Here is a 46,930-nt window from a genome sequence, read left to right on the forward strand (position 1 = left end):
GGGCATTCTTCAGGCTATAGCCTTACAGGATCAATCACCACCTCCCTAGGAGGTGGTTTAGGGGTGACAATAAAAAAGCGCAGTATTCACTGCGCTTTTTTTTATTCTTTCACTGGCAGATGCCGGGTCATTTCTGGTTATTTTTTGCTGAGCGTTCCGCTCTCTGACGACGGAGTTCTTTCGGGTCTGCCAGCAGAGGACGGTAGATCTCTACCCTGTCACCGGCCTGTACGACATCCTGCAGTTTGGCGGCGCGGCTGTATATGCCGACTTTATTTTCGGCAAGATTAATATCTTTACGCAGCTCCGGTAACCCTGAGGCGATAACTGCCTGCTCAATCGTACTCCCTTCAGGCACGCTGACCGTACGCAGGTATTGTTTCTCAGGCAGTGCATAAACCACCTCAACCTGAATATCAGCCACTGTAAACCTCTTTGGCTCGTATCGTGAAGGCCTGAACCATACTGTTAGCAAGCTCTTTGAAAACCCGTCCAAAGGCCATTTCTACCAGCATATTGGTGAATTCGAAATCCAGACTCAGCTCGACCTTACAGGCGTCATCACCCAGCGCAAAGAACTGCCAGCCGCCGCTCAGTTTACGGAACGGACCTTCCACCAGTTGCATATGGATCCGCTGGTTATTTGTCAGCGTATTGAGAGTCGTAAATGTCTTACTGATCCCCGCCTTAGACACATCGACAGAAGCGGTCATCTGGTTTTCAGAACTGTCGATAATCCGGCTACCGGTACAGCCTGGTAAGAATTGCGGATAGGCATCGACATCATTCACAAGCTGGTACATTTTTTCAGCACTGAACGGGACCAGCGCTGAACGACTAATCTGGGCCATAACACTTCCTGCTAAGTAGAAAACCCCTGGATCATACCAGTTTCATTAGTTAAACAAAAATGTCTTCATGCTACTGGCATGCTAGAATATGTCACTTACTCCCCCGTGACAGGGGATGGTTTCTGCGCATAAGTGGTGTAAAATAAGCGATATTATGACTAAGAAAAAAGCTAACAAACCCGGTTCTGCAACCATTGCCCTCAACAAACGCGCCCGTCATGAATATTTCATCGAGGAAGAATTCGAGGCCGGATTGTCGTTGCAGGGATGGGAAGTAAAGTCACTGCGCGCAGGCAAAGCGAACATCAGCGAAAGTTACATTCTGTTGCGTGATGGTGAAGCATTTCTGTTTGGTGCAACCTTCCAGCCCTTGCTGGGGGCTTCGACGCATGTGGTATGCGACCCAACCCGCAACCGTAAATTATTGCTGAAGCAGCGTGAACTGGATTCCATTTTCGGCCGGGTGAATCGTGAAGGTTACACGATCGTTGCCCTGTCGCTGTACTGGAAAAATGCCTGGTGTAAACTGAAGATTGGTGTCGCCAAAGGTAAGAAAGAGCATGACAAGCGTGATGACATCCGCGAGCGTGAGTGGAAAATCGACAAAGCACGTATTATGAAAAAAGGAAATCGCTAAACTACTGGTGTAGCTGATGCTTTTCCTGATATAGTAACCGACAGTACCTGGGGCTGATTCTGGATTCGACGGGATTTGCGAAGCCCAAGGAGCATGCCGAGGGGCGGTTGGCCTCGTAAAAAGCCGCAAAAAAATAGTCGCAAACGACGAAAACTACGCACTAGCAGCTTAATAACCTGCTCAGAGCCCTCTCTCCCTAGCCTCCGCTCTTAGGACGGGGATCAAGAGAGGTCAAACCCAAAAGAGATCGTGTGGATACCCTGCCTGGGGTTGAAGCATTAAACTTAATCAGGCTAGTTTGTTAGTGGCGTGTCCATCCGCAGCTGACAAGCGAATGTAAAGATTGGACTAAGCATGTAGTGCCGAAGGTGTAGTAATTTCGGACGCGGGTTCAACTCCCGCCAGCTCCACCAAATTCTCCATCGGTGATACCAGAATCATCCGATGAAGTCCTAAGAGCCCGCAAGGCGTAAGCCCTGCGGGCTTTTTTGTGTCTGTCGTTGTCCGGGTACATCCGGCTAAATCCGATGATAATCGGTATACGTTTAGGTACACGCTATACTGTGGCCCATAAACGTGTACCAATTATGGAAGGAATCCTCACATGGCGCGTGTTACCCGGCCTCTGACTAACAACGAAATCCTCAAAGCGAAACCACGCGAAAAAGACTTCACCCTACATGATGGTGATGGCCTGTTCTTACTCATCAAAACCTCCGGTAAAAAACTCTGGCGCTTCCGTAATCAACGACCGGGAAGCTGCAGCCGCACAAGTTTAAGTCTCGGTTCATACCCTGCCCTTACACTCGCAGCAGCTCGTCAGATACGCGACCAGCACTTAACCACGCTAGCACAAAGCATGGATCCACAACAGCAACAGGAACAAGCGTCAGAACAACGCCAGATTGAGACCGGGCATTCTCAAGACGTTCCATTGCGGGTTTAAGGTAGTCGGGTATAACAGTGGTCTGAGTCATGTCGGGTCCCCTCTTCGTTTCAATCTGAGGAGATTCTGCCGTGCCAGACACAACAACACGATTCAATACCGTTGTGGCAAAAATGGCACAAACAGATCTGAAAGCCCGGCTGGCCAGAGAAAGGTCTCAGGTAACCTTACTCACTGTTTTTTTTTTACTTATAACTATTCACTACTGTTCGCTGAGAAGAAAAAGACAAGCAATACAATCAGATAAATGGTGAACAGTTGAGGGTGTAACTGTTCACCGACTGTTCACTACTATTAACCTTTTGGATTTTGACCGGCCTGCTTACTTAGACTTTATTTCGATTAAAAATTGAAAATATATAAAAGTAATCAGGGATCGACCACCGGTTTGCCAACATTTACCAAAAAACGTCCAACGTTTGCCGCTGTATAAAAATCGTTCTGTTGTGTGGTGAAGCACTATAAAATGACTTGTTGCTCTGAGGGAAAATATCCACAAAATAGAGAGCTACCCGAAGCCGGACGGAATACATATTCAGACTCAACCAGGTAAACGAACCGACTTAGGCCGGTTTTTTACTTTGAACCTGAGTGATCACTTCATGTGCACACCCGTGTACATGCAGACCTTAACATTTCACCATCTAACCATATGATTTAAAATGATTAAAAGTGAAAGTGAACAGTATGAACACTTTTTACTAAAATCATTTCTGGCTCTGAAATGATTGGTCATGTCAGAAAAGAGGTTAGAATCGACCTGTTCGTATTTTAAACACATGAGGTTTCATTATGGATGATGGCATAAAGATAGCGATGTCCCCTGTTCAGCTTGCTGCCGCGCTCTCTGATAAGACAGTCACAGAGGCAGAAACGATGAGTAACCGCCTTTCCGGAGGGCTGGGGCTTATCATGGGTTCACTTGAGCTGGCAGGTGCCACCGCTCTGTGTATCGCACCTGAACCTACCGGATTAACAAAAGCAGGATGTGTTGTAGTCGGTGCGCATAGTCTCGACAGCATTCATGCTGCTGCTAATCAGCTAATTGTGGGCAGAGACACGCGTACGGCAACTTACGAGGCAGCAACAGCAATTGCCAAATCCTTTGGAGCAGATGACGATACGGCGATGAAAATCGGCCTGACTGTCGATATCGCTGTTCCATTAGGATTTGCACTTGGCATCGGCGCAAGCCGGGTAGCAGCAGTAAGGGCTGGCCGCATCAAACTCAGTGAGCATGAGTCAATGACGGGTTTTAAACCCGGCGGGCATACGCTTTCCACACATGTTGGCAAAAGCGATGCAGAACTATTAGCCCGCTTTGAAGCGAATAAACGTTTGCAGTATTCCACCACCTTTACCAACGTGCGTATTGCAGAAGAAACCATATCAAGAGCGCTCTTTGCTAACCGGGGCGTTATAAAATCCGTTCTTGGCGGAGGCAGGCAGGGAGCTAGGCTGACTATTCGCTATGCATTTGGCAAAGCGATTGGCTATGGTTTCCAGCGCGGGAGTAACCAGCGGATAGCCATGACAAATATGAGAATTGTTATTGAGTTTCAGCGATATAACGGCAAACCCTATTACATTCTCACAGCGTTCCCGGCTCTATAGGTACAAAATGCAAAACTTCCACTTTCTTGACCAACTGATTTTCGGTTATTTCAACCAGGACGCCGACATCATCAATGATGGCGAGGATACGATTGAAGGCATAGTACGGCTGTTCAAAAAGTCAGCACCAGACTGGATGCTCAAAGATCTCGTCGAAGAAGTTGATGATTTTATCTCCGCCTATGGTGACGGTGTCGAAGAGGAGTTCAGGAAACGATACGGGTTTGATTTTTCGCCTGAACTTTGGGAAACCACTGCTCATGAATTCCTGATGACAGTACGTCAGATCTCGTCAGAGAAATGAGGTTTCAGGGAGTAAATTTCCTGATAAGAAAAAATAATTGGTACACGTTTAGATACACGGAAGCAAACTGAATTAAATAAAAACTTATTAAAACAATAAGTTGAAGTATTTACTCAGATTCCGCCAGCCCAAATTCTTCATCGGTGATACCAGAATCATCCGATGAAGTCCTAAGAGCCCGCAAGGCGCAAACCCTGCGGGCTTTTTTGTATCTGTATTTTGTCATGCTAAGTCTGAAGCAAACTCATTAAATCCGGGCCTTCAGGCACCATGCCTGGCACCTCATAGTGTCGGCATCACTGCAAAAAGAACTATTCACTTGCAGAGATATCCATATCTACAGGCTCGATATCAGGAAAACAACACCCCTATAATTTTGTGCGATAGCCTGCAAATCTTACTAAGAATCTCTGTATCAGGTTCCCTTTTTGCTAGTGAGTCACGTATTCTGAACTTAAGGTGAGCATAACGGATACTGACATAAGGAGTGTGTATCAATGGCTGCACTACAGTTCCCCTGTACCTTTTTTAAAACCCAAAAATGGATGGATGACTACGCCGCGAGTGATATGCGCTGCGGCGACTTGACCGAAGAACAGTTAAAGTCCCTGTATCGGCTGGATTACATTTCTGACCGGGTTGATCCCTGGACGCTTACGCGGCGTTCCTCAATGGATCGGCCCCGGTCCATATTCTGTTGCAACCTGCGTGGCCAGGGGGAAAAGATCAGCAGCCAGCAATGTGCTAATATTTTGTTTGATGAATTCCGTGATTTATCACACCTGTTCTCAGTGTATGGTCCGTACAGATATCTGATCGAAAAAATGATCACCCACATGCAAAACGGTAACGGAGTCCCCTTCCGTGATCCGTCGCTGGACAGGGCATTGAAGAAGCATGTTATTCAGGATAAGACAACAAATAGTACACGTCAGTTATTGCAGGAAGCATTTAATACCTATATCGATTGGGAAAATAAACACCTTCCGGCAAGTGACAAAGACCGGTTAAGAAAAGTTATTCTGGATGGAAAACTACCTAAATTTAACCGTTTTCAGGATAATTTTAATGGCATGGGGATTACGGTTCATGATACCTGGGTAACGCATATCACCTTAAAATCACTGCATATTGAGAATGATCGTTACCAGGCAGTGGTGCATTATAAGGTACAGGATCATTTTGGTCTGGATAGTGATGATATCCTTAACAAAACATTTAGCCAGTTCAATTTTTTCCGTATCTGGTTTGTTCTCCAGCGGTACAATCAGTTTGGATTCAAGCCTTTCATGACCAATATGGAAGCCACTGTCAGGATTACCGGGGGCCGTGGTGCAGGCAAACATTAAAAAAACACTTTATACATTGTTATTGATGGGTTCCATCCTGCCGGGCGTAGTCTTTTGGTTGTCGGCACGTTCGGTTGAAATTGTCGCGGTTCATGAGGATAGAGAGTTTAGCTCTGTGCTTGTAAGAAATTTTCCTTTTACTGACCGGGGAAAAATAAGATGGTGGCAAAAAAATAAAGATATGTTGAAAGAAAAATATAATATTCCAAAAACTGCAAGCGATGGATTTTTCTCCATGGTTTTTTGGGACTTTGGTGATGGTTACAAAGAAGAAGGCAAGTATGACAGGCGCTGCTTTGAAGATATAAAAGCACCTGAAAATTGTATAGAAAAAAACAGAATTTTCTCTGTCAGCGACAGTAAAAACATGGGGATTTCTTTTACTACTAATGATGAAATATATCGTATGGTGAAAAATGGAAAGATAGTAAAAGTAGTGGCCGATTAGCACCCCTTTCCCCTCGCAGAGACTACCATTAAATCTTCCTGATATTTATACCACTGTATACCTGCATCAGAAAAACCATATTATTATAATTTTGTGCGATAGCTTGCAAATATTACTAATAGTCACTGTATCAGGTTCCCTTTTTGCTATTACGTCGCGTATTCTGAACCTGAAGTGAGCATAACGGATACTGACACAAGGAGTGTGTATCAATGACTGCACTACAGTTCCCCTGCATACTGTTTAAAACCAAAAAATGGATGGACGATTACGGCGCTCAGGATATGCGATGCGGTGATTTAACAGAAGAACAGTTGAAATCCTATTATGGGCTGGTTGATATTTCCACCCGAGCCAATCCTTATACCCTGACAAAAGTCACTCCTTTTACTCAGCCACAGTCGATGTTCTATGGCTCCCGGGGAGAGGGTGAAAAGATTTCCCGCCAGCAATGTGCCAATATTTTGTTTGATGAATTCCGTGATTTATCACGCCTGTTCTCAGTTTATGGTCCGTACAAATATCTGATCGAAAAAATGATCACCCATATGCAAAACGGTAACGGCACCCCCTTTCGTGATATCGCGTTGGACAGGGCGTTGAGAGAACATATTATCAGGGATAATACAAAAAATAGTACTCGCTGGAGACTGAGGGAGACTTTAAATGACAAAATTAACTGGGAAGAAAAATGTTACCCATTAAAAGAAACGCACTGGCTAAAAGAAGCAATTTCCGAAGGCAAACTCCCTAAGTTTGACCGCTTCCAGGATAATTTCAACGGTATGGGGATTACCGTCCATGATATCTGGGCAACGCATATTACGATTCAATTACTCCGGATTGATAATGATCGTTACCGGGCTGTGGTGCATTACAAAGTCCAGGATCACTTTGGCCTTGATGTTGATGATATTTCAACGTTTAAGTTTAACCATTTCCGATTTTTCCGTATCTGGTTTGTACTCCAGCGTTATAATCAGTTTGGTTTCAGGCCATTTATGACCAATATGGAAGCCACCATAGAAATCATCGGAACCCGTAAATGAAAATGAAAAAAAAGAAAGCCATTGCGCTGTTCTTTCTGGCTGGCTGTATGCTTCCGGGATACTGGATTTGGCTGTCGCTGCGTCCTGTAGAGATTATTGCTGTTCATCATAGAGGGAATAATTTTAGTGCTATTTTGGTTCAAAACCCTCCAATTACAGATAAGGGTAAAATAAATTGGTGGATGGAAAACAAAGCTACTTTTAAAGAAAAATATAATGTTCCTAATCCTGCGGAGGATGGTTCTTTTTCGGTTACCGTCTGGTTGTTTGGTGATGGTTATAAAGAGGAGGGGAAATATGACAGATTTTGTTTCAATGATATGAAAACCAAAAAAAACTGTATTGAAAAAGATGCTGTATTTACTGTGACTCATAGTAAAAATAGAGGTACTGTTTTTACTGTATATGATGGTGATAATTATCGCTTAGCCCGGAATGGTGACATTATAAAAGTCGCCTCCGATTAGTCGGCGCGAGTCAATTTAGCCAGTTCCATTTCTTCCGTATCTGGTTTGTTCTGCAGCGGTGCAATCAGTTTGGCTTTAAGCCGTTCATGACCAATATGGAAACTACCGTGGAAATTTCAGGAATTCGCAAATGAGAGTGAAAAACAACAAAACTATTCTTCCGCTCTTTCTGGCGTGCTGCATGCTACTTAGCTACGGGCTTTGGTTGTCTCTACGTCCCATGGAGATCATAGCCATTCATCACAGAAGTAGTGGTTTCAGTGATGTTCTGGTCACTAGTTTCCCGCCGACTGATAAATCAAAAATTAACTGGTGGTTAAAAAATAAAGATAGGTTAAATAACCAATATGACATTCCAAAACCTGATAACAATGGTCATTTCTATCTGACTTTCTGGTTATTTGGAGAAGGTTATAAAGACTTAGGTAAATATGACAGGCTTTGCTTTGACGATATGAAACCACCTGTAAACTGTATTGAGAAGAATAGAGTATTTTCAATCAGATCCAGCAAAAACAGAGGTATTATATTTACAGTAGATGATGGCGAGTATCGTCTAAGAACAGATGGGAAAATAATAAAAATCAAAGACGAATAGAGCCATTCTTCCTCGCGTGTTGACAGTAATAAAATCATCCGACCTCCTGTCAGTCCCCCTGCAAAAAAACTATTCACTTTCAAAGATATCCATATATCCAGGAACGATGTCAGGAAAACCACACCCCTATAATTTTGTGCGAGAGCCCACAAATATTGCCAGAACTCTCTGTATCAGGTTCCCTTTATGCTAGTGAGTCGCGTATTCTGAACGTAGAGTAAGTATAACGGATACTGACACAAGGAGTGTGTATCAATGACTGCACTACAGTTCCCCTGCACCCTTTTTAAAACTCAAAACCGGATGGACGACTATAGCGCAAAAGATATGCGCTGCGGCGACTTGACCGCAGAACAGTTGAAATCCAATTACGGGCTGGTTGATATTTCCACCCGTGCCAATCCTTATACCCTGACGAAAGTCACTCCTTTTACTCAACCGCAATCGATGTTCTATGGTTCCCGGGGAGAGGGGGAAAAAATTTCCCGCCCGCAATGTGCCAATATTTTGTTTGATGAATTGCGTGATTTATCACGCCTGTTCTCAGTGTATGGTCCCTACAAGCATCTGATCAAAAGGATGATCACCCATATGCAGAACGGCAACGGAAAACCGTTCAGCAGCATACATCTGGATAATGCTTTGAAAGCACATATTGTCAATGACGAAACTGAGAATAGTACGTTATCAAAAATAAAATACGCATTAAATGAAAATATTAACTGGCAAACCGGTATTTATCCGGTAACAGGTAAAAATGAATTTCAAAAAGCTATTCTCGAAGGAAAACTCCCGAAATTCGATCGCTTCCAGGATAACTTTAACGGCATGGGTATAACTGTTCATGACACCTGGGCAACAGAAATTACTATAAAAATTTACAGGTTGATAATAACCATTACCGGGCAGTCCTGCATTACAAAGTCCAGGATCACTTTGGACTTGATGTTAACGACATTTCAAAATTCAGGTTTAACCAGTTCCGTTTTTTTCGTATCTGGTTTGTCCTCCAGCGATACGATAAGTTCAATTTCAAACCTTTTATGACCAATATGGATACCACCATAGAAATAACCGGAGTCCGAAATTGATTCTAAAAAACAGAAAACACCTTACTTTAATCATATTAATTATCTGCATATTAACCGGTTATTGGCTTTGGCTATCCCTGCGCCCTGTGGAAATTATTGCAGTTCATGATAATGGTAATCATAGCTATATTTTAGTAAACAACTTTCCATATACAGATAAAGGTAAAATAAATTGGTGGATAAAAAATAAGGATGAACTAAAAAACAAATATAATATTCCAAAACCATCCACCTCTGGTAATTTTACTGTAATTTTCTGGCTATTCGGTGACGGCTATAAAGAAACGGATGGTTATGACAGGTTATGCTTTGAGGATATGTCCCCCCCACTGAATTGCATAGACAAGGATGCTGTTTTCTCTGTCAGCAATAGCATTAATTTGGGGACGGTTTTCACCGTGTACGATGGTAAATATCAAAGGAAGAAGAACGGTGACATAGCTAAGTTAGAGATTAAATTTGATGTAAAGTGACCGGGATAAACTCCCCTCCTGCTTACATCATGCGGGTGGGATTATTAGAATTACTGAGATTATCCCAAGGGAGGAGAAAACGTCAGCAACAAGACTACTTCGGGTTAAATATTGTGAATATTGATAATGATCGTTACCAGGCAGTGGTGCATTATAAGGTACAGGATCATTTTGGTATGGATAATAATGATATCCTTAATGAAAAATTTATCCAGTTGAATTTTTCCGTATCTGGTTTGTTCTGCAGCGGTACAATCAGTTTGGATGTAAGCCTTTCATGACAAATATGGATGCCATTATCCGAATCTCCGGTGGACGCGATGAAACATAAAAAAAAACTCTATGGATTATTTTTATTTTCTGGCTGTGCACTGTTCAGTTACCTGATTTGGCTATCACAGCACCCGGTAAAGATTGTCGCCGTTCATCAGGAACGTCATTATAGTGATGTTTTAGTTAATAACTTTCCTTTAACTGATAAAGGTAAAATCGACTGGTGGCTGGAAAACAAGGGTATTCTTAAAGAAAAATATGATATTCCTGAACCAGACTCAGAAGGTAATTCTACGGTCAGTTTTTGGGATTTTGGCGATGGATACGTAGAAACTGATGGTTATGATCGGCTCTGTTTTGATGATATGAAACCACCACTCAATTGCATTAATAAAAATTCCCTTATGTTTGTAATGAATGGGAGAAATACAGGACTCTCTTTTTGGGTCGATGGAGGAATATATCGGGTAAATAAAAACGGTAAGAGAGTGAGATTCGATTATGATTAGAACCACTCAGTCAATAAAGAGACAGTATAATGTCACCTACTCTCTACGACTTGTACCCGTCATAGAACAATGGAAAAAGATGAAAAAACAGTAAGAAATTTTCTCCTGGAAACTAAACTTCAAAACTTCAATAGACACCAGGATTAAATCAGAAAGATGGAAATTACGCGTCACAATACCCTGAAAATACTAAATTAAATCGATACAGGTTGATAATAACTATTTCCGCGCAGCGTTACACTGCAAAGTCGACGACCACCCTGGACTTAATGTCGAGGATATTCATAACTCCAGCCTCAATCCGCTCTGTTTTTTGCATAGCTGGTTTTTACTCAAGAGATACAATCAGTCTGATTTAAAATCATTTATGACCAATATCGAAACTACCCGATGACGAACTGATATAAAAATCGATTGGAAAATGAAATATCTTGTTTTACTCACCTTGAGTGCCTGCATATTTTCTGGTTGTTAGCCCTGGCTATCCCTGTGCCTTGTGGAAATGATTGCAGTTCATAATAATGGTAGTCATAGCTATATTTTAGTAAAAAACTTTCCATATACAGATAAAGGTAAAATAAATTGATGGCTAAAAAATAAGGATAGACTGAAAAATTATATTCCTAAACTATCCACCTCATGTCTTACTGTGTTCTTCCTGACTATTCGTTGATGGTTATAAAAAAAGATAACTGAAAAAACAGTCTGCGGATATCGATAAAGAGTTTTTATCATGGCTGATACTTTATTTCTTGAAGAGGATCACCTTCAGCGCTAAAGGTCATTGTCTAAACCGTGCCACAGAGCATAATTGATACGTTCTTATTTATTTTTATTGCATCCGGAAGCAAAGAAAGGACACCAGCAACGTTCAGGGAAAAAGGAGAGTAAGCAATGAAAATTCATTTTCTGGGGACAGCGGCTTCTGAAGGGATCCCAAATCCATTCTGCCGCTGTGCACACTGCCAGCAAGCCCGCATCCTTAAAGGTAAGGATCTACGGACGCATTCATCCGTTATCATTGACGATCAACTGCTGATCGATGTTGCCCCCGAATTCAGCCAGCAACTGCTCAGAGATGGCTTAGATGCGACACAGATACACTCGCTGCTTTTCACTCATACCCATCCCGACCACTTTAATGTCGGAGAACTCTTCAGTCGCATGGAAGGGTACGGGTTTGAGATAGATCACCCGTTGCATATCTACGGTAATGATCGTGCCATCAATGGCGCTGCTGAAGTATTGCCCGGTTATAGCCATGAGCGATTCGGCTTCCACTGTCTTGTCCCTTTTGTCACTGCAGAAACCCATGGTTACCGGATCACTCCGTTATTAGCAAACCACGCAAAATGGGAACTTTGCTATACCTGGTTCATTGAAAAAGAAGGAAAAGCACTCTTCTATGGCCATGATTCCGGGTGGTTTCCTGAACTCACCTGGCAATGGCTTGAAGGAAAAAAAATCGATCTGGCCGTACTGGAATGTACGTATGGATATAACGGCGAAAGCCGCACCGATAACCATATGAGCCTGGAGACTGTCTTTGCTGCCAGGGAAAAACTACGTGCGATAGCCTGTTTGCATGCCGGCAGCAGGATTCTGGTATCGCATATCTCACATTCAGGAAAACTGCTTCACGAAGAGCTTGTGGCGGCGTGTCTCGATAAGAATATTACCGTCGCCTGTGACGGCCTGACCATTAATTTCTAACAGGGTTAATCAAATGGATTTGAATAAAACACCTCGTCTTCTGGTAATGATGTTTGTGCAATACTTCATGCAGGGTGCCTGGAATATGACCATGGGTCTGGTGCTAAGTACCTATGGCATGGCGACGAGCATTGGCACTGCTTATGCTTTACTCGGGCTCGCCACCCTCCTGTCACCACTGTTTATCGGTATGGTTGCCGATCGCTTCTTCGCTTCACAAAAGGTGATGGCTATCCTTCACCTGATTAATGCCGCGGTAATCCTGTGCGTGCCACAGTTTATCGAAGCGCATAATACCACCATGACACTGATAATGATCTTCTTTGTCGGCTTACTGTTCTATCCTACGACGGCGCTGGCTAACAGTATCAGTTTCAGCCACATTAACGGCGTGAAATATTTTCCGCTCATTCGTGTCTTCGGTACGTTCGGTTTTATGGTGATTGGTTTTATCATCGGTCAGATGGGCTACTCGGGTGATACCGTGACGTGGTATATCGCCTCCGCCTCCGCAGTTGCGCTGGGTCTTTACTGCTTTGCCCTGCCGGATACCCCGCCGAAGGCTAAAGGGCAGACCTTCAGCCTGCGTGATTTATTATGCCTGGATGCACTGTCGCTGTTCCGGGATCGAAATTTCTCGATTCTGATGCTGACCATCTTTGTATTAATGATCCCGAAAACCGCCTATTCCGCCTATATTCCGGTTTTCCTGAAAGCCCTGGGGTTTGATAACGCGGCATCGATGATGCAGGCGGGGGTTGCCTGCGAAGTCATCTTTATGTTCCTGCTGTCATTCTTCCTGCTGAAAGCGGGTTTCAAACTGACGCTGCTGTTGGGTGCGATCTGCTGGGTAATCCGCTCATTGTTATTTTCGCAAGCTGCGCTGGACGCCAATATGATGTTCATTATGATTGGCCTGATGCTGCAGGGTTTTTGCTGGGACTTTTTCTTTACCGTCGGCGACATCTATGTGGACCGAAAAGCCCCGCCAGAGATAAAAGCCCAGGCACAAAGCCTGCGTTTCATCGTCTCCAACGGTGCAGGACTGCTGTTCGCTTCTACCCTCTGCGGACAGGTATTCAATAATACGGTAACAGAGCAAGGACCACAGTCATTACCGCAATGGGAAAACTTCTGGCTATTCTCAGCGATTATCGCGGGCATCGTTGTCGTGCTTTTCCGGATTTTCTTTAAAGATGATCTTTCCGGAAAAGAGGTCCCGGCAGATATAAAACCGGCTACCCTGCGGACCGTACAAAAATGACGACGGCAGGAGGGAAAATATGAGTAGCATATTCCCTCTGCCAGCGGGTATAGCGTTGTTACATCCGGCGACAGTACGAGGATAGTTGTTGTTTTTTTCCGGGAGGGTTCATTGGCCCGAAGCGGATACCCTAAGGGGAACCCCGTCCGGAAAAGATTGTGACCATCGCATTTCTGCCCGGGCTGGCCCCGGGACACTTGCGCGTCGTTCTTCAACGAGTCGTCCCCCGGTAAGCCAGTAAGCCAGTAAGCCAGTAAGCCAGTAAGCCAGTAAGCCAGTAAGCCAGTAAAAGGTAATATCCGGATATCCTTAAAGCAACTCACACTGACTTCTTATTTCCGGAGGTGTTGTGTTGTTTTGTTCTCCCGGGGGTAGCATCCGCGTAGGGAGTTTCTGGCTGAGGGGGATTGCAGTGCCGGTGAATCCCCTCTTCCGGATACAGACAGGGCGGCAGCCTGAACCTTGCGCACAGACCTCTGACTCCCTCACCTGTAAAATGCATCGCACATTAAAGGATTTTACTTGAGGCCCTGACCACCAGCTCGGGAATCGGTCCGTCGCAGCCAGCCATAGGGCGACCTGCCAGTACGTCGAACAGTAACATAGTCGCCTGCCGGGCAACCTCATCCAGATGCATATTCACTGCTGTCAAAGGCGGCTTTGATTCCCTGGCACGAATACCATCATACCGGGTAGCGACTCTCATCTGTTGCGGGATTTTAGTGCCCGTTTCATGAAAGGCTCGTACCGCGCCGCTGGCAAAGGTATCAACCAAAACCAGTAATCCATTCACCTGTGGAGCCTCCAGCAGTAGCTGACGGGCGGCATGATAACCGGCAGCCTCACCTTTCTCCTCATCCAGGTAATATATCACCGGAGTCTGCCGCCCGTTGCACCACAGACGATACGCCGCTTCGGTCTCCAGCGAAGAGGTGCGCTGCCTGTTACTGACAAACAGTGCGCAGTGCCCGCATCCTTCTTTTTGTAAGTGCCTCAGCAGCAGATTAGCCGTCACCTCAGAGTGCAGCTCAACCCAGGGCACCGGCTTGTTCGTGCCCGGGGTCCGGCCAATAGTCACGCAGGGGATCCCCGCATTTTGCAGAGCGCGTAACTGCGGATCATTTTCGGAAGGTTCGAGCAGAATAGCTGCGTCAAAGGTGACCGTGTCCAGTGGATTCTTCCCCGGAGGCACCAGAATCAAGGCATGGCGGTTTTCCAGCGCCATAATTGATGCCGTCAGCGCGATTTCCATCATAAATCCGAGCTTTGAAGCGCCGGAGGCGATGCTGAGCGGTAGTGAAGAAAGAAGTGCAATCGTATTGGTTCTTCCGGTGCGTAACTGACGGGCTCGAATATTTGGTGTGTAGTTCAGGGCCTGAATAGCGTCATCAATTCGTTGCCGGGTTTCAGGATCGACAAAACGCGTTTGATTTAACGCATTCGAGACGGTCCCTGGCGAAACACCTGCGTGGCGGGCAACATCAATAAGTCTGGTGCGTTTGTTATCCTGAGTAGTCATATCCCTGCCGGTTTATCAGATTTACACTCAAAATAGCACATTCCCGGATATCCCTTTCTGTTCTATTTCATAACAATATCATATTACCAGGCAGCGCTTTCCCGTAGATCTCCACTCCACACTCCTGTCTAATATCGTTTCATTAAAACGTTTTAATGACGGTTTTTTTCGGTAAATTCCGCAGTTCAGGAGGTTACGTGGTGCAACAACATCAGGATCCAACATTCACTTTGGGCCGCCGTCCGGTCGGGCTGACTTTCGCAAACAAAGAAAAAAGGTTTGGTGGCTATACACTTTTCGCCCCGCAGACATCAGAAGGCCTTGTTTATCTGATCGATGAACAGGGTGAAGTTGTACACCAGTGGCAACTTCCCGTCCGTGCCGGACGTGATGCGGTACTGCTGCCTAACGGCAACCTGGGCTACAACGGCAGCCATCGCACATCAGCCAACCTCTATCCGGCATGGGATCTCTGGCATGGAGGCGACTTCTATGAAGTGACGCCAGATAATGAAGTTGTCTGGCATTATGAAGACATTTTCCATCATCACGATGCTCAATGGCTGCCAAACGGGAATTTACTCTACACCGCAGCAGCCCCTCTGCCGGCGGATATCGCAAAGCGGGTCATCGGCGGGGACCCTCGCCGCGATGCACCGGACGGAATCATTCAGAGTGATGTTGTAAAGGAGGTTAATCGTCACGGTGATGTCGTATGGGAATGGCGAGCGTGGGAACATCTGGAACCGGAAAATTTCCCCGTACATGACATCTTCGATCGTCGTCATTGGCCGATGATCAATGGCCTGTCCGTTACCCGCGAGGGACTGGTACTGATGAGCCTGCGTACCACCTCCGGAGTCATTGCCGTCAGAAAAGAGAGTGGTAAGGTGGTCTGGCACGCTGGCCCCGATGTTGTCGCACAACAACATACCCCGGTCGAGTTGGAAAATGGCACAATCCTGGTGTTCGATAACGGTAACCTGCGGCCTGGCGTAACCTCGCCGCACTCAACCGTGCTGGAATTCGACCCGCACACACAGGCCATTCACTGGCAATATCGCGATATTTTCCCCCCTGCCTTTTTCTCACCCTACATGGGAAGTGCACAGCGCCTGACGAACGGTAACACCTTTATCTGCGAATCGGCTTTTGGCCGTCTTTTTGAAGTCACTCCGCAAGGTGAAACGGTCTGGGAATACATTATTCCTTATTTTAATGAGTACCCGGCACACCTCAGCCAGGGGATCATTCCTGGTAAGCAAAACAGTGCCTTCCGCGCGCACCGTTACTCAGCGAACGATATCTTCTGGCTGAAATAATCGTTCTCCGCTCTGATGGCGGAGAAGTCACAACGCTCTACGGAGGCAGGTATGTCAGATTCAAATTCTGTTGTGCCGGATAACGAAAACTTACGCTGGCAGACCCGGTGTCTGTTGGCTCTGCAACATGTTATGGTCGCGGCCGCCACGCCGATCACTGCCGTTTTTCTTATCTCGCAGGCGCTTCATTTCACCAGTGACGTCACCGCGTCACTGCTCAGCGCGACCTTCATGATGTGCGGTCTGGGGGCTATACTGCAGAGCCGGGGAATAGGCGGCTTCGGTGCACGGTTACCGTTTATCATGATCCCCGGGGGAGCGCCGATCGCAATTTTCATTGCTATCGCTTTGCAAACCAATATCCGGACAGCGACAGGTGCGGTGATTTTAACCTCGCTGTTTTACTTTATTGCATTGCCTGTTTTTCGTCGTTTTCTGCATCATTTTCCTCCGTTTATCATCGGAATTATGTTGTTACTGGTCTCCGTTAACCTGATCCGACTTTATGGCGGGCTTATCATCGGTCATCCCGGCAGTAGCTATTATGCTCAGCCGGCGAATATTATGCTGGCTCTGGCGACCATTCTGATCACTATGATCTTCGCGCTCGTATTCACCGGGATCCTGCGCCAGTTATCGGTCATGTTCGGGCTGCTGGCGGGTACCTTGCTGGGGATGCTGTCCGGCAATACCGACTTCAGTAGTCTTAGCCACGGACCGCTGTTGAGTCTGCCACAATTTATCCCCTTCGGCTGGCCCGTTTTTAACCTTACTGCGTCGTTACCGTTACTCATCTACTCAGTAATTTCTATGGCTGAAGCGACCGGGCAAACCATTGCAACTGCAGAGATCGTTGGATCCACACAAAATATTCAGCAGACCGTTCCCCGTACCATCCGCGGCGATGCCATTATTTCCCTGCTGGGAGGATTCTTCGGGACCTCACTGATCATTACCTCCGGTGAAAATATCGGTGTTGTACGCACGACAAATGTTAAATCGCGCCACGTCACTGGCCTGGCTGGTGTGATCTTAATACTTGCCGCCATGTTTTCGCCGCTGGTGCGCCTTGCCGCTTGCCTGCCGGCCCCTGTCGTCTGTGGTACGGCGCTGATGGTTTTCAGTATTATCGGAGTCATCGGGATCGGTATGATCGCACGTGAACCATTACACTCGCCCGCGAAAACTTATGCACTGGCTTTTGGCCTGGCGATGGGAATGTTACCTATCCTCGTGCCGGGGGTGTATCAGAACTTCCCCTCAGTAATACAGATGGTACTGGGAAATGGCATGGCCGCAGGAACGATGGCATCGATACTCGTTAATTCGTTATTTATGATGAGTGAAAGGCGGTCTGCGGTACGAATGAAAAGCTAAGCAACTATCTGCCGTGGAACAGGAGCGGGCCATGCCAGCAGAGGTGTGTTATGTGGTTCGAACGCCCGCTTTCGGTTACTGTCGTTGAGCCATCCCGGGATCGACAGTAACCGATCAACAGCGACTCACTGCCATTACGGCTGAAATATCAATCTAAGGAGATTACGATTTCCCCCATCCCCTGAGGCGCATCGATCGGCCCTTGAAATCCGGCTGTCCGGTACGGAACCATGGAGGCCATTGACCGGTGAAATTGAAGGGCTGGGTGCCAGGGTCTGGCCCTGAAATGAGGGTAGAGTGTCAGAGAATTCTGCGATCTTCGCCCGTAATAAAAATGACAAAGGGATCTGTGCCGCTTTGCGCTTTGCTCAGAAGGCCAGGCGACTACCTGAGGTCTGCCAGACGCGGGGATACGCGCTTCAGACACTCCCGGCATCAGGGAGTATCCTGCCGCTATTTCAGATTAAACCAGCGGGGTAATGCGCTACTGCCACTTTCAGTGACCCGGACTTCACGGTAGCCGGCGGTGCGTTGGATCCACCCTTTCGCATCGAACAGCGACAGTAAACCTGACCCGGCGCTGCCGCCCAGATGAAAGCGTCGTTCACTCCAGTCAAGACATGCGCAGCAAGGCTTGCGTCGGGATCGGGGATCCATTACCACGCCCATTTTTGTGAAGTGTGCGTTTCCTGCTGCGGTCAGAGCGCTGCCGTCCGCAACAATCCAGTTCTCCCTCAATAAAGCATCATAGATTTTTACGGCCAGTTCGCCGGCCAGATGATCGTAACAGGTACGGGCATACCGCAACGGTACAGGTGTCCGGGTCACGGCGGTATGGCGGGTTTGCACAGAAACTCCCATCAGGTTTTCCAGCAACCCCGCAATGTGCGCACCGGCGAGACTGTAATAGCGATGACGTCCCTGCATCAGGCAGACAACCAGCCCGTTATTCAGCAAACGGGTCAGATGACCGCTGGCAGTCGAAGGGGCAATCCCGGCAACTATGCTGAGCTCTGTTGCTGTCCAGGCTCTGCCATCCATCAGGGCGCATAAAATGCTGGCCCTGGAGGGATCGGCGATAGCCGAGGCAAAGACTGACATCGCCTGTTCCAGCGAATCTTCTGCCTCACTCTTTATTCCATCGTTGCCGTGGCTCATTTAACTTGCAGTTTCCCATTGTCTGGTCGCTTCCGCGGCCTGGTTATCATTATCGGTCAGCAGTATCAGCCGGTTATGGTGATCACTGTATTGTACCAGAATGTTCACACCACACTGCGCCAGTGACCTGGCAATCTCACCCAGTTCCCCCGGCCTTTCCTGTGATAATTTTCGGATCAATGGCCGGCATACGCTTCTGACATCGAACCCCGCCTGTGTCAGCACATCGCGCGCTCTTTCTCCCTCTTCAACCAGAAAATGCGCATGCCCTTCTTCGCCCACCGTAAATACTCCGCCACCTTCAAGACCAATCCGGTTCTGCCCCAGTAAGCGGCCCATCATCGCCAATGCGCTCGGGGTATTGCGCAGGATGATATGAATGTTATACATGCTGAAGAGGCCTCTTATCCGAAGAATAATCACGACAGACACTGGCAACACGTATCCGGTATGAAGAAAAAACAGATCGCTTACCTTCTTCCTGAGCTTCCAGATGCAAGGCATGGTTTTTCCACTGCAGTACAGCGTCCTCATCCTGCCACCATGAAAGGGACAGTACTTTCTCAGGGTCATTCATGCTGCGGAAACGTTCAATCGCAATAAACCCCGGGATTTCCGCGAGGATCGGTTTTAGTGCTGAGGCCAGTTCCAAATATCGTTCCTGTGACTGAGCACGGATATCTGCTTCAAAGAGTACGGCTATCATGATGTCTCTCCATTGGGAATGTTCACTCATGCTAATACCGGTAATAACATCCCGCTTCGTTCTGTACCGAAGTATGGCTTCCGGGCATCAGGGCATAGCTGGCGGTTATCTGCCCCACCGCCCTGTCAGTGAGTGAACAACGCCCTCACCCCGCGGCTCAGGCAGAGAACCTATGAGAAAGCAGTGGCTGATTTACGTAAGGCGGTCTGTGCAGAGACGACAGACAGTTGCCGGTTTCCGGATAGCCCCTGGAAAATCAATATCAGCCAACATGGCAAAATCAAATCAGGCGGACCGGTCTCCGAAGGGGCTAATATTGGCGAAACCATCCGGCTGCAATACAGCGAAAACCTGCCACTGTCCGGGATCGCCTTTGGTCATGCCAGAGATGCCCGTCAGGTCAGTAATTTGATGGCATTGCATGCGGCTAAATATGATCTTGTCAGTGACACCCTGGAAAATGCCAGCCACGGCGGTTCGCTGTTAATGCGCCAGATAATCCATGCGTTTATCCCTGTTCAGGGCAGCAATGCATCGCAGAGATCAGACAATGATACTTTACTGAGTCCTCTGGTTATCTTTACTGCGCATGATACGAATATTGCGCCAATCCAGACGATGCCTGGTTTTAACTGGCAACTGCCGCCACTCTATCCCCGCAACGATATTCCGCCAGGCGAGGCTTTGCTCATCGAAAACTATCCGGATAAACAGACCGGACAACGGTTTATCCGTCTGACCTTCACCGCCAGAACATCAGACCAATGGCGTCAGCTTTCGCCGTTAAATGCGCAGGACCCTCTGCCGGTCGCGGAATTCAGACACTCCGGATGCCGGGATACCGCCGTCGGGGAGTTATGTCCGCTGAATGTATTTACGCAACTGGCGAAAGCACATCGGGTTAATGACGGCAAAGACCTGCCGGTGTTTCAGTAAAGGATGTTTTCCCCTCTGGCCCGGGGGAACCGCAACTCATTCACTGTTAACCGTTAAAGCGCTTCTCTCTGTACCGGAATAAGGGAGAAGCCCCTCCGGAATTGTGGTTTACGCCCGGATTGACGGAAGGTATGCCCGGTGAAAGGCTATGGGCGTAACAAATCTCTCCGGGCAACCGGAAGAGAGCTAACTCCGGGGCATATCCCCCACGATGATGTTATGTCCGGCTCGGTTGCTCATCTTACGGTCGCTGAAATATTACCGTGACGGATGCCTGCGGCCCGGTTCTGCGGAGACGGCTGCGGGCCCGGAGAACGTGTTACGGGATAATGAGTGGTTTTGAATCCACAATCGTGATTACTTATGCGTTTAACGGAGAGATCCCAAAATTTCTTTTATCCGGTATAATCAAAAAAAATTCATCCACACACTGCCCATTTTTACAGTATCTGCTTCTGTGTTATTGCTAAGAATAGCGGCTTGAATAAGGTATAACGCCGCATGAAAATTCCTCACAGAATCCAGCCACTCATCGATGACGGAATGATCGATGCGGTGCTTCAGCGCCTGAAAAGCGGTAAAGAGGCCGATGTGTATACGGTACTCTGTGGTGAAGAAATCCGTTGTGCCAAAGTGTATAAAGAAACCACTCAACGCAGCTTCAAACAGGCCGTGCATTATCGTGAAGGACGCAGCGTTCGTAATTCACGTAGTGCCCGGGCAATGCAGAAAAATTCTAAATTCGGGCGCAAACAGCAGGAAGAAACCTGGCAGACAGCGGAAGTGGATGCGTTGTTCAGGCTGGAGAATGCAGGTGTCCGGGTTCCTCAGCCTTATATGTGCATTGATGGCGTCCTGCTAATGGAACTGGTGACGGACACAGAAGGTGCGGTAGCTCCTCGTCTTAGTGATGTCATGCAGACCGGGGAAGAAGCGCTGGCCGGTTTCCACACTATGATCCGTAATATTGTCCGTATGCTATGTGCCGGGATAGTGCACGGGGATTTATCAGAGTTCAATGTGCTACAGGCGGCTGAAGGCCCGGTGATCATCGACCTGCCCCAGGCGGTGGATGCGTCAGCAAACAATCACGCGGAGTCGATGTTTGCCCGCGATGTCGGGAATATTACCGCTTACTATGGCCGGTTTGCACCACAACTTTTGAATACACAGTATGCAAAAGAGATTTGGCTGCTGTATGAAAACGGCAAACTTACGCCGGAAACCCCACTGACCGGGCTGTTTGAAGAAGAAGCACATACGGTCGACATGGACTCCCTGCTGGATGAGATTATTACTGCAGAAGACGAACATTATGAACGACTGCGTGCCGGAAAAGCGCGTGACGAGGAAGACTAGTCCCCCTTTCTCATGCTGATATCTCCCGATGTAACTCTCCCTCAAGGAATACTTTACCGCCGGCCGATCACCGGCCGTTGCATCAGTCAGGCCAGCAGTTAATTTTTCCATTCTCTGTCCGGAAGCACGCGTCAGTTTATTCTTAAAAACATGTTCAGTGATGCTCTCTCCGGAACCTTGCTTCCTCTCTCTGCCCTGAAGCAGCCTCAGCCCCCCTGAAGATCATCTGCTTATTAAACAAAAGGCCGGGTACGCGATGTCTTCAAAAACAATAGTTAACGTTAACATTTACGTTTATCATCCCGGATAGCCGATTAGACATTGTCTGAATAAAAAAGTTAACGTTAACAATCACCCGTTCCGGAAATGAAGATGATCCTCTCTCCGCTGTATGCCGCCCAGATTGCACTGACACAACAGATGATCCAGCGCGGAAATGCCTTTTACCCGCGCTATCACCTCGCTCCGCCCGCTGGCCGGATGGGCATCCCAAACAGTCTTATCTGGTTTGAGGACCGGTATCATCTTTTCTATCAGCATAATCCCCTGAGTGCAGAACCTGGCAGGATGTACTGGGGGCATGCCACCAGTACAGACCTGCTCCGCTGGTTTCATGAGCCACTCGCCCTGGCTCCGGACACCGAAGCGGATGGCGGGGGCTGTGCCTCCGGCTGCGCAGTCAATGATAATGGCAAATTATCACTGATCTATACCGGCCAGCACACAGCACAATATGAGGATACGACGGGCCAGTCACTGTGTCTTGCCACCAGCGAAGATGGAGTCCGCTTCGAAAAACAAGGCGTGATCCTCTCGCCTCCGGCGGGGATCTCTGAGTTCCGGGATCCGGAAGTCTGCTTTCATGGCGATCAATGGTGGATGGTTGTTAATGGTCTCAGTAAGGAAAAGACAGAACAGAGTCTGATTTACCGGGGAAATTCATTATCGGAATGGACACTGGCCGGAAGCACAGTATCGGTGAGAGATCCGATCAAAGGCTATGCGGATCACTTTATTGAAAAGCAGCGACTATTGCTGACGGCCCCCGGCGAGGGCATCGATCCCGTCACGCAGGATCGTCTGAAACGCCCGCCAATCAGATCAACAGAAACCCTTCATTCTGTTCAGGGGATGCCTTCTGCAGCCAGAGAACCGAACTTTTCGGCCCCGCTGAGTTGTCTGGCGCCGGATGGCAGAAGAATACTGATTGCCAGCATGCTCTCCCCGGGCTCCGGTGTACCGACGGTGTCACAGGGCTGGGCCGGGTATATGACCCTTCCCCGGGAACTCACTGAATCCGGCGGGAAATATCTCCAGCAGCCCGTCCGGGAAGTCATCAATTTACGCCGGCAGACGGAGTCCCTTCCGTCAGGCCGCCTGCGGGAGTCCCGTGTCATCCATGATAATGCTCTGGCGATTGAAGCTGAGCTATGCTGGGATACCGGGCACACCACCGCAGAGATTTATGGCTTACAGCTGGGCTCGGGAGCAAGACTGCTGATTGATCAACAGGCCGGATGGTTAACTTTGCATCGTTGCTACCCCGACGTAGATCTGGATGATCAGCAGCGTATCCGTCTGCCCGCAGGAGCCCGCATTTCACTGCGGATCTTTATCGATGTTTCGTCACTGGAAGTTTTTGTTAATGACAGCGGGCAGGTTTTGTCCGGACGGATTTATCCCCGGGCAAACGATCGTCAGCTTTCACTGTATGCTGCGCAAGGGGAAGCATCGCTGCTCCGGGGAGAGCTATCAGAACTCAGTTGATGCTGTCACGCCGACTCCCGGATCAGTAGCGGGCAAGGGATCCGTTGCGGGCCATGGGTCTGTCGCCCTTCAATGATGTGCAGGGCGGCTTCCCTGCCCAGGGTCTCGTGGGGAAGCTGGACCGTGGTCAGTGATGGCAGGAAAAGGTGCCCCACTCCCACCAGATTATCAAAGCCCAGCACCGCAACATCCTGCGGGATCCTCAGCCCGCGGGCCAGCAGGATCTGATAGGCCACAAAAGCCGCACGATCATTACCGCAGACCAGCACATCAAACAATGGACGGCCTTCCCGCAGGTAAGGTTCCAGGATAGCAACCAGATCCGTGCCATACTGATCGCCCCTGGCCATATAATATTGCGCGACCGGCCCAATCTCCAGACCAGCAGCTTTCCAGGCATCTTCAAATCCCTGCCGTCTGGGGCCGGTGGCAGGTGCGCCTTCCGGCAACCAGACACAGAGCGGACGCCGGTAACCGGCACGGATCAGATAGTCGGTTGCGTCATACTGAGCGTGGTAATCATCGGGAATATAAGCCGGCAGTGCAGGATCGGTGCTTAGACAATTTGCCAGTACCATATTTTTGTCCCGCAGCGATGACGGAATCGTCACCTGCCGTAAGCCCATGGTGGTATAGATGATACCATCCGGCCGGTGTGATAATAGCTGACGGGTCGCCCGTGCTGCATCCCTATCGGAAAATATGTTGATCAGAAAACAATTCCAGCCAGCCTCAATGGCGGTCTGCTCAATGGCCAGTAAGATATCCACAGAGAAAGGGGTGGTAGCGGTATCCTGCGCCAGTACCGCCAGTGTCGAGGGATGACGTCCCTTACCGCGCATTTTTCGCGCAGAGAGGTCCGGAACATAGTTCAGGGCTTCAATGGCCCGGGAGACTTTTTCCCGCGTATCCTGCCGTACCGAATCACTGTTATTAATAACCCGTGAAACTGTCATCATTGAGACACCGGCAAGGCGCGCAACATCTTTTAATGAAACCATAAACCATCCGCTCTTTGTCTGTTACGGGCACTTTAGCAAAACTCTCTGTGACTGTCTTGAATTGCCCCCTTCCCCCCTCCTTCCGGAGAGAGAGGTTCGTCAACACTCCGCTATTATTCAAAGATTTCCGGAGCTGACAGGTTAAATATTTTGAAGTGATATTTTGCAGAATCATTAATAGTCAACTACGCTTTATTTGTATTTATCAAAATTCATTAACGTTAATTTAAGGGTGAGTTATGATTACCAATGCCTCAAAAGGATTATTAGTACTGGTTGCACTGGCTGCGCTGGCTGGATGTCAGTATCACAGTGACGCCGTCGATCATGGCAGACCCGAAGCGCCAAGCGGACAATCCGTCCCTGGTGGTCCTCTGGGTCACGGCCCTGCCGGCGGACCTCAGGCCTGATTTATCCGGAGCCTTTACGGGCTCCGGTCTTTCTTTGGGAGCCTTATGGGTGCTCAGTACCCTGCCAGGCAGACACTGCCCTCTCCCCTGCCCCAACGCGATAAAACCTATGCCTAAGAGAAACTCATCACCCTGTTTTTCTTCCTGCTAAAGATTATTTTTACTTACTGTTGCAGTCAGGAAAATAAAATAATCTGCAACCCTGGTTAAAATAAAAAAACCAATGAATACTGATCGTATCATCGGGTCTGCCTATTGTAGCTCCGTTGACAATGACTCCCCCCCGAAAGAAAATATCGCCTCTTTCATTCCCGGATTTAATGTCTGGCTGCCTTACTAAAAGAGCAACGCACCGTCTGCAGACAGTTATTTTCATCCGGTCAGTGACTATTATTATCGTCAGAATATCAGACCACCGCCCCGGATATTTTCGGCGTATATACCTTAGCAGGCTATTTTTATGATTTTCTCCGTCCATTGTCATCGGGCACAGGGATTCCGTGCTGCGTATGAATTTTCTGTGGGCCTTATATCTGCATGATACAACCATTGAAAGTGCTGAGATCACGTGGCAGAAGGAATCTGCGAACCCACTCTCAGGAAAAAGTATTAACATCACTGTTACTGCTCTGCCTGCTGCTGCCTGAAGCAAAATCTGCAGAGGCTTCCTCCCCGGCAGCAGATACCACAGCGAACCGGATTGTCAGTGGTATTATTAGCTTTACCCACTGGCCCGGAAAAACGGGTCTGCCCAGACTCTGTGTGTTCTCTTCAGCAAAACATATCGCCTTTTCAGCAGATGCCGTAAATATGACGCCAGCCAGGTCATTCAATGTGACCTATATTACAGACTGGAAAAGCCGGCCAGACGTGCAATGTGACGCCATTTATTTCGGCCGTGAAACACCACGCCAGCAATCTGCGATTCTGGCAACCACTGCAGGTAAACCCACGCTGTCCATCGCTGAGAATAATCCGGAATGTATATCAGGAGCCGTTTTTTGCCTGCTGATGAATCAGACACCTCCCGCATTTTCAGTCAATCTTGACTCACTCTCCAGAAGCGGGGTCCGGGTCAGCCCTGATGTCTTGTTACTTTCCCGTAAAGGATACTGATGTCATGGATTACGATAAAAGCAGAAAGGACAAAGCATCACTGATTTACCGGCTTCGTAAAGTCAGTGCAATTAATGCCACCTTGATCCTGTTTTTTTGCTGGTTATTTCTGTTCTCGACATCCATTTTGTTTATTAAACGCTATGAAGTCAGAAACCTTGAACTGATCTCCACCATTCTGAGTAGCAGTCTGACGGCCAGTGTGGTTTTTGAAGATTCGCACGACGCCACGATAAAAATTGCACAATCCGGAGTCAGAGGGATGTTCAGCTGCGCCGTACTGACCACGGATAAGAATACGGTGATCGCTCAATGGGGAAATATTACGGAACAGGGAACGGGTAACCGGTTAGACAACCTGATTCGGCAATGGATTTTCTCTGCCCCTCTGGTCAATGATATTGTGCATGCCAACAAAATTGTGGGGCATTTAACCATCACCGGTAACGTCAATGCGGTTGTCGATTTTATAAAATACTCGGTGATCATTCTGCTGACAGGAATTGTCTTTGTCATCTCAGCATCAGCCTTTGTCAGTCAGCGGTTGCACAAAGGCATTGTTAATTCGCTAAGGAATATTACCTTTCTGATCCATAACATTATTAAGTCCGGCGATTTTTCCCGCCGGGTCCCGCCAATAGAAATCAAAGAATTTAATATTTTATCTAATGACATCAACAAATTACTTTCAGAAATACAATCACTTCAGGCCTCATTGCTAAGTGAAAATCAGTCGCTGGCAGATAAAGTTCTGAAAGATCCTCTGACCGGTATCTACAACCGTTCGGCGTTCATCATCCATTTGCAACAGCTGATCAGCAAAGCAGAACATGAACGCTTTGTTTTATTATTTATTGATAGTGATCGTTTTAAATATATCAATGACAACTGGGGGCATGGTGCCGGGGATGAGGTACTGAAAGCCGTGAGCCAGCGTTTAAGCCAGTTTGAAGCAGAAAATGATATGGTCGCCAGAATAGGGGGTGATGAATTCGCCATGCTGATGACAAACCTGACCACAGAGCCCCAGGTCAGCAGTTTATTAAAGAAGATCGCCGAAGAAATATCCAGACCGATTATCCTGCACAACGGTGTGAACATAAACACCTCGGTGACGATTGGTTATACCTGGTCACACGCATCGGATACCGAGAAAGATATTATCGAACGGGCGGATATCAATATGTACAAAAATAAAAAACACAAAAGAGGGATCCCATGAAAATAGCGTCTGTCTTACTCGTTTTATGTGTTCTTTGCACCGCCGGCTGTCAGTCTGGTGGGAAATTTACGACAGAACAGATAAAAGGGATGAAACAGGAAGGATTCAGTCAGCAGGGCGGGGACTGGTCATTGGGGTTGTCGGACAGGATCCTGTTCGGTATTAACGACTCAAAATTGACCGCGGAAAGTAAAACCAGTATTCATAAAATGGCGGCGAATCTCTCTGCTCTTGGCATCAGGCATCTGCATATCTACGGGTATACCGATAACTATGGCGACGCGGCATACAATCAGCAGCTGTCACTAAAACGGGCTAACACGGTGGCTGCACAATGGGCTGCCGGCGGCGGGATCCCTGAAGAAAATATCCTGACCCGGGGGATGGGCAAGAATAACCCCGTTGCCAGTAACCACACCCGTGACGGGCGGGCACAAAACCGTCGTGTGGCTATTATCATCTCCTCTCCCTGACAGCCTCCTCTCCGGCACAGGTTTCAGTGCCGGAGAGAGGTGACTCAGCGGGTTATCCGGGAAGATTTGCGCGGCTCAGGGTCGCATTCCGGCACCCCCCTCCACATCAAACCCGCCCCGTTACCGCACTATCCTCCTCGCCGGGGCACCTGCGAAGATAGCCCTGCCCCGTTTTTTCTGCTCCTGCGATACAAAGAGTCTGGTCTGTCAGTTTCTGTCCGGATGGCATCAACACTGAAGACCGATACGATGCATGGCCCCCTGGGGCAGACGCCGTTCTGCGGGTAATATCTTTACTCAAAGTATGCTGCTGAGGACGGCGGCCAGGCCGGGCATTTACCGGGTGTCAGGATGATTGTTCAGCTTCCCCGCAGAAGGAGATTTCATCCGCGGTCACTTTCTCTGCCCGGAATTGTTTTAACAGTTCCGCGACCAGAGGGAACGTCACCACACCGTCGCTCCCCTGAAAGTGGCCATGTTCAGGTAATCCGTAAAAACGGGCCGCTAATTGCTGACTCAGTCGTAACGAATATTCGGCCGGGACGATATCGTCATTCAGGGACGCGATCACTGCACGTTGTTTGATCCGGCGGATCACGGAAGTGCCGTTGACGGGGGTGCGGGTAAAAGCACTGAGTGCTTCCAGCCCCGGCACCGGTTCGCTGAACCCGGCAACCAGTAATATCCCTCCGGCCGGGGCTTGCGGATGACGTTGGGTCAGATAATTCAGCAATGTTATACATCCCAGACTGTGCCCGATAAGCCAGGTATCTTCATCCGGCTCGCCGATATCTTCTTCCAGTGCAGAAAGCCAGGCGTCAGGGTCCGGCGTATGTGAAGCCGGTAACCGACAGACAGTCACGGCAACACCTGCCTGCGCCATCTGCTGTTTCAGCCAGTCAAACCAGTGGTGTTCAGGTGCAGCCATATATCCGTGCACGATAAACAGTCGTGATGCCATATCTCATTCTCCTCAAAAACCCTGGTTCGCAACGGCGGGGGCAGAATAGTTTGCAGCAGTCTGTCTCCCGCGCAAGACTTTCGCAACATGAAAAATAAGCAAAGCATACAACCAAAAGAGATTACCGCAGCCTGTCACGGTAGTGACCCGCAAGAGTAAGCAGGGGGATGAGAACAGTGCGGATAAACGATTATCCGCCAGTATCGGGACGGATGACCGGGTCTTGCCGGAAACTGCCGTCGCCCTGCACCGCCGCTCTACCGTACCGGGTCCCGGGACCGGATAACCGCCCCGGAACCGGGCGGCAACAGGACGCCAGCGATTATTTTATTCGTTCACGTTTTGCTGTTTGCATAAAACACAGCAAAGGTACCGGCAGCGTGACCAGCAGCAGGATCCATACCAGGGTATACACAGCATCCACACCATCATTCTGCAGATTAGTATAGAGTTTTACCGGCATTCCCTGCGGGAAATAGGCAAAAATCATCACGATACCAAACTCCCCCACCGCCCTGACCCAGGCCAGCGCAACCGCCGATGCCAGCCCTGAAGCCGATAACGGCAAAACCAGAAGCCGGAAGCGCTGAAATGGCCCGGCCCCCAGGGTTCTGCCGGCTTCCAGAATCGCGGCCGGTACGGCCGAGAAAGCCGAACGAGCAGTGACAATAAAATAAGGTAAACCGCCATAAATCTGCGCCAGTAAAAATGCCAGCGGGTTATTCACCAGTGTCACCCCCACTGCCGCCAGCCATTGGCCCGGCAAACTGTAAGGCCCCAGGGCAGAGATCAGTAATATCCCCATGGCCAGGGGCGGGGTCATCAGTGGCAGTAACACCAGCAACTCCGCGATACGGCGGATCCCCCCGCCACGGACCGATGTTGCCAGCCACCAGGCGAGAGGTAAGCCGATGATCACAATCAGCAATAATGCCAGTAAGCCGTAGCCTATCGAGACCATGACGGCATGACTGTCGCCATAGGCGAGACTAAAGTGTCTCCAGGGGGTGATCCCCAGTAAGGTTGCAAACGGCAATGCCAGCAAAAACAGCGCCGGCAAAGCCAGCACCGGTAGCAGTGACAACCGCGGGGTCAGTAATTTCATGGATCAGATCAGTAAAGGGCATTGCCTTTCGGACTGGCGTAACCGTTGGCTTGCAATAATTTCTGCCCCTGCGCGGATAGCATGAAATCGACGAATTTCTGTCCCTGAGCCACACCGTCCGGCGCATTCTTCAGCACCGCCGCGTAATAGACCAGAGGCTGAGTGTGCAGCACTTTATCCTGCCCTTTGCTGTCTTTGATGGTAAAGCTGACATTGTCATACCACTGCTTCGCCATTTGCGGATTACTGAGGTTAATTTCGTCCGGGAGTTTGACATAAGGGAGTCGGGCGGAAATCACTTCGCTCTCATATCCGGCAGCCGCATCCACCTGACCACTGTCCAGACGCGTCAGTAAACCGCCTTCAAGGTTCACCTGACGGGGATTCTGTACCGAACCCATCACCTGATCCGCAATGCCTGGCTTCTGATAATATTTTTCAGCCAGTAACAGGGTAAAGACGATATTCTGCCCTTTCGGATCCAGATAAGGATCGGTACGGCCAAACTGCAGTCCCGGCGTCGCCAGTACATTTAACCAGCTTCCGTCCTGTTTCTTATTCGCGGCGGCAAACTCAGCGGCATATTTACCTTTAGGGCTATAGGCAATGACCATACTGGTACTGGCGATCGGGACGGCATTATCGATCAGACCGGCATCCTTCAGTATCTGCATCGGGCCCGGGGTAATGGAGACAAAGACATCGGCGGTAATTTTATGGCTGGCCAGTAAGCGGGCCATCCCGTAAGCCCCCTGACCTTGTCCCTGATATTCACCTTTCTGCTGCTGTGCAAAGGCCGGCCCCAGGGCCTGGTCCATCACTTTCCCCATCGAGCCGGCGTAAGTGACACGGATATTTTCCGAGGCCAGTGCAGGAAGACTGACCGACATAATAACGGCTAACGAACAGATTAATTTACCCTTAGACATCCCTTTTTTTCCTTCCGTTATATAATTAATTACATAACGATTATCGGGAGGTTTTTCCGGAAATACAATCTGTTTATGCTTAATAATCGAACAGTGCGACAGAAGTTTATTCCGGGTCAATGTGTACTGCTGATATGTTTCCCTGTCAGCAGTGGCGCCTCTGAAACCGGCTGTTCAAGTTCTTTCAGAATACCGCAATCCCGGGTAGGCAAATTATCATGGCAAAACGCCTGTAACTCACTTAACTGCTTTTCCAGTTCCACCAGCTCGGTAATTCTCGCCTGCACATGCGAGCGATGTTCATCAATTAACTGATTAATCACTTCACACCCGGCTTCAGGCTGGCTACGGGCCTGCAACAGGCGCTTAATTTCATCCTGTGCCATATCCAGAGCGCGGCAGCGCCGGATAAACATCAGCGTTTCCAGATGCCGGTGCGTGTAGTCACGGTAATTATTGGCCTGATCCCGAAGAGCCTCAGGTAGCAGCCCTTCCCGCTCATAGTAACGAATGGTTGCGACACTGCATAACGACTGTCTGGCAAGCTCACCAATCCTCATTTTTTTTCCTCCACCTCTTGACCCTATACTGGCTTCAGGGTTTTTACTGTCATTACCAGGTTACACCCGATGGGATGAAAAATGAACAACATGAATAAAAATAACAGGACATCGTCTGCTTCTGATACCTTACAGACCCCCAAAAAAATACCGTCAATTCAGCGTATCGTCCCTGAACCGGCGGAACATCAGTATAACGGCGGTCATTGCTGCCAGACCGCTGAACCCGTTTTAACACCGCTCCCGGCGAGCGTAACGCGTGCCGAAGGCCAGGTAACGGCGATACGGATTATGCAGATGGACTGTCCGGTCGAAGAAAATCTGATCACCGGTAAGCTCACCGGAATGGCTGGCGTGACAGACCTGCAATTTGATCTGATCGAGCGGATCCTGACGGTCACACATCACCCTGATGCACTGGCCCCGGTACTGCAGGCTATTCGCTCGCTGGGTTTTGAGCCTGAACTGCCTGACAACACCACAACACAGGCTCCGCGTCCTGCGACTCAGGTGAATTACTGGCCCCTCATTATTGCTGCCGTGCTGGCATTCGGTGCGGAAATTCTGCACTGGTTCCGGTTTCCGGACGGACTGCAGGCGACTTTCGCTATTATTGCCGTGCTACTTTCCGGCCTGAAGACCTACAAAAAAGGCTGGATTGCCGTTAAAAACCTGAACCTTAATATCAATGCGCTGATGAGTGTGGCAGTCACCGGGGCCATCTTACTCCGCCAGTGGCCGGAGGCCGCGATGGTTATGGTGCTGTTCAATATTGCCGAATTAATCGAAGCAAAAGCACTCGATAAAGCCAGAAATGCGATTGATACCTTACTCCGGCTGGCGCCTGAGTGGATGAATGTGCAGCAGCCTGACGGCAGCTGGCAGCAAATGCAGCCCGGAGAGGTACCGCTATCAGCCATTGTACGGGTAAAACCGGGTGAGAAAATCGGTCTTGACGGTATTATTATCAGCGGACACTCGACGATTAATCAGTCAGCGATCACCGGAGAAAGTCTGCCGGCAGAAAAGAAACCCGATGACGCCGTCTTTGCCGGCACATTAAATGAGTCCGGAAGTTTTGACTACAAAGTGACCTCAACGGTCAAAGAAACCACTCTCGCACGGATCATCCGCTCAGTGGAATCGGCCCGTGCCAGCAAAGCCCCGACCCAGCGTTTTGTCGATCAGTTTGCCCGGATCTATACCCCGGTAATTTTCCTGCTGGCCATCGTCTTTGCCATCATCCCGCCACTGCTCTTTGCGCAATCCTGGTCTGTCTGGATCTACAATGCGCTGGTGATGTTGGTGATTGCCTGCCCTTGTGCTCTGGTGATCTCGACGCCTGTGACACTGGTCAGTAGCCTCACCGCGGCCGCGCGTCAGGGGATACTGATCAAAGGTGGTATGTATATCGAACAGGGACGTAAGCTGAAATGGCTGGCACTGGATAAAACCGGTACGCTGACGCACGGTCAGCCGGAAGTCACGGATGTGTTAAATTGCGGAGCCCCGGACGCAGCCCGGGCCATCAGGCTGGCCGGGAGCCTGTCCGGATTTTCTGACCACCCGATGTCGGAAGCCCTGGTACGTTACAGTAATCACGAGTCACGGTTACCGGTAGAGGCCTTTGCAGCGATTACCGGCCAGGGAATTACCGGCCTGATTGATGGGCAGAAGCACTGGCTGGGAAATCGCCGGCTACTGACGACTCAGGGGATCGATATCACCGATAATGACAAGCGTTATGAAGCCCTGGAACGTCAGGGAAAAACCCTGGTCTTTTTAGGCAGTCAGGCCGGACTATTAGCCGTTTTTGCTCTGGCAGATACGGTGAAAGAGAGCAGCCGCCAGGCGATTGCTGAACTGCATCAGCTGGGCGTCAAAACCCTGTTATTGTCCGGGGACAATGCCTTTGCCGTGGAGGAAATAGCCCGCCAGGTCGGTATTGATCATGCCCGTTCAGAACAGTTACCAGAGGATAAATTACAGGCGATTGAAGATTATAGCCTGAAAGGCGTCACCGGAATGGCGGGTGACGGCATCAATGACACCCCGGCACTGGCCCGGGCCGATATCGGTTTTGCCATGGGGATGGCCGGCACCGATACCGCCATCGAAACGGCTGATGTGGCATTAATGGATGATGATTTACGAAAAATCCCTGCGTTTGTCCGGTTGTCTCAGCGAACCGGCCGCATCCTGACCCAGAACATTTCACTGGCGCTGATAATCAAACTGGTCTTTCTGATCATGACCCTGTGCGGATCAGGAACCTTGTGGATGGCCGTCTTTGCGGATGTCGGTGCCAGTCTGCTGGTGGTCGCTAACGGATTACGCATACTTCGCGGAACTGAGGAGAAAAAAGCGTGAAATCAGTGACGGGCCGTTAAGCAGAGTACGGGGGTATCGCCTGCTACCGTGCAGGCCATATCCGGCTGAAGGCTTTCACGAATGACAGACAACAAAAAGGGCCACGTTATAAATAACATGGCCCTGCAATAGTGGCGGAACGGACGGGACTCGAACCCGCGACCCCCTGCGTGACAGGCAGGTATTCTAACCAACTGAACTACCGCTCCGCTTCATTCCCCGTCGGGAACGAGGCGAATATTAATGGCCTTCATCCATGCCGTCAATGGTTTTTATGCTACCACTGAATCGTTTGCCGCTTTTTTAATCTCAAGGCTGTTTTATTAACAATTCCATACGGTTAAATACGCCACAAACAACTGCCGCCTTTCTTCATCACTAAATCCAGTCGCGCTTCATGGGCACTGATCTCATCCTCACTGGCACGCACGACACGTAATCCTCCGGCATTACGTACCTCACGATGAATAATCCCCCCGTCACTCTGTTCTGAATGATCATTCTCACTGCTGAAGGTCAGTGATGTCTGCCCGCCAGTCATTGCCAGGAAAACATCGGAGAGAATTTCGGCATCGAGCAATGCGCCGTGCAACGTTCGCTTGGTGTTATCTATATCGTAGCGGGAACATAACGCATCCAGGCTGTTTCTTTTTCCCGGAAACATTTTTCGTGCCATTAACAGGCTATCGGTGATCTCACAAAATGTTTCCGTTTTGGCAAGACCCCGGTTGAGCTTTTCAAACTCATAATCCATAAAGCCGATATCAAACGAGGCATTATGGATCACAAGTTCTGCGCCACGGATGTAGTCAAGGAACTCATCCGCAACCTGAGAAAACTCCGGTTTATCCAGCAAAAACTCGTCTGAGATCCCGTGGACCCCGAAAGCTTCCGGATCCACCAGCCGATCCGGTTTCAGATAAACATGGAAGTTATTCCCCGTCAGGCGACGGTTGATCACTTCCACCGCACCAATCTCAATGATGCGGTGACCTTCATAGTGAACCCCCACCATATTCATACCGGTGGTTTCTGTATCAAGGACGATTTGGCGGTTTTTTACTGTGCTCATAGGGCCCGTTTATGTCAGACTTGGATTTTTGACTACAGGAAGTCTACCAGAGATGCGCAAACAGGTAGAAATTTTCACCGACGGTTCTTGTCTCGGCAACCCGGGCCCCGGCGGATACGGTGCCATTTTACGGTACGGAAACCACGAAAAAGAGTTCAGTGAAGGCTACCGGCTGACCACGAATAACCGGATGGAGCTGATGGCGGCCATCGTGGCTCTGGAAGCACTGAAACAGCCCTGTGAAGTGACGCTCAGTACTGACAGTCAGTATGTGCGCCAGGGGATCACCCAGTGGATATTCAACTGGAAAAAGCGCGGATGGAAAACTGCGGATAAAAAACCGGTCAAAAATGTCGACCTCTGGCAGCGGCTGGACCTCGCCCTGCAATCCCATACCATTGACTGGCAATGGGTAAAAGGACATGCCGGACATCCCGAAAACGAACGCTGTGATGTCCTTGCCCGCGATGCCGCCGGTTCACCGACTCAGGAAGACACCGGCTATTTATCGGCATCCTGAGGTTTAACTTCCGAACATTGCCGGGTCACGTTGACAGCAGTACGGAGTCTGGGTCTCCCTGCCGGCAATGCACTCCGGTTAGGCGTCAGCGGATAGGTCCGTTTCCGGGCAATCAGCAAATTCATACACCCCAGTACCGGAAGATGTGCCGTCATAATTTTACCGCCATTGCGGCGCCAGGGCACCACCTGGAAACTTTTTCTACAGATAATTTCGTAATTCAGAATACTGAGCCAGTCTATCATCCGCCCCTGGCTGAACATTCTGCCACTCCAGGGCAGGCGACGATGCAGCCAGGGCAGCAGTTTCCCTGCCCCCAGCAGGCTGTAGGGATTAAAGCCGGTCAGTATTATCCAGCCATCGTCAATCAATACCCTGTCGGCTTCCCGCAGAACCTGATGAGGGTCCTGGCTCCAGCTCAGGGAATGCGCCAGAAAACAGACATCAATAGATTTGCTCAAAAAGGGTAGCCGCATCTCATTACCGGCGACGCCACCGGGCAGCCCGTCAGGGCTCACCGTAAACTGATGACTGACCGGGCACTCTTCGGTATCAATCGCCGCACTCAGAGCCCCTATTTTCAGTAAATGGAAACCATAGAATTTGCTGAGATAAGGCTGAAGGTGCTGATGCAAGGCCTCACGATAGAAATCTCCCCAGGGGATTTCTTCCCAGTGGTCAGGGGCCTTCAGAATTTGTCGTGTCTTAGCTGGCTTCATGTTTTACCATCATCAGAACGTTCAGTATAACCGGAGGTGTTTTATGGCTAGTCGCCCTTTGAATCTTACCAGTATTCCGGCACTGCAGGATAACTACATCTGGGTGCTTAATAATGATCAGGACGAATGCATTATAGTTGACCCCGGAGAAGCCAGACCGGTGAATGACACTATAGCAGCAAACCACTGGCAGCCGGTGGCCATTTTACTGACCCATCATCACGGTGACCATGTGGATGGTGTGAAAGAGCTCACGGCGAAATGGCCCGGATTACCGGTCTACGGCCCTGCCGAAACCCTGAATAAAGGTACGACACAGGAAGTTAAAGACGGTACGGTCATCACAATTTCCGGCATTGAATTCACTGTCATCGCCACCCCCGGACACACCCTGGGACACGTCTCTTACTACAGTAATCCTTATCTTTTCTGTGGAGATACTTTGTTTTCAGGCGGATGCGGAAGGTTATTTGAAGGAACTGCAAAGCAAATGGATGAGTCATTTCATAGACTTAATCAGCTCCCTGCAGACACTCTGATTTGCTGTGCACATGAATATACTTTATCAAACATGGCGTTTGCCCGGGCCGTACTGCCACAAAACCCGCACATCCTCTCTTATTACCATAAAATTAAGCAGTTACGTGACAAAAATCAGATAACTCTTCCGTCAGTTCTCGAAAAAGAACGGGAGATCAATGTTTTTTTGAAAACGCATGACATTGATTTACAAAGAAATATATTACCTGACTTAAATTTACCGGAGTCCTGGCAGGTTTTTGAGGCATTGCGGCGTAAGAAAGACAGCTTTTAATTTTTTTGATTGTTTTGTGTGGCTCTGTACCGTATCATTGCTCGACTTTTAATCTACTACCAACGATGACATATACATGAAGGCTAAAGCGATACTTTTCGCCTCAGTCTTGCTGGCAGGATGTCAGGCATCAGGGAAAGATGCAGATATACCCGTTCAGCATGCACAGAGTCTGTCTTCAGCTAGTCAGGGAGAAAATGGGCAGTACGGAGAAAGAATGTTGTCGCCGCGATGGCAGGATGATGGAACTAACGTCGCACAAAACAGCAATCTCTGGACGACCATTAGTGACGAGCTGACGATGGGGATCCCGGATAACTCCCGGGTCCGTGAACAAAGAAGTAAATATCTGAGTAACAAGAGCTATCTCCACGATGTAACTTTACGGGCTGAACCGTATATGTACTGGATAGTCGGGCAAATACAGAAACGCAAAATGCCGATGGAACTGGTACTGCTACCCATAGTGGAGAGCGCTTTTAACCCGCATGCAACTTCATCATCTTCCAATGCTGCAGGGCTCTGGCAGATTGTAGGAAGCACGGGGAAAAATTACGGACTGAAACAAAACCAGTGGTATGACGGGCGCAGAGATGTGGTTGCCTCTACCCGCGTCGCGCTGGATATGTTGCAACGTCTGAACAAGATGTTTAACGGAGACTGGTTACTGACCGTTGCTGCTTATAACAGCGGTGAAGGGACCGTTCTGAAAGCCATTAAACAGAATAAAGCTCGCGGGAAGCCGACGGATTTCTGGCATTTATCTCTGCCGAAAGAGACCGCGGTTTATATCCCTAAGATGCTGGCATTAAGCGAGATACTGAAGAACAGCAAACGCTACGGCGTCAGGTTACCGCAGGCGAACGAAAACCGGGCCCTTGCCCGGGTCGAAGTTGGCCAGCAAATCCGGCTGACGCAGGCCGCTGAAATGGCCGGGATTTCTGTTTCAACGCTGAAAAGTTTCAATGCCGGTTATAAGCAGGGAACCACTGCCCCGCAGGGCCCGCAGTACATCATGGTACCGAAGTCCCATGTGGAGCAGCTGAAAAACTCGCTGGCTGCCTCGGATATTCAGGCGATACAGCCTGAACTGATGGCCAGTAATGCCCCGACCACATCTGGCAGTTATAAAGTGCGTCGTGGAGACACCCTGTCGGGTGTAGCAGCAAAAAATGGCCTTAGCGTAGCGGCATTGAGATCGTTCAATAATCTGCGCACTGCCGGGCTAAAAGCCGGCCAGATACTGAAACTGAGCCCACGGACTACGGGCACAGTCAGTCAACTGGCGGATAATGGAAACAGCATCACCTACCAGGTTCGTAAGGGTGATTCTCTTTCCAGCATCGCTGCGAGACACGGTGTTAACATCAAAGATGTTATGCGCTGGAATGCGCTTTTATCTGATGAGCGGTCAATCCGGCCCGGTGATAAATTGACGCTGTTTGTAAACAATAGCTGATAGTGCACCGCAGATAAAAAAGGGCTGACCTTGAGGGGCAGCCCTTTTTTTATGCGCTTGTGATAAGTCCTGATAATGGGTCGACAGTTTGCTGACAGTAAACGCCTGATGAGCCTCATCAGGCGTTTGTGTATGCAGGCGGCGGTTATGGACTGGTGGCTAAAGAGAGATTGCCACGGATTCAGAATGAAAACTCCGCCAGTAACGGGTTGTGATCGGAGGCTGTGGTCTCCAGCACGCTGGCCTGCTTCACTTCCATATTACGGTAGAAAATAAAATCCAGCGGGCGTCCGAACGCTTTGCGCCGGTGATCCTGCGGAAACAACACTTCCCGTAACCGTTGCTGACGCATAAACTGATACAGCACATGGATACGCTGACGGCTCCAGGCATTAAAATCACCAGCCATCAGTACCGGTCCGTTATGGTGACGGATATGCTCACCGATAGCCTCAAGTTGTTTGCGATAAACATCAATTCCGAGACTAAAGTTAACCGCATGAATATTCACCACCAGTAAAAACCGGCTGTCAGGCATCGGGTAAACAGTCACCAGTGCTGACTTTGCCAGCCGCAGAAGCGGCTCTCGTTCTCTCAGAGGGCAGCAATAAATCGCCGGAGAGGAAGACAATGTCATTACGCCGGAGGGGTGCTGAGGAAGAACAAAGGCCGGCACCTGGTCTGCAGCAATATAATGCCGGGTGGCGAATGAAACCAGTTCAGGTGTCGTCTGAGCTTCCTGTAATAACACCAGATGGCTGCCTTTACCAAACCCCTGCAGGACTGAACGCCAGTCAGCTCTTTGCTGTTTGAAAATATTCCAGACCAGAACTTTTAAGGTGCTGTAATCAGGTAACTCCGTTCCGCCAGGTAAGGTATGGGACGCGGGAAGGCGCAGTTCAGGAGGAAAAACCCTCTCTGCAGGCTGTCCTGCCACATAACGCATTGCGTAGGTTTTTTTTCGCACCCTCTTCTCTTTTGCTCCGGGAGACATCATCTCTCCATAATAATACTCTTCGTCAGTTGAAGACAGCGACATTCGGTATCTTCAGTTCTTTTTAACTCTTTTTACAGTTAATCATTTCCGATACTCAGCCCCCTCTTTTCGCCGCAAAAACGTGGCAGATGTCGACATTCTTCCTGCCCTGACGTCTGAGTGATCGGGTTATTCCCCCCGGATAATCGGCGGATATCACGCCAGCCTCTGACAAATTTACGATGAAATAAGCGGTTCACTGTGGCGGAAGCAACGAACATCGGTAGATCACTGAGTAAAATTACCGTTAATAAAATCGTAACCTATTGTTCCCGGCTTATATTTGTTTTTGATATAAACTTTTCTATAAAAGTACTATTTTGGTTATATCTAAAGTGACTAACAATGACTGTTTTGTTATTTCTCCGCCAGTGGTTTCCGACTTAGCATCAGGCTTTTATAAGGGGAACCAGGATGAATAAAACAGTAAAATATACTTTCGCTCTCAGTGCGTTAGTACTGTCATTATCTGCGCAAGCCGAAAATATTGTCATCGGCTATCAGACCGGGGTTGATCCTTCTAAAGTTCCCCAGGCAGCGGGCACTTACCAGAAAGAAATCGGCCAGCCTCTGGAATGGAGACGTTTTGACAGTGGTCCGGGCGTGGTAGCGGCGCTGGTATCGGGCGCGATACAAATCGGTGATTTAGGGTCCAGCCCCTTCGCTGCAGCCGCATCACGCGGAGCCCCGATTGTGGCGTTTCTGGTCGCCGATCAGATTCAGTCATCCGAAGCACTGGTTGTCCGCAATGGCAGTGGCATCCGGAGCTTTGCCGACCTGAAAGGCAAAACTATCGCCACCCCTTTCGTTTCCACATCACATTTTAGTCTGCTGGGTGCTCTTCAGCATTGGGGGCTTTCCGAAAAACAGGTCAATATCGTCAATCTTCAGCCGCTGGAAATTGCCGCAGCCTGGAAGCGCGGCGATATAGACGGGGCGTTTGTCTGGTCACCGGCATTAAGTGAAATTGAAAAAACAGGGACGGTGCTGACCGATGCGGCTCAGGTGGGTAAGTGGGGACATCCGACATTTGAAGTCTGGGTTGCCCGCAAAGATTTTGCCGAAAAACACCCGGAAGTCCTGAAGAAATTCGCGGCTGTCTCACTGGCAAGTTTCGATGACTACCGTCAGCATCCGGAAAAATGGAATGCCGGGTCGGCGAATGCGGCGGCGACGGCACGACTGGTAGGCGTTAATGCTGCGGATGTCCCCGCCCTGATCTCTGGTAACCGTTACCCGGATGCCAGTGAACAGGTGAGCCCTGAATTCCTTGGCGGCGGTACGGTAAAGGCGACCGCAGAAACCGCTCAGTTCCTGTATCAGCAGAAACGTATCTCCGGGGTGCTTCCTGACTACAGTCCGTATGTCAGCAGTCAGTATATTCCCGAATCTCGCTAACAGGGGGGAGCTATGAGCCGGTTAACTGCACAGAATATCAGCCTGGGGTATCCGAAGGGACGTACCTTCCGGCCAATCATCGAAGATTTTTCATTAACCCTCGAACAGGGAAAGATAACCGTCCTGCTCGGATCTTCCGGCTGCGGTAAATCGACCATTCTTAATATTCTTGCAGGCTTCAAAGCCCCTGATCACGGAGAAATAACACTGGACGGACAGCGCCTCACTGCACCTTCAGGACAGCGGGCCGTCGTTTTTCAGGACGATGCGCTGATGCCCTGGCTGAATGCCATTGATAATGTCGCCCTCGGGCTGCGTATCCGGGGTGTCAGTAAAGCCGAAAGGCGGCAACAGGCACAGCATTATCTGCGACTGGTCGGCCTGGCTGATTATGCACAGCACGCTATCCATGAACTTTCCGGCGGACAACGTCAGCGACTGGGACTTGCACGGGTACTGGCCATACAGCCGGAATTCATTCTGCTGGATGAACCCTTCGGTGCTCTCGATGCGCTGACCCGCGAAAAGATGCAACGTTTGCTGCTGCAAATATGGAAAGAAACCGGCGTCGGTATTTTGTTAATTACCCACAGCGTCGATGAAGGCCTGTTACTGGCAAGTTCTTTATATGTCCTCAAAGGCCCCCCGCTGGATATCATTGGCCGCTTTTCACCGGAATTTTCACGGCGCTTCGGTCAGGAAGAAAAAGTGAAATCATTAAAAACTGACCCGCTGTTCGCGGAGCAACGCCAGAAAATACTTGAGCTGTTACTGGAGGAAGACGATGACTCACCGGGCCGTTGATCAGTTGACCACACCTGTTGTGATCAGGAAAAAAAACGCCGGCATCAGACTGTCGGATCACCCCTATCTCATTTCATGGATGAGCCTCGCTATCGTCGGTCTGTTCTGGTGGATTGCCCCTTATGCCGGATGGCTTAACCCGTTATTTTTCCCGACACTCCCGCAGCTTGTGCGGGCCTTTGATACCTTATGGCATCAGGGGTATCTGGATATGACGCTGGGTCAGCACATCGAAGCCAGTCTGTTCCGGATAGTGACGGCACTGTTTTTTGCGGTGATCACCGCGGTTCCGCTGGGTATCCTGATGGGACTTAACAAAATTACCAAAGCCGTTGTGGATCCTTTCCTCGATTTTTATCGCCCTATTCCGCCACTGGCGTATCTGCCCCTGATCGTTATCTGGTTCGGTATCGGAGAAGTTTCAAAAATCCTGCTGATTTACCTGTCAATTTTTGCCCCGCTGGTTATCTCCGCTTCTGAAGCTGTGCGTCGCGTGGATCAGAACCGGATTCAGGTCGTCCGTTGCCTGGGGGCAACTAATACGCAGGTGATCCGGTTAGTGATTTTACCCGCGATCCTGCCCGATCTTTTGACCGGATTGAGGATCGCACTCGGGGTCGGCTGGTCAACACTGGTCGCCGCAGAGCTGATTGCGGCCAACCGTGGTTTAGGCTTTATGGTGGAGTCAGCGGCCCAGTATCTTTCTACGGAAATCGTGGTAGCCGGAATTATTCTGATTGCCGCGATCGCGTTGATCATTGAATTCGGCTTACGCCAATTACAGAAACGCTTTGTCAGCTGGAGTGTACAAGATGCCAGAGGTTAAACGTATTGCAAGTGCCCTTGGCGCGGAAGTTTCAGGCATCAATTTATGCCAGCCCCTCCAGCCCGGGGAAGTCCGTGAGCTGAGAGCGTTATTGAACCGGCATCAGGTACTCTTCTTTCGTCAGCAGCCGGTAACGCCGCAGCAGCAATGCCAACTGGCGTATAATTTTGGTGATCTGCATATCCATCCCATCTATCCGGCCACCCGGGAACAACCTGAAATCATGGTTCTGGACACTGACCTGAATGATTTACGTGATAATGCACTCTGGCATACAGATGTCACCTTTATTGAAACTCCGCCAATGGCTTCTGTACTCAGCGCACGGCAGGTGCCCGCCTTTGGTGGTGATACGCTGTGGGCCAGTTGCAGTGCCGCATATGATGCTCTGTCAGCCCCGCTACAGGCGTTACTCGAACCGCTTCATGCTGAGCATGATATCAGCCTGTCATTTCCTGCCAGCCGGTTTGCGGCAACGCCTGAAGATGCGGCACGTTTTGCTCAGGCCAGCCGTGATCATCCGCCGGTGATCCATCCGGTGATCCGGGTACATCCTGAAACAGGCAGAAAAGGCCTGTTTGTCTCCGCAGGCTTTACCCGGAAAATCGTCGAACTGGAGGCTCAGGAAAGCCGCGCGCTGTTAGATTTTTTATTTACTCAGAGCACACGGCCTGAGTTTTGTGTTCGCTGGCACTGGCAAAAAGATGACCTGGTTATCTGGGATAACCGGATAACACAACATTATGCCTGTGATGATTACCGGCCTCAGCGCCGGGTAATGCATCGGGCGACCATCCTCGGCGATCGTCCGGCGGGGCCTTTAAATTAAATGGTCAGGGGCTGAAGAATAGCATCAATTTTTTCAGTCCCGGATTTGCCAGTAATATTCATCCGGCCATATTCAGCACACGTCAAATATCCCTATTATTTTACTGAAGTTATTCCGGTCGTTGTCAGAATTCATTCCCCGGGGATAGAGGCCCGGTAACCGGCAGACTTGTTATTGTTTACCCGACTGAACACCAAAATATCACGCCCCCGGAAAACCAGTTTTATCTATCGATATAATCAATTTAATCAGACTAATCATCTGAAATTTTATAATAAATGTGATGCTTGTCATAAAAAAATGACAATACCCTGATCTGCTGTTATAGGTTTATAACCTGTGATTTTATTTTTATATAAGGAGGCTTCCCGGACTTCCCTTTCCCAATGAATACCTAAATGATTCCCAGCCTGTGTTCATCACTTTAATTATTGCCAGGTTAATTCTCATAATAATCAACAATAAATAAGGTAATTATGACTCAACCATCGCCTCAGGATACAAAGACCACCTCAGAAAAACAGACTTCAGATATTACACCGGCAACACCTTCTGATGAAGTGACTACCTCATTTCTCAGTGCGAGTGCTTTTCTGCTTACCGCGTCGGGTATTGCGGCTATCGCCGGCTTTCTCTATGGCTATGATACCGGGATTATTTCCGGTGCATTACTGCAAATAACCCATGACTTCTCACTTTCCAGTCATGCTCAGGAATGGGTAACCAGTGCCATTCTGGTGGGTGCAGTCATCGGAGCACTTGTCTGCGGTAAGCTCTCCGGACTTATTGGCCGGCGCTATACCGTGATGACCGTTGCCGCTATCTTTGCCATTGGCGTTATCGCCTCAGGCCTTTCAGGCTCAGCCATTAGTTTAGCCATTGCCCGTATTGTTCTCGGCTTTGCTGTGGGCGGAGCCTCGCAGATTGTTCCGGTGTATATTGCCGAACTGGCTCCTCCGGAAAAACGCGGCCGCCTTGTGACCTTTTTTAATATTTCTATTGGTGCCGGGATACTGACCGCGGGACTCGTCGGTGCATTCCTGCAGGATATCTGGTCCTGGCGGATTATGTTTTCCGTCGCGGCTATCCCCGCACTGATCCTGCTATTGGGTATGCTGCCCCTGCCGGAAAGCCCACGCTGGCTGGTTGGCCAGAAGCGTATCAAAGAAGCCCGTATCGCGTTAAATATGGTCAGGGAAACAGACCGTGAAGTCCGGCATGAATTAAGAAATATCCAAAAAGTGCACGATAAAGCAGAACGGAAATCAGTGGCGAGCTGGAAGGATCTTAAGCAGCCCTGGCTGCGTCCGGCGCTGCTCGCAGGTCTGGGAGTCGCTGCTTTTACCCAGCTCTCAGGGATAGAGATGATGATTTACTATACGCCGACCTTTCTGACCGATGCAGGATTCAGCCGCGGAACCGCTCTGCATTCTGCGCTCGGGGTTGCCGTCATCTATCTCCTGCTCACCATCACCGGTAAGTTATTAGTGGATCGTATCGGCCGCCGTACACTGACGTTATGGATGATGCCTGGCGCAATCATTAGCCTGCTGCTGTTAGGCGGTGTGTTTGTGATGAACAGTCATGGCGGCCAGTATAGCTGGCTGATTGTCATCTGCCTGTTTGCATTTATGATCTTTAATTCAGGCGGTATACAGGTCATAGGCTGGCTGATCGGGTCTGAAGTGTATCCGATGGGGATCAGGGAGAAAGCGACCAGTCTGCATGCTGCCATACTCTGGGGGTCAAACCTGTTACTGACAGGTACCGCACTTTCACTGGTCAATTTGCTAGGGATTGGTGGTGCTATGTGGTTTTATGCCCTGCTGAATCTGCTGGGATTTCTTTTTATCTACTTCATCGTTCCGGAAACCAAAGGTCGTTCACTGGAAGAGATCGAAGTATCGCTGAAAGAAGGGAAGTTTTACCCTAAAAAGCCGCATAAAGGGACCTAAACTTCCGCCATTTCTGCTCCCGGGCAACCGGCCCGGGGGCAGATCCTCAGCCTAAAATCGTTGAATTATACTCCTCGCGCGGATTGCCGACTGACAGAGATAATTTCTCTCAGGATATCAATAGCAACCAGGGCGGGTATCGTCGGCCAGCCAGCCGTCAAACGATTCCGGTTACCCATCGGGATATATGCTGATTATCCTATGCGGACAACACCCGCATCTCCCGCTTCCTAAGGATTCTCCCCCGGACAACCTTTGCCAGCGTAACGATGCCAGCGGATATCGGATAACCCTGCCGGTACCTTCAGCCGGACAGCCCCTCTCTATTGACTGATGCAGGTGATGTATTGTGTAGAATTCAGTCAGGGCGGGTATCGTCGGACGGCCAGCCGTCAATTGATTCCGGCTACCCATCGGGGTATATGCTGATTATCCTATGCGGAAAACACCGGCATACCCCGCTTCCTAAGGATTCTCCCCCGGACAACCTTTGCCTGCATGAATGATGCCACCAAATATCAGATGCCCCTGCCGGTACCTTCAGCCGGACAGCCCCTCTCTATTAACTGATGCAGGGGATGTATTGTGAGGAGTCCAATGAAGGCGGATATCGTCGGGGGGCCAGTCGTCAAACGATTCCGGCTATCCATCAGGGTATATGCTGATTATCCTATGCGGACAACACCGGGATTCCCCGCTTCCTAAGGATTCTCCCCCGGACAACCTTTGCCAGCGTAACGATGCCACTAAATATCAGATAACCCTGACGGTACCTTCAGCCAGACAGACCCTCTCTATTGACTGATGCAGGTGATGTATTGTGAGGAATCCAATGGGCGGCCAGTCGTCAATTGATTCCGGCTACTCATCGGGGTATATGCTGATTATCCTATACGGACAACACCTGCATCTCCCGCTTCCTAAGGATTCTCCCCGGACAACCTTTGCAAGCGTAACGATGCCACCAAATATCAGATGCCCGCCGGTACCTTCAGCCGGACAAACTCTCTCTATTGACTGATGCAGGTGATTTATTATGAAGGATCTCCACGCGCGGCAGGTGAATCCTGCTATACAGCAGGATCTTTTCAGGGCCACGCGGAAATAATTGATTTCGAGTGCAGGCACTAAACCTGTGATCGGCGAGAGAAGATCTGAGCAACCGACACTCCGGAATTGCAGGATGGGCGGCTAATTTTTGCGGGATAATGGAAATTCAGGACAGGATAAGACTGGTGATCATGACTCTATTCTGCCCATATAACTGAGGGGGTACCTGCCAGAAAATTCAGCGGATAAGGAACTACGGGGCAGAGGATTGGAAAATACAGATAAGAAAAAAGGCCATGTTAATAAATAACATGGCCTTAAAAGTGTGGCGGAACGGACGGGACTCGAACCCGCGACCCCCTGCGTGACAGGCAGGTATTCTAACCAACTGAACTACCGCTCCACCGATTCTGTACTGAATTCAGAGTTTCTGAACTCAGGTATTTCACCTTTTACCCGTCACGGTAAAAGTCACGACTGTTATTACAGTCTTAATTGGATGCCTGGCAGTTCCCTACTCTCGCATGGGGAGACCCCACACTACCATCGGCGCTACGGCGTTTCACTTCTG

At 49.3% G+C, this 46,930-nt stretch carries 46 protein-coding genes, 2 tRNA genes, 1 other RNA gene and 5 pseudogenes; 37 read left to right on the top strand and 17 right to left on the bottom strand.

The window, feature by feature from the left end; genetic code table 11:
• Positions 1 to 127 precede the first annotated feature (127 nt).
• Together JK223_RS14745 and JK223_RS14750 are read right to left on the bottom strand one after the other, a co-directional pair.
• Positions 128 to 424 carry an RnfH family protein gene (locus tag JK223_RS14745; protein WP_212714919.1) on the bottom strand — a complete coding sequence of 99 codons (297 nt, stop codon included), beginning with the start codon at positions 422 to 424 and terminating at the stop codon, positions 128 to 130.
• The gene (locus JK223_RS14750; RefSeq protein WP_212714920.1) at positions 417 to 851 is read right to left on the bottom strand and encodes a type II toxin-antitoxin system RatA family toxin; all 435 of its coding nucleotides are present in this window, start codon (positions 849 to 851) and stop codon (positions 417 to 419) included. The genes JK223_RS14745 and JK223_RS14750 overlap by 8 nt, the downstream gene beginning before the upstream one ends.
• Positions 852 to 1,005: 154 nt before the next feature.
• Between JK223_RS14750 and smpB the strand changes: the two genes are divergently transcribed.
• The 3 genes and pseudogenes from smpB to JK223_RS14765 all read left to right on the top strand — a co-directional run.
• Positions 1,006 to 1,488 (top strand): SsrA-binding protein SmpB, encoded by a 483-nt coding sequence (gene smpB, locus JK223_RS14755; RefSeq protein WP_025903734.1) that lies wholly within the window; start codon positions 1,006 to 1,008, stop codon positions 1,486 to 1,488.
• Between the two features lie 49 nt (positions 1,489 to 1,537).
• Positions 1,538 to 1,901: a transfer-messenger RNA gene (gene ssrA, locus JK223_RS14760) on the top strand.
• Between the two features lie 191 nt (positions 1,902 to 2,092).
• Positions 2,093 to 2,398 (top strand): annotated as a pseudogene (locus JK223_RS14765) (integrase arm-type DNA-binding domain-containing protein); the annotation flags it as partial.
• Here the strand turns inward: JK223_RS14765 and JK223_RS16985 are convergent.
• A pseudogene (locus tag JK223_RS16985) lies at positions 2,397 to 2,489 on the bottom strand (glycoprotein 3); the annotation flags it as partial. The pseudogenes JK223_RS14765 and JK223_RS16985 overlap by 2 nt on opposite strands.
• A 737-nt stretch (positions 2,490 to 3,226) precedes the next feature.
• Between JK223_RS16985 and JK223_RS14770 the strand changes: the two are divergent.
• The 16 genes and pseudogenes from JK223_RS14770 to JK223_RS14845 all read left to right on the top strand — a co-directional run bounded on the left by JK223_RS14770 (position 3,227) and on the right by JK223_RS14845 (position 13,586).
• Entirely contained in the window at positions 3,227 to 4,048 is an 822-nt protein-coding gene (locus JK223_RS14770) for an RNase A-like domain-containing protein (RefSeq protein ID WP_212714921.1), read from the top strand.
• A gap of 7 nt (positions 4,049 to 4,055) precedes the next feature.
• A complete protein-coding gene (locus tag JK223_RS14775; protein WP_029991162.1) occupies positions 4,056 to 4,352 on the top strand; it encodes a contact-dependent growth inhibition system immunity protein in 297 nt (98 codons plus the stop codon).
• Between the two features lie 497 nt (positions 4,353 to 4,849).
• Positions 4,850 to 5,701, top strand: coding sequence for a YPO3983 family protein (locus JK223_RS14780; RefSeq protein WP_212714922.1), 852 nt, complete (start codon positions 4,850 to 4,852; stop codon positions 5,699 to 5,701).
• The gene (locus JK223_RS14785; protein ID WP_212714923.1) at positions 5,685 to 6,149 is read left to right on the top strand and encodes a DUF943 family protein; all 465 of its coding nucleotides are present in this window, start codon (positions 5,685 to 5,687) and stop codon (positions 6,147 to 6,149) included. The genes JK223_RS14780 and JK223_RS14785 overlap by 17 nt, the downstream gene beginning before the upstream one ends.
• 212 nt (positions 6,150 to 6,361) lie before the next feature.
• Positions 6,362 to 7,198, top strand: a complete 837-nt coding sequence (locus tag JK223_RS14790; protein ID WP_212714924.1) for a YPO3983 family protein — start codon at positions 6,362 to 6,364, stop codon at positions 7,196 to 7,198.
• Positions 7,195 to 7,665: a DUF943 family protein gene (locus JK223_RS14795; RefSeq protein WP_212714925.1), complete on the top strand. Its 471-nt coding sequence runs from the start codon at positions 7,195 to 7,197 to the stop codon at positions 7,663 to 7,665. The genes JK223_RS14790 and JK223_RS14795 overlap by 4 nt, the downstream gene beginning before the upstream one ends.
• An 8-nt stretch (positions 7,666 to 7,673) precedes the next feature.
• Positions 7,674 to 7,857 (top strand): annotated as a pseudogene (locus tag JK223_RS14800) (DUF3289 family protein); the annotation flags it as partial.
• Positions 7,796 to 8,263, top strand: a complete 468-nt coding sequence (locus JK223_RS14805; protein WP_212714926.1) for a DUF943 family protein — start codon at positions 7,796 to 7,798, stop codon at positions 8,261 to 8,263. The pseudogene JK223_RS14800 and the gene JK223_RS14805, both read left to right, overlap by 62 nt.
• A 255-nt stretch (positions 8,264 to 8,518) precedes the next feature.
• Positions 8,519 to 9,354: pseudogene (locus JK223_RS14810) on the top strand (YPO3983 family protein).
• On the top strand, positions 9,351 to 9,827 hold the full coding sequence (locus tag JK223_RS14815) for a DUF943 family protein (RefSeq protein WP_212714927.1): 477 nt from the start codon (positions 9,351 to 9,353) through the stop codon (positions 9,825 to 9,827). The pseudogene JK223_RS14810 and the gene JK223_RS14815 overlap by 4 nt, the downstream one beginning before the upstream one ends.
• Before the next feature lie 113 nt (positions 9,828 to 9,940).
• Positions 9,941 to 10,158: pseudogene (locus JK223_RS14820) on the top strand (DUF3289 family protein); the annotation flags it as partial.
• Positions 10,148 to 10,609 (top strand): DUF943 family protein, encoded by a 462-nt coding sequence (locus JK223_RS14825; RefSeq protein ID WP_212714928.1) that lies wholly within the window; start codon positions 10,148 to 10,150, stop codon positions 10,607 to 10,609. The pseudogene JK223_RS14820 and the gene JK223_RS14825, both read left to right, overlap by 11 nt.
• A 202-nt stretch (positions 10,610 to 10,811) precedes the next feature.
• Entirely contained in the window at positions 10,812 to 11,003 is a 192-nt protein-coding gene (locus tag JK223_RS17230) for a DUF3289 family protein (RefSeq protein ID WP_371813157.1), read from the top strand.
• A gap of 93 nt (positions 11,004 to 11,096) precedes the next feature.
• Positions 11,097 to 11,195: a DUF943 family protein gene (locus tag JK223_RS14835; RefSeq protein ID WP_371813158.1), complete on the top strand. Its 99-nt coding sequence runs from the start codon at positions 11,097 to 11,099 to the stop codon at positions 11,193 to 11,195.
• 308 nt (positions 11,196 to 11,503) lie between these two features.
• Positions 11,504 to 12,322 carry an MBL fold metallo-hydrolase gene (locus JK223_RS14840; RefSeq protein WP_212714929.1) on the top strand — a complete coding sequence of 273 codons (819 nt, stop codon included), beginning with the start codon at positions 11,504 to 11,506 and terminating at the stop codon, positions 12,320 to 12,322.
• A gap of 13 nt (positions 12,323 to 12,335) precedes the next feature.
• A complete protein-coding gene (locus tag JK223_RS14845; protein WP_212714930.1) occupies positions 12,336 to 13,586 on the top strand; it encodes an MFS transporter in 1,251 nt (416 codons plus the stop codon).
• 508 nt (positions 13,587 to 14,094) lie between these two features.
• Here JK223_RS14845 and JK223_RS14850 read toward each other — a convergent pair.
• Complete coding sequence (locus JK223_RS14850) at positions 14,095 to 15,105, bottom strand: substrate-binding domain-containing protein (protein ID WP_212714931.1); 1,011 nt, start codon at positions 15,103 to 15,105, stop codon at positions 14,095 to 14,097.
• Between the two features lie 197 nt (positions 15,106 to 15,302).
• On the opposite strand from JK223_RS14850, the gene JK223_RS14855 reads away from it, so the two are divergent.
• The gene (locus tag JK223_RS14855) at positions 15,303 to 16,427 is read left to right on the top strand and encodes an aryl-sulfate sulfotransferase (protein ID WP_371813153.1); all 1,125 of its coding nucleotides are present in this window, start codon (positions 15,303 to 15,305) and stop codon (positions 16,425 to 16,427) included.
• Between the two features lie 51 nt (positions 16,428 to 16,478).
• Positions 16,479 to 17,804: a uracil-xanthine permease family protein gene (locus JK223_RS14860; RefSeq protein ID WP_212714933.1), complete on the top strand. Its 1,326-nt coding sequence runs from the start codon at positions 16,479 to 16,481 to the stop codon at positions 17,802 to 17,804.
• Between the two features lie 453 nt (positions 17,805 to 18,257).
• On the opposite strand, the gene JK223_RS14865 is transcribed toward JK223_RS14860, so the two are convergent.
• From JK223_RS14865 to JK223_RS14875, 3 genes are read right to left on the bottom strand one after another with little or no spacing between them, the layout of a single operon-like run.
• Entirely contained in the window at positions 18,258 to 18,962 is a 705-nt protein-coding gene (locus tag JK223_RS14865; protein WP_249213645.1) for a helix-turn-helix transcriptional regulator, read from the bottom strand.
• Positions 18,963 to 19,352 (bottom strand): amino acid-binding protein, encoded by a 390-nt coding sequence (locus tag JK223_RS14870; RefSeq protein WP_212714934.1) that lies wholly within the window; start codon positions 19,350 to 19,352, stop codon positions 18,963 to 18,965. It abuts the gene before it with no gap.
• Positions 19,345 to 19,668 (bottom strand): antibiotic biosynthesis monooxygenase, encoded by a 324-nt coding sequence (locus JK223_RS14875; protein WP_212714960.1) that lies wholly within the window; start codon positions 19,666 to 19,668, stop codon positions 19,345 to 19,347. Before JK223_RS14875 ends, JK223_RS14870 begins: the two co-directional genes overlap by 8 nt.
• Before the next feature lie 183 nt (positions 19,669 to 19,851).
• On the opposite strand from JK223_RS14875, the gene JK223_RS14880 reads away from it, so the two are divergent.
• The 3 genes from JK223_RS14880 (at position 19,852) to JK223_RS14890 (ending at position 23,730) form a co-directional block, all read left to right on the top strand.
• A complete protein-coding gene (locus JK223_RS14880; RefSeq protein ID WP_212714935.1) occupies positions 19,852 to 20,604 on the top strand; it encodes a histidine-type phosphatase in 753 nt (250 codons plus the stop codon).
• A 501-nt stretch (positions 20,605 to 21,105) separates the two neighbouring features.
• A complete protein-coding gene (locus JK223_RS14885; RefSeq protein WP_212714936.1) occupies positions 21,106 to 21,963 on the top strand; it encodes a PA4780 family RIO1-like protein kinase in 858 nt (285 codons plus the stop codon).
• A gap of 372 nt (positions 21,964 to 22,335) precedes the next feature.
• Entirely contained in the window at positions 22,336 to 23,730 is a 1,395-nt protein-coding gene (locus JK223_RS14890; RefSeq protein ID WP_212714937.1) for a GH32 C-terminal domain-containing protein, read from the top strand.
• Positions 23,731 to 23,735: 5 nt separating this feature from the next.
• Here the strand turns inward: JK223_RS14890 and JK223_RS14895 are convergent, their stop codons facing one another.
• Positions 23,736 to 24,731, bottom strand: a complete 996-nt coding sequence (locus JK223_RS14895; RefSeq protein WP_212714938.1) for a LacI family DNA-binding transcriptional regulator — start codon at positions 24,729 to 24,731, stop codon at positions 23,736 to 23,738.
• A gap of 239 nt (positions 24,732 to 24,970) precedes the next feature.
• Between JK223_RS14895 and JK223_RS14900 the strand changes: the two genes are divergently transcribed.
• The 4 genes from JK223_RS14900 (at position 24,971) to JK223_RS14915 (ending at position 27,952) form a co-directional block, all read left to right on the top strand.
• Positions 24,971 to 25,141 (top strand): hypothetical protein, encoded by a 171-nt coding sequence (locus tag JK223_RS14900; RefSeq protein ID WP_212714939.1) that lies wholly within the window; start codon positions 24,971 to 24,973, stop codon positions 25,139 to 25,141.
• 555 nt (positions 25,142 to 25,696) lie between these two features.
• Entirely contained in the window at positions 25,697 to 26,257 is a 561-nt protein-coding gene (locus JK223_RS14905) for a YfiR family protein (RefSeq protein WP_371813160.1), read from the top strand.
• Between the two features lie 4 nt (positions 26,258 to 26,261).
• Positions 26,262 to 27,479 (top strand): diguanylate cyclase domain-containing protein, encoded by a 1,218-nt coding sequence (locus JK223_RS14910; protein WP_212714941.1) that lies wholly within the window; start codon positions 26,262 to 26,264, stop codon positions 27,477 to 27,479.
• Entirely contained in the window at positions 27,476 to 27,952 is a 477-nt protein-coding gene (locus JK223_RS14915) for an OmpA family protein (RefSeq protein WP_212714942.1), read from the top strand. Before JK223_RS14910 ends, JK223_RS14915 begins: the two co-directional genes overlap by 4 nt.
• 346 nt (positions 27,953 to 28,298) lie before the next feature.
• On the opposite strand, the gene JK223_RS14920 is transcribed toward JK223_RS14915, so the two are convergent.
• The 4 genes from JK223_RS14920 to cadR form a co-directional block, all read right to left on the bottom strand.
• Positions 28,299 to 28,913 carry an alpha/beta hydrolase gene (locus JK223_RS14920; RefSeq protein WP_212714943.1) on the bottom strand — a complete coding sequence of 205 codons (615 nt, stop codon included), beginning with the start codon at positions 28,911 to 28,913 and terminating at the stop codon, positions 28,299 to 28,301.
• Between the two features lie 322 nt (positions 28,914 to 29,235).
• Positions 29,236 to 30,018, bottom strand: coding sequence for a molybdenum ABC transporter permease (locus JK223_RS14925; RefSeq protein WP_212714944.1), 783 nt, complete (start codon positions 30,016 to 30,018; stop codon positions 29,236 to 29,238).
• Positions 30,019 to 30,026: 8 nt separating this feature from the next.
• Positions 30,027 to 30,908, bottom strand: coding sequence for an extracellular solute-binding protein (locus tag JK223_RS14930; RefSeq protein ID WP_371813161.1), 882 nt, complete (start codon positions 30,906 to 30,908; stop codon positions 30,027 to 30,029).
• Between the two features lie 155 nt (positions 30,909 to 31,063).
• Positions 31,064 to 31,507, bottom strand: coding sequence for a Cd(II)/Pb(II)-responsive transcriptional regulator (gene cadR / locus JK223_RS14935; protein WP_212714946.1), 444 nt, complete (start codon positions 31,505 to 31,507; stop codon positions 31,064 to 31,066).
• Between the two features lie 90 nt (positions 31,508 to 31,597).
• On the opposite strand from cadR, the gene JK223_RS14940 reads away from it, so the two are divergent.
• Entirely contained in the window at positions 31,598 to 33,877 is a 2,280-nt protein-coding gene (locus JK223_RS14940; protein ID WP_249213646.1) for a cation-translocating P-type ATPase, read from the top strand.
• 132 nt (positions 33,878 to 34,009) lie between these two features.
• Here JK223_RS14940 and JK223_RS14945 read toward each other — a convergent pair.
• Positions 34,010 to 34,086, bottom strand: a tRNA-Asp gene (locus JK223_RS14945).
• A gap of 131 nt (positions 34,087 to 34,217) precedes the next feature.
• Positions 34,218 to 34,949: a DNA polymerase III subunit epsilon gene (gene dnaQ / locus JK223_RS14950; RefSeq protein ID WP_212714947.1), complete on the bottom strand. Its 732-nt coding sequence runs from the start codon at positions 34,947 to 34,949 to the stop codon at positions 34,218 to 34,220.
• Here dnaQ and rnhA point away from each other — a divergent pair.
• The gene (gene rnhA / locus JK223_RS14955) at positions 34,903 to 35,469 is read left to right on the top strand and encodes a ribonuclease HI (RefSeq protein ID WP_212714948.1); all 567 of its coding nucleotides are present in this window, start codon (positions 34,903 to 34,905) and stop codon (positions 35,467 to 35,469) included. The genes dnaQ and rnhA overlap by 47 nt on opposite strands.
• Here the strand turns inward: rnhA and JK223_RS14960 are convergent.
• Positions 35,451 to 36,188: a methyltransferase domain-containing protein gene (locus JK223_RS14960; RefSeq protein ID WP_212714949.1), complete on the bottom strand. Its 738-nt coding sequence runs from the start codon at positions 36,186 to 36,188 to the stop codon at positions 35,451 to 35,453. The genes rnhA and JK223_RS14960 overlap by 19 nt on opposite strands.
• Before the next feature lie 58 nt (positions 36,189 to 36,246).
• Between JK223_RS14960 and gloB the strand changes: the two genes are divergently transcribed.
• Both gloB and mltD read left to right on the top strand, forming a co-directional pair.
• On the top strand, positions 36,247 to 37,002 hold the full coding sequence (gene gloB / locus JK223_RS14965) for a hydroxyacylglutathione hydrolase (protein WP_212714962.1): 756 nt from the start codon (positions 36,247 to 36,249) through the stop codon (positions 37,000 to 37,002).
• Positions 37,003 to 37,078: 76 nt separating this feature from the next.
• Positions 37,079 to 38,461, top strand: coding sequence for a murein transglycosylase D (gene mltD, locus JK223_RS14970; protein WP_212714950.1), 1,383 nt, complete (start codon positions 37,079 to 37,081; stop codon positions 38,459 to 38,461).
• 181 nt (positions 38,462 to 38,642) lie between these two features.
• Here mltD and JK223_RS14975 read toward each other — a convergent pair whose 3' ends face one another.
• Entirely contained in the window at positions 38,643 to 39,428 is a 786-nt protein-coding gene (locus JK223_RS14975; protein WP_212714963.1) for an endonuclease/exonuclease/phosphatase family protein, read from the bottom strand.
• Positions 39,429 to 39,911: 483 nt separating this feature from the next.
• Between JK223_RS14975 and tauA the strand changes: the two genes are divergently transcribed.
• From tauA to JK223_RS15000, 5 genes are all read left to right on the top strand, one after another.
• Entirely contained in the window at positions 39,912 to 40,895 is a 984-nt protein-coding gene (tauA, locus tag JK223_RS14980) for a taurine ABC transporter substrate-binding protein (protein WP_212714951.1), read from the top strand.
• 12 nt (positions 40,896 to 40,907) lie between these two features.
• Positions 40,908 to 41,699, top strand: coding sequence for a taurine ABC transporter ATP-binding protein (locus JK223_RS14985; RefSeq protein ID WP_212714952.1), 792 nt, complete (start codon positions 40,908 to 40,910; stop codon positions 41,697 to 41,699).
• Entirely contained in the window at positions 41,680 to 42,525 is an 846-nt protein-coding gene (locus JK223_RS14990) for an ABC transporter permease subunit (protein WP_212714953.1), read from the top strand. The genes JK223_RS14985 and JK223_RS14990 overlap by 20 nt, the downstream gene beginning before the upstream one ends.
• Positions 42,512 to 43,354, top strand: a complete 843-nt coding sequence (tauD, locus tag JK223_RS14995) for a taurine dioxygenase (protein ID WP_212714954.1) — start codon at positions 42,512 to 42,514, stop codon at positions 43,352 to 43,354. The genes JK223_RS14990 and tauD overlap by 14 nt, the downstream gene beginning before the upstream one ends.
• A gap of 476 nt (positions 43,355 to 43,830) precedes the next feature.
• On the top strand, positions 43,831 to 45,309 hold the full coding sequence (locus JK223_RS15000; protein WP_212714955.1) for a sugar porter family MFS transporter: 1,479 nt from the start codon (positions 43,831 to 43,833) through the stop codon (positions 45,307 to 45,309).
• Positions 45,310 to 46,685: 1,376 nt separating this feature from the next.
• On the opposite strand, the gene JK223_RS15005 is transcribed toward JK223_RS15000, so the two are convergent.
• A tRNA-Asp gene (locus JK223_RS15005) sits at positions 46,686 to 46,762 on the bottom strand.
• Between the last annotated feature and the right edge of the window lie 168 nt (positions 46,763 to 46,930).

This window comes from Tatumella sp. JGM118 (assembly GCF_018257515.1).
Taxonomy (GTDB): Bacteria; Pseudomonadota; Gammaproteobacteria; order Enterobacterales; family Enterobacteriaceae; genus Tatumella; species Tatumella terrea.

Coding starts and splice junctions, on each gene's coding strand:
- JK223_RS14750 (WP_212714920.1), bottom strand. CDS start 851: ATGGCCCAGATTAGTCGTTCAGCGCTGGTCCCGTTCAGTGCTGAAAAA.
- smpB (WP_025903734.1), top strand. CDS start 1,006: ATGACTAAGAAAAAAGCTAACAAACCCGGTTCTGCAACCATTGCCCTC.
- JK223_RS14770 (WP_212714921.1), top strand. CDS start 3,227: ATGGATGATGGCATAAAGATAGCGATGTCCCCTGTTCAGCTTGCTGCC.
- JK223_RS14775 (WP_029991162.1), top strand. CDS start 4,056: ATGCAAAACTTCCACTTTCTTGACCAACTGATTTTCGGTTATTTCAAC.
- JK223_RS14780 (WP_212714922.1), top strand. CDS start 4,850: ATGGCTGCACTACAGTTCCCCTGTACCTTTTTTAAAACCCAAAAATGG.
- JK223_RS14790 (WP_212714924.1), top strand. CDS start 6,362: ATGACTGCACTACAGTTCCCCTGCATACTGTTTAAAACCAAAAAATGG.
- JK223_RS14795 (WP_212714925.1), top strand. CDS start 7,195: ATGAAAATGAAAAAAAAGAAAGCCATTGCGCTGTTCTTTCTGGCTGGC.
- JK223_RS14805 (WP_212714926.1), top strand. CDS start 7,796: ATGAGAGTGAAAAACAACAAAACTATTCTTCCGCTCTTTCTGGCGTGC.
- JK223_RS14825 (WP_212714928.1), top strand. CDS start 10,148: ATGAAACATAAAAAAAAACTCTATGGATTATTTTTATTTTCTGGCTGT.
- JK223_RS14840 (WP_212714929.1), top strand. CDS start 11,504: ATGAAAATTCATTTTCTGGGGACAGCGGCTTCTGAAGGGATCCCAAAT.
- JK223_RS14845 (WP_212714930.1), top strand. CDS start 12,336: ATGGATTTGAATAAAACACCTCGTCTTCTGGTAATGATGTTTGTGCAA.
- JK223_RS14850 (WP_212714931.1), bottom strand. CDS start 15,105: ATGACTACTCAGGATAACAAACGCACCAGACTTATTGATGTTGCCCGC.
- JK223_RS14860 (WP_212714933.1), top strand. CDS start 16,479: ATGTCAGATTCAAATTCTGTTGTGCCGGATAACGAAAACTTACGCTGG.
- JK223_RS14865 (WP_249213645.1), bottom strand. CDS start 18,962: ATGAGCCACGGCAACGATGGAATAAAGAGTGAGGCAGAAGATTCGCTG.
- JK223_RS14870 (WP_212714934.1), bottom strand. CDS start 19,352: ATGTATAACATTCATATCATCCTGCGCAATACCCCGAGCGCATTGGCG.
- JK223_RS14875 (WP_212714960.1), bottom strand. CDS start 19,668: ATGATAGCCGTACTCTTTGAAGCAGATATCCGTGCTCAGTCACAGGAA.
- JK223_RS14885 (WP_212714936.1), top strand. CDS start 21,106: ATGAAAATTCCTCACAGAATCCAGCCACTCATCGATGACGGAATGATC.
- JK223_RS14890 (WP_212714937.1), top strand. CDS start 22,336: ATGATCCTCTCTCCGCTGTATGCCGCCCAGATTGCACTGACACAACAG.
- JK223_RS14895 (WP_212714938.1), bottom strand. CDS start 24,731: ATGGTTTCATTAAAAGATGTTGCGCGCCTTGCCGGTGTCTCAATGATG.
- JK223_RS14900 (WP_212714939.1), top strand. CDS start 24,971: ATGATTACCAATGCCTCAAAAGGATTATTAGTACTGGTTGCACTGGCT.
- JK223_RS14910 (WP_212714941.1), top strand. CDS start 26,262: ATGGATTACGATAAAAGCAGAAAGGACAAAGCATCACTGATTTACCGG.
- JK223_RS14915 (WP_212714942.1), top strand. CDS start 27,476: ATGAAAATAGCGTCTGTCTTACTCGTTTTATGTGTTCTTTGCACCGCC.
- JK223_RS14920 (WP_212714943.1), bottom strand. CDS start 28,913: ATGGCATCACGACTGTTTATCGTGCACGGATATATGGCTGCACCTGAA.
- JK223_RS14925 (WP_212714944.1), bottom strand. CDS start 30,018: ATGAAATTACTGACCCCGCGGTTGTCACTGCTACCGGTGCTGGCTTTG.
- JK223_RS14930 (WP_371813161.1), bottom strand. CDS start 30,908: ATGTCGGTCAGTCTTCCTGCACTGGCCTCGGAAAATATCCGTGTCACT.
- cadR (WP_212714946.1), bottom strand. CDS start 31,507: ATGAGGATTGGTGAGCTTGCCAGACAGTCGTTATGCAGTGTCGCAACC.
- JK223_RS14940 (WP_249213646.1), top strand. CDS start 31,598: ATGAATAAAAATAACAGGACATCGTCTGCTTCTGATACCTTACAGACC.
- dnaQ (WP_212714947.1), bottom strand. CDS start 34,949: ATGAGCACAGTAAAAAACCGCCAAATCGTCCTTGATACAGAAACCACC.
- JK223_RS14960 (WP_212714949.1), bottom strand. CDS start 36,188: ATGAAGCCAGCTAAGACACGACAAATTCTGAAGGCCCCTGACCACTGG.
- mltD (WP_212714950.1), top strand. CDS start 37,079: ATGAAGGCTAAAGCGATACTTTTCGCCTCAGTCTTGCTGGCAGGATGT.
- tauA (WP_212714951.1), top strand. CDS start 39,912: ATGAATAAAACAGTAAAATATACTTTCGCTCTCAGTGCGTTAGTACTG.
- JK223_RS14985 (WP_212714952.1), top strand. CDS start 40,908: ATGAGCCGGTTAACTGCACAGAATATCAGCCTGGGGTATCCGAAGGGA.
- JK223_RS14990 (WP_212714953.1), top strand. CDS start 41,680: ATGACTCACCGGGCCGTTGATCAGTTGACCACACCTGTTGTGATCAGG.
- tauD (WP_212714954.1), top strand. CDS start 42,512: ATGCCAGAGGTTAAACGTATTGCAAGTGCCCTTGGCGCGGAAGTTTCA.
- JK223_RS15000 (WP_212714955.1), top strand. CDS start 43,831: ATGACTCAACCATCGCCTCAGGATACAAAGACCACCTCAGAAAAACAG.